Origin of the sequence: Terribacillus sp. AE2B 122 (assembly GCF_902497585.1) — a bacterium.
Classification (GTDB): Bacteria; Bacillota; Bacilli; order Bacillales; family Amphibacillaceae; genus Terribacillus; species Terribacillus saccharophilus_A.
This window is the reverse complement of the sequence record NZ_LR700943.1, coordinates 551,899-609,569: the sequence shown is the minus strand read 5'-3', so window position 1 is coordinate 609,569 and position 57,671 is coordinate 551,899. Positions and strand designations below refer to the sequence as shown.

Sequence of the window (57,671 nt, the reverse complement as noted above, 5' to 3'; positions counted from 1 at the left end):
AAGTACAGCAATCCCCCACATGCTGATGACTCCGATAATCGCTGGGAATTTTGCATCACCAGCCGATTTGAGTGAACTCATCAAAACAATATTCATCGCACGGCCAGGCTCAGTGAAGGCAACTGCCCATAAAATCGGGATACCAACTGCCAAAATAGCCGGGTCATCTGTGAACATTTGCAAAATAGGTGCTCCAGTTAATGCAAAGCCCATTGAAACGATGAAGGATGCTATCATAGCAATTTTCAGTGTACGCAAGCCACGTTTCAATGCTCGATCGTACTGCTTACCCCCGATATAGCGGGATACAAGCAGCTGCGTACCTTCTGCAATGGATAGTGTGAACAAGTAACAAAGCATGGATATATTATTAATATATACACGAGCAGCAAGTGAAGCATCACCGAAATTCGCTACGATTGCTGTGATAACAATCTGGGAATATTGATAAGATAGGTTTTCTGCTGCCGAAGGAACACCGATAACTAGGATGTCCTTGATATCTTGCATGTTCAGTTTAATCAAATGCGTACCTGTAAAACGAATTGCCAGATAACGAGAAACAAAGTAGAACAATACAACAACTGCAAAAATACGTGCAATCACAATTGTCCAGGATACACCGACAACCCCAGTGATTGGTAAGCCAAACAATCCAAAGATTGCAACCAAATAACCAAATACACTTAGCACGTTCATCAGAACTGCAACAACCATGGAGACTTTTGTCCGGCCATTCGCCCGGAGAATCGCACTAAGAGTCAAAGATAATGATTCTAAGAATAAAGACGCACCACATATTTTCACGAAGGTGGTCGCATAAGCGAGTGTCTCACCTTTCAAATCGAAGAAACTTAAAAATACCGAACCGAACAGAACGACGACAGCAGATACGATCAAACCAAACCAGAAGTTCATACCGAAAGCTGTCCGAGCAGTCTGCCGAGCATGCGCCAAATCCTCTGCACCGAGCTTCTGGCCGATGATGATCATAGAAGCAATAGAAGTGACATTAAAAACCAAAATAAAAATGCTAATCAGCTGATTCGCTACGCCGACTCCGGCAGCAGCTAAATCTGAGTAATGACTCAGCATCAGTGTAGCAACAATACCCATTCCCATATGAAGTGCTAATTCAATAAACAGCGGCCAAGAGATGCGAAACAACGTTTGCTCAGATGTAGAAGTTGGGTTACCCAACAGACATTCTCCTTTTCGTTAAAATCAAACTCACTCTATATTAATCCTTTTTTCTGGAATGTAAAGAGCTTTGACTAAAAAAGATGAAATTATTTTTATAACACATTAACGTTGACATTAACGCTTTTTTATCTGGAAATCAGCAGTAGTTGCTGTATTTGAGAAGACTAATGATTGTAATCGCTTCCAATAATATTAATAAGATATTCAGGTAGACTTTCTTGAGTATTAAGCTTTTACCGCTTGATAATAGCAGCATTCACACAAACGGCTGATACAGGACCCCCAAGACAAAAAAGAACCTTCCTGAGGAAGGTCCCGCTAGCATTACTTTCTTAACATTATACAATCAGGATTGGGTATTTCGTTTAGGTGCCAATTCGATAGCAGAAGTTATTGCAGCTTTCATGCTCTTGGAGTCCGCAATATTCTTTCCTGCTATATCAAAAGCTGTTCCATGATCCACTGATGTTCGGATGATACCACCTTTGAGTCCAACCGTAATATTGACTCCTTCTTCAATCCCCATTACCTTGATCGGAGCATGACCTTGATCGTGATAGCACGCTACTACGATATCAAAGTCACCCCTGCCAGCACGGAAGAATAATGTATCTGCTGGATAAGGTCCCGAGGCATCAATTCCTTCTTCACGAGCTCTTTGTATACCAGGAGCAAGTTTTTCCTCTTCCTCCCCATTTCCAAACAACCCATTTTCCCCTGCATGGGGATTGATACCGCAAACAGCAATCTTAGGCTGCTTTTGCCCTGCAGCAGTTAGAGTATCATGCGCTAATTTCACGACTTTATAAGTTCTTTCTGGAGTGATTCGCTCAATTGCTTCTATGAGACCGACATGTGTTGTTAAGTGAATGACTTTTAGATTAGGCGTAGTAAGCATCATCGAGAAGTCTTTTGTGTCCGTGAGCGCTGCCAGTATTTCAGTGTGCCCTGGGTAAAGATGCCCCCCTTTATGCAATGCTTCTTTGTTTAAAGGAGCTGTACAAATGGAATCGATTTCTTTAGCCTGCGCTAACTCAACTGCCTTTGCAAGATACTGATAAGCTGCATTGCCAGCTTCACTTGATATGACGCCGAAAACTAAATCCTCCGGAAGCAGATTCAAATCTATTACATCAATTACGCCAAAAACATTCTTAGCTTGAGAAACTGTTGAAATAGAATGAATTTCATTAGTAGATCCAACAATAGAAGCTGCACGCTTCATTATCTTTGCATCACCTATTACTATAGGCTGACAATCAGCAAAGATACTTTCATCCATAAGTGCTTTGGCAATTATCTCAGGCCCGATACCTACTGCATCCCCCATCGTGATTCCGATAACTGGTTTTGTACTCATATATGAACAACTCCTCTAAGTTTTTTAATGGCATCTATAAATACGGTTTCCTTACCAAATCCTCCAGCCTTCGTTATGACGAACAATGCCTCTTTACCGATAAATGCAGAGATAGGGACCCCTATTTCCAATTCGTCATACAAGTGAAAGCCACTTGTATCCAAAAGGCTGCAAACTTGTTTAGCAGTGTCTCCTCCTGTCATAACAAGACCGCAGAAAAGCTCCTCCCTTATCAATTCTGCTATAACTTCTCCCAGCATTTTCACAATTTCATTGCTTACTTGAGTCTCATTCAACCCCAGTATCCTTCCTGCTTCCCTTGAACGGCTTATATCTTCCTTAGTGCCGGCTGTATAAATAGCTGTATCCAAACCTTTGGCAGCTGTAACTTTGGCAGCTTCGACGATTCTTTTGATTTCTTTCTCTCTTTCTTCTATAGAAGATACAGCTTTTGCGGAATCAAGGCAGATACCCACTGTAGACGTGTCCTTCAGCAACAAGTTCAATTGATTTCTTGACTGCTTGTTTACACTGCCCACAACAGTCAGAACCGGTTTATCGTGAGAAGGAATCAACAGTTCCTTGTTTTCTTTGTGCTGGATTCCATAATAAGAAGGCAGATAACTAGCCAAGCCTGCTGATCCAACCCAAGCAATGGAGTAAGGTGCATCCTTCGTAAGCTCTAAAAGATGTTGAAGGTCCTCTTCCGCGTCAGAATCGGCAACTACGTACTTAATATTTTGTTTTTTGAATTCATTTAACAATAACTGCAGTATTTTTTCATTTGACCTAATCACTTCGAGAGGAATCAACCCTATTTCCTCGTTAATCTGCCCTCTCAAAAGGGTAGGAATATGAGCCTCATTCACAGGTGTTTTTGGATCGTGAGCCATTTCAGTTTGATCTAACAACACCCCATTCAAATAGTGGTTGCCATCTATTACAGTTCGGCCGTTTTTCGGATATCCAGGTGCAATAATAACAAAATCTGCCCCTATCGTATCACCGAATGCTTTTATTTCGTTTCCGATATTTCCACGCATCGTAGAATCTATCTTCTTGTAAATTGAATTAAACCCCGCCTGGAGCAAAAACTCCGTAATAGATTTAATTTTGTTATATGCCTCATGCGGGGCAATGGAACGACTATCTGTATCGAACACTATTGCCTCTGCTCCTTCAGCCGCCGAATAGTCCTGTTCCAAAAATACTTTTGTCTCCAACCCGGCTCTTGCCAGCTGAACACCGCTATCATTAGCTCCTGTAAGATCATCTGCTATAATTGCTAACTTCATATATGCCACCCCTTAGTTGGTACCGTTTTCAATTTGTATCTAGTGTCATTGTAATAGCAATTGATTAATTTCGCAACATTTTTATTTCGATCAGCTTAATTTATATAATAAAAAATGGTAATAATACATGAATAACGAAGAAGATCATTTTATTTGGTGCATTTTAAAACAAACTTATAAACCTTACATTAATAACCTCCACTTATTCCAACAATATTTTTTTCTGCTGTGAGTGAAATATTTTTCTTCCTGTATTATGCTAAGAATATAGAGAAAGAAGTAAGACTGAGATGGCAAAAGGAGAACATATGACCATAAAAATATTGTTTATCGCACCCTATAACGGTTTAAAAGAACTTGTTAATAGTATGAAAGGCAACTTTCCGAATTTAGATATAGATGTACTTGTAGGTGACTTAGACGAAGGAGTACGCTTTGCCAGACAGACATACGAACAATACGACTTAATCATAAGCCGTGGCGGAACCGCTCAGTACATAAAACAAAGCGTCCCCATCCCTGTAGTCGAGGTAAAGGTTTCTGGATATGATGTACTGAAAGTTTTAACGCTAGCCGAAGGGTATCCCGGCAGGACTGCTATTGTGGGATTCTCAAATATCTCAGAAGGCGCCCGTACTATCGCGGCACTGTTAGACTTGGATATTAAAACAGTTGAAATCAACAGCAGCGCAGAAGTCGAAACCACTTTAAAGGATCTGCAAAAAGAAGGTATCAAGTCCGTAATTGGAGATACAGTAACGATTGAAACCGCTAAAAAGACTGGATTAAACGGTATATTAATCACCTCTGGTTCAGAAGCAGTCAGCGAATCCTTCCAAGAGGCCATTCACATAAACGAATTACTCAACAGGTTAAAGGAAGAGATAAAGCAGTACAAACAGCTCCTGAAACGCGAAACAAATGCGTATATGTTAGTTGACAGCAAGGGTAATGTCATTGAACAAAATCAAGCCTGCGAACAACTTGCTGAGAAGCTGGGAAGAGAATTTGAACAACTAAAGCAATATGCACTAGAAAGCATTCAGTCTAATAAGACAACTTCCAGAATTCTCATGAAATATGGAAATGCCTTTGAGATTTTCTCCAGCCCTTTCAAGGATGACCTATGCTGGATTAGGGTTACAGATACACTCAGCGCAGAACAAGATAACCCGGGGATTCGTATAGAAGATATGACTGACAGGATGGAGATGATAGGATCCAGCAGTAAAATCCAAACTGTTCACGAACAAATCAAGGCAACAGCCACCAACACTGCACCAATACTATTAATTGGAGAAAAAGGCGCAGGCAAACTTACAGCTGCAAAGGAAATTCATGGGCTTAGTACCCTTTCCCACCTGCCATTTGCAACTATATTATGCGATGCCATTCCATCAAAAGATTGGAAAACAAAGATGGAATCAATCCTGACAAACAACCATTTTGGCACTTGCTATTTAACGAATCTCGAAACGCTGAGCACTGATAAACTAAAATGGTTGGTACAACTGTTGAAAGATAGGAAAACAGGTCCTAGAATTTTATCAGGAATTGAACCAGACAAATACGAGTTAATGTTTCAAGAAAGCCCTGTTTCAAAGGAACTTCTTATAGAATTAGCATCGTATGCCATTGAATTACCATCACTAAAGGGCAGGGAAGAAGATATAGAATCGTGGGCTCATTATCTTATCTCCTATCACAACACTGAATCCGGAGGACAGATAGTAGGCTTTAGAGAAAGCGCCATATCCTTATTGAAGGAATATGATTGGCCAGGTAATATCGATCAGTTAAACACCGCTATAGAGCAGCTTATTGCAGAAACAAATGGCTATCATATCGAGCTGGAGACGACAGAAAAAGTGATTCAGAACCTAAAGGATCATTCAAAGCATAATGTCCATTTCCCATTAGAAGGTACACTTGAAGAGATTGAAAAAGAGATTATTAAAGCTGTATTGAAAGAAGAGAATTATAACAAATCAAAAACAGCATCGCGGTTAGGGATCAATCGATCCACTCTATGGCGTAAACTGCAATCCTAATGAAAAAAAGAGACAGGTCAACACATTGGCCTGTCTCTTTTTTGCCTTTTATTGCAACAAATATCAAGGAATAATAGATTTTAATTTACATTTGTGTTTGTTTTTGCAACTAAATTATAAAATAATACTTGTAATATGCGTTGTAAGCATTTACAATTATTAATTGAAAGCGGTTCATTATATTATGTGTTTAAAAATGAAACTAAAGAAGAGGGTGTCAATATGAAAATTAAAGCTACTTTGGAAAGAATCCCAGGAGGAATGATGGTCGTACCATTATTGCTTGCAGCTGTTTTAAATACATTCGCTCCTGATTTGCTTCGAATAGGAAATTTCACACAAGCATTGTTTGTTGATGGAGCCTCCACGTTAATTGCTTTATTCTTATTATGTACAGGGGCACAAATCAATCTGAAATCATTCGGTCGTTCTTTAGGTAAAGGTGCAACATTACTTGTTACCAAGTGGGCTGTCGGGGCAGCGTTTGGTTTACTCGCAATCTTATTTGCTGGCGAAGACGGTTTATGGCTTGGAATTGCACCTATCGCTATGATTGCAGCTATGACAAACAGCAACGGTGGTATGTTCGTCGCACTTGTCGGCCAATACGGAAGCAAGGAAGATAGAGCAGCATATTCTTTACTAGCTTTAAATGATGGTCCATTCCTTACAATGGTTGCATTATCCGTCTTTGGCGCAATGGGATTTGTAAACGGTTTATTTTCTATCACTTCTTTCATAGCCGTGCTACTTCCAATCGCGGTTGGTATGGTACTTGGTAATTTAGATGAGAATATGAGAAGCTTTTTGGAGCGCGGCAGCTCCATGCTTATCCCATTCTTTGCATTCGCTCTTGGAATGAGCATTGATTTCAAATCCATACTTTCCGGTGGATTAAGCGGGGTTATCCTTGGTCTGTTAACTGTATTTGTCACTGGTACAGCTGGTTACTTTGTATTCAAGGCCCTTAAATGGAATCCTATCGTCGGTGCAGCGGAAGGCTCTACAGCAGGTAATGCGGTAGCAACTCCAGCAGCTATCGCAGCAGCTAATGCGAGCTTTGCTTCTGTTGTTGATATAGCTACAGTCCAAGTAGCAGCCTCTGTGGTGACAACTGCAGTTGTCCTTCCGATTTATGTGGGCTTCTTAGTGAAAAGGCTAGAGAAAAAAGGCTATCAATTTGAACAGGATCAAGATTCAGATATAAAGGAAGAGAGTTCAGGAACGGCCTCGAAACAGATTACTAGTAATCAAGCTTAAAAAGAGGAACTGCCATATCAATTTGTGGCAGTTCCTCTTTAATGCAATGGAATTTACTAGCTCCCCATCTCATTTAGTCAATCAATACTTTCGTTCAATTTAGTCCCTATAATCATTGCTTTGTCTGGTCACAAATGTGACGAAGCATAAAAAAACGCCTTCCTTATTTGGAAGGCGTTTTTAATGCTAATTGTTTCTCCAGTTCCTGCTGCTTCAATTCCCGACGCAGGATCTTTCCGCTGATTTGCGTTTTCGGCAGCTCTGCCATTACTTCGATTTCCCTTGGTGCAGCATGGGCGGCCAAATTCTTACGGACGAACAATCGTATTGATTCCAGCAGTTCCGGTGTCTCCTCATAGCCATCACGCAGTGTGATAAAAGCTTTGACGATTTCCCCGCGAACAGGGTCCGGCTTCCCGATTACACCCGCTTCTGCAACAGCAGGATGTTCAATCAGCTTACTTTCTACTTCAAACGGACCGATTCGTTCACCTGAACTATTGATCATATCATCGTTCCGGCCTTGGAAGAAGATATAACCTTCTTCATCCCTCAGCGCTAAATCCCCAGAAATATACCAGCCAGGATAAACAAAGTAACTTTCATATTTCCCTCGATCGCCCCAGATATCCTGCATAAGACCTGGCCATGGTGTCTTAACGGCAAGCTGACCAATTGAATTCGCCGGCAGCTCATTCCCTTCTTCATCCAGGATACCAACCTGAATGCCTGGGAATGCGCGTCCCATTGAGCCGGGTTTGATTGGCTCGGAAGGCAGATTGACGATAATATGTCCGCCTGTTTCTGTCATCCACCACGTATCGTGGATACGAAGCTGCAAGTTATCCCATGCCCATGTGATGACTTCCGGATTAAGCGGTTCTCCAACACTAAGAATATGGCGCAAGCTGGATAAATCATAATCTCTGTACAAATCTCCTTTTGCCTTGAGAAGGCGGAAAGCAGTAGGTGCACTATATAGTGTTGTCACTTTAAGCTCTTCAATGATTTTGTACCATGATTCTGCTTGGAATCGTCCACCTTGGATAACAATTGTTGCGCGGTTCAGCCATGGCGCGAACAAGCCATAGACACTGCCAGTCACCCAGCCAGGATGGGACGTGCACCAATACACATCATCATCTTGAACATCGAGCACCCATTTGCCGGAAACAGCATGGTGGATGAAAGAACGATGAGCATGCAGAACGCCCTTTGGTTTACCAGTCGATCCGCTCGTATAATGGATCAGCAGGCCGTCTTCTCTGTCGACCCATTCTACTTCTCCTGAAACATCTGCTTCCGGTTCATCTTCATCAATTTCTTCTATTAAAAGAATCTCCTGCAAGGAAGGAATATCCTCGGCTGGAACTCGGTTAATCAAGTCCTGGTCCGTTATCAGCAGTGTACCGTCGCAATCATTGATCCGATCACGTACAGCATCTTCCATGAACGCTTCAAACAGCGGACCTGCAATCGCTCCAACACGGATGGTTGCCAGAATAGCAATGTAGCATTCAGGGTTTTTCGGAAGAAAGATAAAAACGCGGTCGCCCTTCTCTACTCCACGTGAGCGGAGGACCTTCGCATAATGCTCAATTTTCTGCTGCAGCTGTTCGAATGTCAAACTGGATTGCAGCAGCCCATCTTTCACATAATGCAATGCTATTTTTGATCCATATCCCTCCTCAACATGGCGGTCAACAGCTTCATAAGATGCGTTACATCTGCCATCTTTCCTACCGAGAAGCTCCTCTTCTAGCACTTTCCAATCATGGTTGTTCAGTGCTTCTTGATAGCTTGAAAGATTATGCTTTCTGTCCGATTTCGGTGACAAGGCTGTAGTCATATGTCTGTTCCTTCCCTTCCAGTAGATCAAGTATGTCTTCTTTCCATTTTCCTAGCGCTGCACTTCCGCGAGAGCGAGGTCTTGTTAAAGCTATTTTCAAATCTTTGGCCAAAGTAGATGGACGCCCTTGCAAGAGCAAGACACGATCACTCAAATATAAGGCTTCATCGATATCATGCGTAACAAGGATAATCGTGGTACCAAATGTTTCCCAAATCTTCAAAAGAAGCTCTTGCAGCTGCATTTTGGTAAATGCATCCAGCGCGCTGAATGGCTCATCCAGCAAGAGGATATCAGGCTCTGTCACAAGCGCACGCGCAATAGCTGCCCGCTGTGCCATACCGCCAGAGAGCTCACGTGGATAGAGCTTTTCTGCTTCTTTTAGTCCGACAAGCTCCAAATACCGCCGTGCTTTTTCCTCATTTTCTTTACGGTCTCCCTTTAAGCCGAACGTGGCATTAGCTAAGACCGTTTTCCAAGGCAAGAGTCGCGGCTCCTGGAAGATAAATCCAACACGCTGATCGGAAGGGATGCTGATTTTCCCTTCATAATCCGAATCAAGACCCGCAAGAGCCCGCAGGACCGTACTCTTGCCGCAGCCGCTTGTACCGAGCAGACTTACGATTTCTCCTTTTCCGACAGAGAAATCCACTTGCTGCAATACTTGTTTTTCCCCGAAGCGTCTTCCGAGAGCTTTCACTTGTAATGTCATGCTAATTCCTCCCTCGTTATTTCGCTAATGCTGTATCCTGCCAATGAAGCGATCGCTTCTGAATGATCTTCAGCACCCAATCTGTCAATTTACCGAGCAGGGCAAACAAGAAGATACTGGCAATAATTACATCGGGAGCGTATGTGTTCTGCCCTAATATAAGCAGATAGCCAAGCCCTTGGCTGGCACCCATGATCTCTGCAGCAACAACGAACATCCATCCTAAACCGAGACCGCTTCGTAAACCGGTAAGGAAAGACGGCAGCGACGCCGGAAGAATAATTCTTCTTACTAGCGCTACCCCATCGAGGCCATACATTCTGCCTACTTCAATCAGTTTTCGATCCACTCCGCGAATACCATCAACGATATTCAAATAAACAGGGAAGAACACACCGACTGCAATTAATGTCACTTTCGATGTTTCACCAATTCCCATCCAAAGGATGAATAGCGGAACCCATGCTAGCGACGGGATGGAACGAAATGCTTGAATCAGCGGATCGAAAAACCGTTCTGCAAGTTCAGAATAGCCGACAAGTGTTCCCAATAGGATCGCTGCGATAGTTCCAATGATGAAACCAACGAACAGCCTGTAAACAGTAAGTAATACATGATCCTGCAGGGAGCCATCCTGCAAGTATGTAATGATGGTCGACAAAATAGCGCTAGGCGCAGGCAGCTGATAGGCAGGAATGATCCCTGTTCTGCTCAGAATCTCCCATGCTGCCAGTAATACGATCGGCAGCAGTGAACCGAGCAGTACAGGATGTGTCCGTAATTTCTTCCACATAAATCATCATTCCTCTCCAAGTTCTTGTGCGAATTTCGGTTCAATATAAGCATCAACCGTTTCCGCTACATCTTTGTTGCCTTTCCATAGATTCGCCTTTTCCAGAACAGCGCCTGACTGATTCAGAATCTCACGCTGTGTATCGCTAGGTACAGATTCAGAGAAATCATTTCGTTCCAGCTGCTTTGCAGCAACTTCTTGGCTGATTCCCGCCTCTTTGGCAACAATCTCTGCTGTCTCTTCTGGATTCTCTTCGATCCATGCTCTTGCTTTGTCATAAAGTTTCAAGACTTCTTTCACTTCTTCAGGATGATTTTCAGCGAATTCTTCCCGAACATTCAGGAAATTGTATGTGTTGAAATCTTCGTTACGATAGAAAAGCTGTGCGTCATTCTCCAATTCAAGCTTTGCCATATGCGGATCAAGTCCTGCCCATGCATCTACATCACCTGAGAGAAGAGCGCTAGCTCCGTCTGCATGCTGCAGATTGACGATTTCGACATCCTGCTCATCCAAACCAGCTTCCTGCAAGGTACGCTGCAAGAAGATATACGGATCGGTTCCGACAGTCGCGGCAACCTTCTTCCCTTTCAAGTCTGCCGGATCTTTAATGTCGCTGTCCTTTGCCGCAACCAATGCTGTCCATTCTGGTTTAGACGCCAGATATATACCTTGAATCGGATTGCCATTCGCCTTAGCAAGCAAGGCGGCACTGCCTGCTGTAGAACCGAAATCTACGCTGTTACTGTTCAAAAATTCCAGCGCTTTATTAGATCCTTGGCTGAGTGTCCAAGTCACTTCGATGTCAGAATCCTTAAAAGCTTCTTCTGCCCATCCTTTATTTTTTATCACCAGACTTGCTGGGGAGTAGTAGGCATAATCCAAACGAATCTGTTTCAGTTCACCGGATGCACTGCTTGAGTTCCCGCAAGCTGCCAAAAAAACAATTACAACCAAACTAAGTAAAGCTAGTAAACTTCTTTTATCTATAAGGGGAATCTTATTCATCAATCGTTACTCCTTTGTTATCCAGTTCACAGGCATACGTGCTGATCGTACCGCGCAAGCGCTGTGCTTCTTTGTATGTGCAGCGATTGTGAACAACTTCCAATCCTGCTTCTCTCGCAATAGCTGCGGCTTCCTGCGAAACGACACCTTCTTGGAGCCAGAAGATTTCTGGACGTACTTCAGCTGCTTCCTTAGCTAGTTCTACAGCAGCTTCGGGACTGCGGAAAATCTGAGCGATATCGATTTTCTCAGGCACGCTTGTCAAATCGGGATAAGCCTTTTCTCCCAATACACTCGTTTCAGCAGGGTTAACCGGAATGATTTTGTATCCGAGTCGCTGCATCTTCCGTGCCAAACGGTTGCTTGGGCGCTGTTCCTTACTGCTCAAGCCCACTACAGCGATCGTTTTTTGACGGCCAGTTGCATCTGTCGCACTGCCTAGCGCTTCCCGAATAACGGCTTCATCATTGATGACAATTTTCCGTGATTCAGAACGGATTCCCGTCGCTTTTTCCAACGCTCTGTCCAAATCATGGATAAGATCATCCACTGACTCTATTCCAACGGACAAGCGCACCAATTCTTCTTTCACTCCTGTAGCTGCGAGCCCTTCTGCATCCAGCTGAAGATGTGTGGTCGATGCTGGATGTATAATCAATGATTTTGCATCTCCCACATTGGCAACGTGTGACCAAAGTGCAACATTATTGATCAGTGTAGCACCAGCTTTTCTGCCGCCCTTAATACCAAAATTAACAATGGAACCAGTACCGGATGGAAGTACTCTCTTTCCTATTTCATAGGATGGATGGCTGCTGAGTCCTGGATAAGCAACCCAATCAACTGCCGGATGCTGTTCAAGATAAGTCGCAAGCTTTTCTGCATTTTGTACATGGCGCTCAACGCGCAAGTGCAAAGTCTCAAGCCCCTGAATCAGCTGCCATGCATTAAACGGACTAAGCGCAGCGCCTAAATCACGAAGCAATTGCACGCGCAATTTCGTACTGAAAGCAAGTGTGCCGAAATCAAATGCATAGCGGATGCCATTGTAGCTTGGATCCGGTTCTGTGAATGTCGGAAATTTCGGTGAATTCCAATCAAACCTGCCTCCGTCTACAATCAATCCCCCTATAGAAGTACCATGACCGCCAATCCACTTCGTCGCACTGTGAACAACAATATCAGCTCCAAGTGTAATCGGTTTGCTCAAAATCGGTGTAGCAAACGTACTGTCAACGATTAGCGGAATACCAGCATCGTGCGCCACTTTTGCTACTGCTTCTACGTCTAGCACATGCAGACTCGGGTTTCCAATAATTTCAGCAAATACAGCCTTCGTTTTGTCTGTAATCGCTGCACGGAAAGCTTCCGGATCAGTTGGATCAACGAATTTTACGTTGATTCCATAGCGCGGAAGTGTCGTTTGAAATAGATTATACGTTCCGCCATACAAATTGGTCGCTGCTACGATTTCATCTCCAGCGGCTGCCAGATTGAGAATGCTGTAGCTGATTGCTGCCATACCAGAAGCAACGCCGACTGCTGCAACGCCGTCTTCGAGCAACGCAATCCGCTTTTCCAAAACATCGACTGTAGGATTGCCGATACGGGAATAAATGTTACCCGGCTCATCCAAGGCGAATAGACGCTCTGCATGATCTGTATCATGGAAAAGGTAAGAAGTCGTTTGATAAAGCGGAACTGCTCTTGAACCTGTTGTCGGATCTGGAGCTTGCCCGCCGTGTAATGCTAATGTCTCCGCTTTATATACTTGATCTGTCATTTTGTCATTCCTCCAATTTATATATAGATGAAAAAAAGCAGCTTCCGGTAAGAAGCTGCTGCATAAGCATGGAACTTCTTATCTCTCAAACTCTTTGTTTGCTGGAAGTAGCACCTTCCAAGCATTGCTGCTTGCAGGTTGCCGGGCATCATAGGACCAGTCCCTCCGCCTCTCTTGATAAGCTATTATGAAATTTTCATAGGCTGCTGAAGCACCTGACGGATATGATGTCCCCATTTTTCAAATTCGAGCAGGAAGCCATCGTGTCCATAGATTGTTTTAACGTCTACATGACGGGCACCCGGAACTGCTGCTGCAAAGCGTTCAATCTCTTCAGGCGGAAACAGCAAATCTCTGGAGAAGCCGAATGTCAGTACAATTGCCTTTATACTTTGAGCGGCAGACTGCCATCCTCCTCTTCCCCTGCCGATATCATGACTGTTCATCGCCTCTAATAAAGTCATATAACAATTGGCATCAAAGCGATTGACGAGCTTCTCTCCTTGGTAGTTCAAATATGATTCCACTTCATATGCCGCATCGTCCCTGCGGGATGCAGCGCGGCGGAAGCGTTCATTATATTGGTGATCGGAACGGTAAGTAAGCATTCCTACCATCCTTGCAAGTCCGAGACCAGCGGCAGGTGGTTTATCTGCTGTGTAATTACCATTGTTCCAATTGTGATCGGAAGTGATAGCTGTCTTGGCTAAGTGATTATAGGCAATTGCATAATCACTTACGTAAGGAGTTGCCGCCAAAGGGATCAGTACATCCATGAAATCCGGGTACATGACACCCCATTCTAGTACTTGCATTCCACCTAATGATCCGCCGATCACAGCTCTCAAATGAGAGATTCCTAGTTTCTTCAACGCAATGCGCTGAACTGAAACCATGTCACGGATCGTAATAGCTGGAAAAGCAGCCGCATACCTATCACCTGAAACTGGATCTGCCGATAAGGCGCATGTTGTGCCATTGCAGCCACCCAGCACATTGAATGTAATTATTTTATACCGGCTGGTGTCGATAAACCCTCCTGGCTGCAGCAATCCGCTCCACCAGCCTGGATTTGTACCAGTACCGGCCGCAAATTGATCTCCTGTCAGCGCATGGCAGATAAGCACCGTTTCTCCTGATTCAGGACCGCTTCTTTCATAAGCTACTTCCACTTTTGAAAGGATCTCACCTGATTCAAGCTCGATATCACCTATGAGAAGTTTGCCGGTTTGGTATGACTGTTCTGACTCCATGTTCCGTACGCTTCCTCCCCTCAAATAAAAAAGCCACCCTGAGAGGACAGGGTGGCAATATGTACCGACTTGTCTCTCTCATCTTAAAGTGCATACGCACTTTCAGGAATTAGCACCTTATAAGCATTTCTGCTTGCAGGTTGCCGGGCATCGTCGGGCCAGTCCCTCCGCCTCTCTTGATAAGAGCTTGCTATTTATTTGTTAACAGGATTGTAGCATGGGTTAAATTATCAGTCAACTATAAATTCTGAAATTTCCATTTACGCTGTAAATATCCCTAGAAATTTGGACGCCCCGCATCAGCGAATGCCAATGCGGGGCTAAAATGTAACTTTTCTATTGTAAGTAGAGGATACCTAATACATCCCCTTGCCGCGGTACTTGTTCCACATGGTAGTTTACACTTAAACGATGCAATCCCTACCTCTATTGCATCCTCACGGCTCCTAGGCCGCTCCAGTCTGAATAAGTACTTCTAATTAAAACTATAGCAGAATGCCAATGATATTCGATAAAGTTACTCAAACATCGAATACGTTAACTATCTTATCATGCTTTACAATTATTGTCAAACTTCCGATACAGGACATCTTCGCAGCTATCTATCTATTCCCGTTGCAAAGAAGTACAAACCACCCCAAATTTCCCATTTGCCATAAATTCTGTCCTGTTTTAGGTAACGCTTCATGACAAAAGCCCTGAAAACACTTACATGAGTTGGTCAGAAATATTCACGTAAGATAACCTGACAAGTTTGTTACATTTTTTTGCGTGGCACTTATATAATGAATAAAGATTTAAATTTTCAAACAATTAAAGATAAACACAGGGGGTAGAGAAAATGGATATGGCTAATACGGTATTCATGTTTGTCGCAACCGTCTTAGTATGGTTGATGACACCAGCACTCGCACTCTTCTACGGCGGGTTAGTAAGAAGTAAGAACGTGCTGAGCACAGCGATGCACAGCTTTACGACAATGGCAATTGTGTCGATCATCTGGATTATCATTGGCTTTTCCCTGGCGTTCTCACCAGGTAACGGAATTATTGGAGGCTTGGATTTCTTCGGGCTTACTAATGTCGGTTTCGAGCCGGCTGAAGGACACACTATTCCATTCAATTTATTCATGATGTTCCAAATGACATTCGCGATTCTGACAACTGCAATCGTGTCTGGCGCTTATGCAGAACGTATTCGTTTTCCTGCATTCATCTTATTTACAGTTTTATGGGTCCTTATCGTCTACTCCCCGCTTGCACACTGGGTATGGGGCGGCGGCTGGATTGCGGAAATGGGCGCACTCGATTTCGCAGGCGGAAACGTTGTTCACATTTCTTCCGGTCTTGCAGGTTTGGTTGTTGCCATCGTCATTGGCAAACGAAAAAACGCCGGCTCAACTGCACCGCATAACCTGATCTTCACCTTGATTGGCGGCGCTTTGCTTTGGTTCGGCTGGTTCGGATTCAACGTCGGTAGTGAGCTTGCTTTCGATGATGTAGCAATGTATGCCTTCATCAATACGAATACTGCAGCTGCTTCTGGTGTACTAGGCTGGATGATTATTGAATGGGTCGTCAACAAAAAGCCGACACTATTGGGAGCGGTATCCGGTGCGATTGCCGGTCTTGTAGCAATCACTCCTGCTGCAGGTTTCGTCTCTCCAATTGCAAGCATTCCTATCGGTTTCATTGGCGGTATCGTTTGTTTCTGGGGCGTTGGCTGGCTGAAACAAAAGCTTGGTTACGATGACGCACTAGATGCCTTTGGTCTGCACGCTATCGGCGGTACGTGGGGCGGCATCGCAACTGGCTTGTTCGCTAGCGATTCCATTAATGCAATTGTTGAGCACAACGGTCTTTTCTACGGCGGCGGTATTGATTTATTATGGAGACAGGTAGTTGCCATCATCGCGACATTCGCCTTTGTCGGCGTGGTGACATTTATCCTGATTACAATCGTCAACCTCATCTTCAAAGCACGTGCTACAGATGATGAAGAAGCAAAAGGTTTGGATCTGACAATGCACGGCGAGCGCGCTTACCAGGATTAAACTATAAGGAGGAACGGTATATGAGTGACATGTTCAAGGTTGAGATTATCACTAGGAACTCAGCAGATCTTGAAGCATTCAAAATGAAAATGGCTGAAATCGGAGTATCAGGCATGACTTTCTCCCATGTACAAGGATGCGGTCTAGAGGAAGGCTACACAGAGCTATACCGCGGTGTCAAGAAAGTGCAGAATGTATTCGATCGGCTTAAGATTGAGATTGTCGTCAGTGCAGTTCCAGTCGATGATGTCATCAAAGCAGCTACTAGTGCACTCCATACTGGGAAAGCTGGTGACGGAAAGATATTCGTCTATCCTATCCAACAAACGATTGATATTAATACAGGAAAACAAGGCCCTGCTGCCTTATAAGAAAAGCGCTCCTTTTAGGGGCGCTTTTTCCTATCTATGTAAAAAGCCAGCCTTCAGAAGACTGGCTAGGAGAAGAACATGAGCTGTCAATTATCACTAGGGCATTTGAAATGCATATATTATGAGCAAAAAAGCTGGTAGTAGCAATCCCGCTTGGAGCAAGCAGGAGCGCTACTTCTATAGCACTATTCTACATGATAGATTTTAGCTGTATTCGGGTCATTATCATTGTTGACACGATCTTCATCCACAAGGCTTTTCAAGTTCTTGATAGCATCTTCAAATTCAGTTAGAGATAGCTGTTTCGTTGCGTAAAGGGAACAAAGCATGGCATATGCAATCGGCATTGTATTCACTTCTACAATAACATCGACATCTGAGTTACCGCTATTGGCAACTTGGGAATTGTTATCGTTTCTACTGGCTGAAAATGGATTCTGGTTCGGGTTCTGGTACTTTCTAAGATTGCTCATTGTTCTTCTCCTCTCTTAATTATCTGCGGAACTTTTTGTGTTTCTTGCCGTGATCGTGATCGTGACCGTTCTCATCATCATTGTCATCTTCTTCAACTTCTGCGTCTGCTTTTGTTTTTACCCAGACGTAGGAGTTTCCGCTTTTTACTACTTTTGCTTCGTTGTGGTTCTTGGATTTGTTCTTAGCTGCGGCATCTACTTCTGTGCCTTCGAATTCTTCATCATCGTGTTCTTTGTCATGTTTGTAATAGCTCATTTCTTGGTTGCTCCCTTCGTATTTATTTCTGCTTTTCCATTTATCTCCCATCTGTAATACCTCCTTAGGTTTTGTAATCACCTTACAGTTATAAGCTATGCAACTAAACCTAGATGTGTATGGTCAAACTGTTCAGGGGCAAACATGGAATTTGGTGATATAGTAAAGGAGAGGAGGAGTGCATAATGGCTTTCGATTTTCAGGCATATGCGGATGGCATTTTAGTGCGTCCGCTGCTTAAAGAGGATTACACCAAATGGTTTAGCGGCTTCAGCAGACGTAAGCTGTCTCAGCATACTCATGATCCAGGGCTGCTCGACATGACGGATTGTACAGACTCATGGTTTGCTGCTTTAGTGGACAAGCATCAGCAGCTCGCTGCTGAAGACAAAGCTTATATTTTTGCTGTATTCAGGGTGGCGGATGGCGCACATCTTGGCATGATTGATTTTTCTACATTAGCACGTGATCACTTTCAGTGGGGAAGGATCGGCTATACGATCCATAATCAATACTGGGGAAAAGGCTATGGCAAGGCCGCAGTCCGTTTGGCACTTGATGCAGCAATCTCTCAGCTTCACTATCAGCGAATCGAGGCCCATATTAATTTGGATAATCCGCAATCAATTGCCCTTGCGAAAAGCGTTGGCATGCATTATGAATGCATTCGCAAAGGCTTTATTTTTGAAAACGGACAATGGACAGACCACCTCGTTTTTATTCATTCAGCACAAAAATGACGGGCTTCTGCAGAAGCCCGTCGAATCGGTTACTTATTTTCTTCCTCATATTCCCTTGTCAGGTTCTCTGCTTCTTCCGGCATCCCATCATGACGCTCATAATTATCTTCATCTACTTCCTCATATACTGCCTGTTGCTCTTCACCAGCAGAATTATCATAACGGATTTCTACATAGCCGCCATCCGCATATACATAAAAATTAGTAGTGTCACGAGTCAGATTCACATCATCCCCTAGGTCAGAAAGATGCTCGTTCTCTAATTCGATTACTTGTTCAATCTCGGGATCATATTGTGACCCACATGCAGAGAGGATTAGTAACAAAATAGGAAAGGTTAAGAATAGTTTTTTCATGAGTAGACCTCCATCAACAACTTTTACTATTTATTAGCCTATTTGTTACTTCATTAAACTATTTGTCTGGCGGATGTTTTCTTGAGGAGAACGAATTATACAGGCCAGCACTTGCCAGTCCAGCAAGGCCGCCTGCCCAAAGCCTTGCTGTCAGCTCAAAGTCTGTAAACGGATATGCCGCAGCTCCTAGCACTGCACCGACGAAAAGGCTAAGCAATGCATGATACGGCTTCAATCGGGGAAGACTCCGCTTCAGCAGTTCCATTAATGCAGTCACAATTGGGGCAAGGATCGTCGAAAATACCAGCACTTGATACATCGTTTCATTTTGAATCGGATCCATATGTCACACCTCCCTCTTGTACTGCATAATATGCGGACAAGAAGTGGCATGCTGACGACAGCAACCTAAATAAAAAGACGTCAGGCAGCAGCCTGTACGTCTGACATAATTACATCATTGATTTTGGCGGCGTATCATGAAAGAGAAATGGTGCCGGCTTGAGCTTTGGTGCACCTGCAAACGGTTCTGGCTCCGCTACGTAATTGAACTGACCTCTGCCGTCCATACTCGGTCCGCTTGCCCAACGACCTTTTGAGCTTGCATCGCCTCGTGAGAAGTTGAATAGTGTATATGCAACTTCGCTCTTCTCCAGTTTTCTCGGGAACGTCGTAGGTACGACAATATCCCCTTCACGCTCTTCTAGTTCTTTAATTGCAGCAATCCATTGATTCTGGTGCATTGTATCCCTCGCGATAAGGAAAGACAGCATATCTCGTACACCAGGATCATCTGTCATTCCATAAAGGCGTGTCACTTGCAGACGACCTTGGGATTCAGCATTCAAATTTGCCCGGAAGTCAGCAAGGAGATTTCCACTAGAGATAATATATTTAGCATTCCAAGGATAACCTGCTGCATCCGCTGCCATAGCTCCAAGGCCAGCTACAATTCCATGCTGCGGGTTCGATCCCCCTATAATAGCATTCAGTGCGGGATCTGATTCATAAGCGTTCTTCTGATCCTCGAAAGGGGCGTCATCCAGAAGCCTCGCTATCATTGTAGCGAGCATCTCCACATGAGCCATCTCCTCAGTGCCTGTATCAAAGAGAAGATCTCTATATTTATCCTCCGCTCCTCTTGTGTTCATCCCCTGCATCAAATATTGCATCATAACGCTGATTTCACCGTACTGTCCGCCCAATACTTCCTGCAGCTGTCTTGCGAAAACCGGATCCGGCTTTGATGGCTTCGCGTGATATTGCAGTTCTTTGATGTGAAAAAACATACGCTTCCCACCTCTTTCGTTTTTATCCAACGCAGAATTATATGAGCGTCGGAACGAAAGTATGCATGTGCTTACCCATAAGGAACATACAACTTGGAAGAAAACTATAAACTTGCTTGTAACTATGAAAATAGGTAAATACGGATATTAGTTCTCCATTATTGATTCCTGCTGATTGTTACTTTTCCATATGAAGGTAATTGCGAGACCAATAATTAAAATCACCGCCGAAAATAGATATGGATAGTGAATGTTTATATCGAATAATATTCCACCAAGTGCAGGACCAATTATATTACCTAAACTTGTATATGTTGAATTCATTCCAGCTACAAAACCTTGCTCCTTGCCCGCAGTTCTTGATAGAAATGTTGTCAATGCCGGACGCAGCAGATCAAATGCAAGGAAGATAAAACACGTTACTGTCAGAACTAATAGGAAGCTAGAAATTACGGTCGAAACAACTGCTAAAACACCGCCGATAATCAAGCATAGCTGTATCAACTTCTTTTCTCCCATGACATCGACCATTTTCCCGAACAGCAGCACCTGCACAATTACACCAAAGATCGAACTAACAGTAATGATTAACGCTATGTCTTTTGGCGTAAATCCAAACTTGTGATCAGAAAACAGACTGAACACAGTTTCATATGCCGACAAACCGAATGCGAGGACAAACACAATAAAAAACGCAATGAAGTAGATTGGATTCAATGATTTTTTCAAGTCACCCAGGAAACTAGTCCCCTTTTTACTGGCTGCAATTTCAGCCAGCTGTTCCTTGGACAATGGCTCTTTTAGTATGAAGATAGATAATATGCAAGCTAAAAATGCGATGACTGCCGCAACATAAAATGGCATTCGAATACCATATTCAGCAATGTAACCACCAAGACCCGGTCCTATGATAAAACCTGTACTAATAGCGGCTGACAAATACCCCATCGCTTTCGGACGATCCTTATTTGTAGTGATATCTGCTACATATGCAGTAACACCAGGCATAATGAAGGAAGCACTAATTCCTCCAAGGATTCTTGATAGGTAAAGTAAAGATACATGTGTTGCCAAGCCGAAAATCAGCTCAGAAACGGCAAAAAGAAATAAACCTGCTGTAATGAGTTTCTTTCTGCCATAACGATCCACCCAGCGTCCTGCAAATGGAGACATGACCAATTGCGCCCCTGCGAATGCAGCGACAAGATAACCCATCGTCTTACCTGATAAGTGCATAATATCCATGAATGACGGCATGACAGGAATGATAAGCCCCATCCCTAAAAATGCGATAAATAAATTGCTTAATAAAATAATTAATACGGATTTTTGTTCTTTTATTGGCTTCTTCAAAACTCATTTCTCCTTTTGCTACAGAACTATACGGGAAGCTTACTTAACCATTTATGCTTAACTAAACAAAATAGTTCATACAAAAGTTAAGTTAAGTTAATTAATCTATACTCATTATAATTGTTTACTTTGCTTTGTAAAGCAGCAAAAATAGCTTCCTAGCAAAATCGGCTATCACTTAGTTATTTTGATAAGACGCAAACGACTTTCCGCAATAAAAATAGCAAGGCTGGCAACTGCCAAAACCTTGCTGATTAAATTTCTGCAGCAGTCAATATCCAGTTCTCTAACGCAATCTGTTTCCGCCGCCGTTGTAGTATATTTGAATCAGGCAACTACTTTATATAACTTCGTTTTGTTTTAGCGCTTCAATCTCTTGAGGCGAATATCCTAACCCTTTTAAAATTTCTTCATTATCTTCACCTAAATCGGGTGCAACTGAACGTATACTGCCAGGTGTCTTTTCAAATTTCGGGACAATACCAGGTACTTTGATATTCCCAAGTCTCGGATGCTTTACTTCTACAATATTTTCACGTGCCTTGTACTGTTCATTTTCAAATATATCAGCAATGCTCAATACTGGACTTATCGGCACGCCAACACCATCGAGCTTCTTTAATAAAGCTTCACGCGGATGATCGTTAATCCAATCTCCAACAATTTGGTTGATACTATCATTGTTCTCCAGCCGGCTTGCATTGGTATGATAACGCGTATCAGTCAGTAGATCACTACGATTCATGGCAGCTGCCAGCCGATTGAAGGTTGTATCCGTGCTCGTAACAAGTACAACCCAGTGGCCATCCTTCGTCCTAAAGGTTCCGGACGGTGAGGAATGTCCAGCTAAACCTGGTGAGCGCTCCCGGATTTTACCGAGCTGATCGTATTCGGCTACGAGAAATTCCATCATTCGAAAAACCGATTCATAAAGGGCAACATCTATCATCTGCCCCGAGCCCGATTCCTTTGTGTCTCGGTGATAGAGAGCGGTCACAGCCGCAAAGGCGACATAAATTCCGCATATATAATCTGTCAGCGAAAACGGCGGACTTACCGGGTGACGATCGGTGAACCCCTGCAAATACGTATAACCGCTGAACGCTGTCGCTGGCGTACCAAAGCCGGCCTTTTCCCGGTATGGACCTGTCTGACCGTAACCCGAAACACGTACCATGATTAAATTCGGATTGATCTCTTTCAATACATCATAGCCTACTCCCCATTTTTCCAATGTGCCAGGGCGAAAATTCTCAACTAGAATATCATGTGCCGCTGCCAGCTTTTTCATAATTTCCACGCCAGCTGTCTTATGCAAATCCAGTGTTAACGATTTTTTGTTCCGTGACAGACCGGGCCAGCGCAGCGGTTCATCTCCTTTAAATGGTCCAACACTTCTTGATGTATCTCCTCGTCCTGGTATTTCTACTTTGGTAACTTCCGCACCAAAATCTCCTAATAATGCCGTCCCAAATGGGGCTGCGATCATCGTGGAGACATCCAGAATTTTTACACCTTCCAATGGTGTTGGCATATTTTGTTCCTCCTTTCTTAAGGAATTCTTACATGTGACTTTTCGCTATCTGGCGAATAAATATCATTAATATTCCACTTTCCATCTGTCGGTACAGGCTCATTTATCATAGCTACATCAATCACAACAGGTTCATTTGCTGCAATTGCTTCTTTTAATGCCCCTTTGAATTGCTCGGCATTTTCAATCTTGATTCCCTTTATGCCATATCCTTTCGCAATTGCCGCGAAGTCTGGTGAGTAGCTATTACCGTCAATTTGAAATCTCGTTCCGTACGTTGTGTCATAATGCGCCATTTCCAAACCGGCGATTGTACCAAAAGCACTATTATTCATAACAACCCAGACGACCGGGATATTTTCTTCTTTTGCTGTTGCGAGCACGGAAGGATTTTGTCCGAATCCACCATCTCCTATCAGAGAAACGACTACCTTTTCCGGGGCAGCTATTTTCGCCCCAAGAGCAGCTGAACTACCGAAGCCCATCGTTGCAAAGCCGCCAGGTGTTAAAATGGAGCCTGGTGTGTAAATAGGAAATTGCTGTCCTACGCCGTTCTTATTCCAACCAACATCAGTTGTAAGATAGGCATCCCGTGGAAGAACATCACGAACCTCAGCCAATATTCGTTCTGGTTTCATGGGGAAAGATGTGCTGTGTATATTTTTTGAAATGCCCTCGCGTAATGATTTGCGATATGATACGATCTCTTCTTTTAATTGATGATTACGATCAATACCGTCCGGATATATGCGCTTAGCTACCCTATTTAGTGCGATGAAAGCTTTTTTCAGATCAGCAACCGCCCCGATTTCAACTGGGTAGTTACGACCGATTTCATTCGAATCTATATCAATATGAATCAATTTAGTTTTCGGAAAATGAAAGGTTACATCATCATACCAACTGCTTGAATCCGCTTCTGAAAAGCGAGTGCCTGCCCCGAAAATGTAATCAGCATTTTTTGTTTGATCATTAATAAAGCTTGTGCCCCAGAAGCCTGTCATCCCAAGTGTCAGTTTATGGTCATCTGGCAGGACACCTTTTCCCATCAAAGAATGAGCTACCGGTATGTTCATATGCTCCACAAATTTCCGCAGCTCCTCAGCCGCATCGGCCAGCACCACGCCACCTCCGGCATACAGTACCGGACGCTTCGCATCAGCTAATTTCTCTACTATACGAGCTGCTGTTTCTTCATCTAAGGATGGTTTTTCCACTACCTGAGTGTGATGCTTGAGCAGCTTGAAGCCTTCTTCCTCAATCTCCTTCGAAAACATATCCATCGGTACGGATATGAGCACGGGGCCTGGGCGGCCGCTTTCTGCCAGCTGGAATGCTTTTTGAAGAATTTCCGGGAAAAGCTCAGCCTGATCAACACGCCACGCTCGCTTTACGAACGGACGATAGATTTCATATTGCGCGCCGTCAGCGTGCATATTTACTTCCTGGTGCGGATGTTTTCCGTAGTAATAACTCGGCACATCACCTGCGATAACAACCATAGGAGTAGAGTCTAAAGCTGCATTGGCAACTCCTGTTGCAGCATTCGTTAAACCTGGTCCTAAGTGACTCAGTACTACTGCGGCTCTTTTCGTTACTCGGGCATATCCATCCGCTGCATGCGACGCAATTTGCTCATGGCGTACGTTAATGAACTTGATAGTGCTTTTTTCTAATTCCGCCAACACAGCTATATTGGTGTGTCCGCACAGCCCGAATATATGTTTCACACCGCGAGATTCTAGGTATTTGACTAACTGCTCCGAAACCAACTTTTTCATACTAAGGTATCCTCCTGGCTCTTCTGTTTTGGTTACAGCAAATCCTGAAGCACGACCATTTTCATTTCCGTCATTTCTTCTGCAGCAAATCGGGGACCTTCTCTGCCAATTCCGCTGTTTTTGATGCCGCCATAAGGCCAATGATCCAAACGGAAGTTAGATGAACCATTAACGACAACACCGCCGACCTCCAGTTCTTTTGCTGCCTTCCGGATCACTTCCAGTGAGTTTGAAAAAATGCCGGCTTGCAGACCGAACTCCGACTCATTCACTTCTTTGATTGCACCGTCCAAATCGTGATATGGCAGCACACTGACTACCGGTCCGAATACTTCCTGGCAGACAACTTTACTTTGCTTCTTCGGCCGCAGAAGAATTACCGGTTCTATGGAAGCGCCGTTCGCATTCCCACCGTGGATGAGCTCTGCACCTTCTGCCACAGCTTCATCGATCCAATTGCGGATCCGCTCTGCTGTTTGTCTATTTACGACACATCCGACATCTGTACGCTCCTCTTCCGGGTTCCCTACAATAAGCACTGCTGTACGTTCTTTTAGCTCTGCAACAAATGTCTTCAAGATCTGTTCATGAACATAAATACGCTGGACGGAAATACAGCTTTGCCCCGAATTACTGAAAGCTGTTTTCGCACAAATGGCTGCAGCCCGCTCGACATTGGCATCTTTATGAACAATGGTTCCCGCATTTCCGCCGAGCTCTAGTAACACTTTTTTCATGCCCGCTGTTTTGCTGATTTGCCTGCCACCTGGAACACCTCCGGTGAAAGAAACAAGATTGACTCGATCATCCTGAACGAGCTGCTCGCCTATCTCTTTCTCACCTAAAATCATGTGGATTGCCTGCGTCGGCATACCAGCCTCCAGAAGCAATTCTACAAGTGCAGCCGCAATCAAAGGCGCTTGCGGTGCTGGCTTTAGAATGGTGACATTACCCGCAGCAAAACTTGGTCCGATCTTATGACATATCAAATTAAGCGGTGCGTTAAAAGGCGTGATAGCTGCAACAACTCCTACAGGAACACGAAAAGTTAACGCCATGGAGGATGCTCCTCGCTCTGAAGCTCCTCCCGGAATTGTCTCTCCAAAAAGTCGTTTCGCTTCCTCAGCTGACAGCTGCAATGTCTCTATGGAACGAGCAACTTCATCCCGTGTATTTTTCAGCGCCTTCCCTACTTCTTTCGCGATCAAGTTCGCAAATTCTTCCCTGCGTTCTTCCAGCAAAGCCGCAGCCCGATACAGCACCTTAGCACGGAATGCTTGTGAAAGTGCCGCAATTTGCTTTTTATTGCTACCGGCTGCTGCCAACGCCTGGTCGACTTCTGCTTTATTCGCTGTGACTTGAACGCCAACTTGTTCATTTTTATAAGGACCCAGCACCGGGATCGGTTCACGATCATCATCAATCCATACACCATTTACAAAAGGTCTGGCCTTTCGCATTCCTATCACTCCTTCTGCATATCTTCTGGCATATCTCCTGTATATTTGACGAGCTTTTCCTCATTAGGACACGGCCCTTTGATCAAAGTGCCTTGCATTAGTTCTTCATAGGCATGCGCAACGATTCCCATTCCCCGCGCGAGAGAAAAAATACCTTTTGCTGCTTCTGCCGGGATACCGAGCTCACACTGAATGGCTGCAGAAATGCCATCAACGTTAATCGTAAACGTGCGTTTTTTAACTGCTGACATCGTTTGTCGGTAATCCTCCAGAATCGCAAGATAATCTCCGGTGATCTCTCCGCTATCAATCACCTGCTGTGCCAAATCGTACAGCCTGTTAACTCGCGGATCCCGATCATGCAGCTGATGGCCAAAACCAGGCAGCTTCTTCCCTTCTGCAAGGAACTGCTGCAAGGTATCCGCCACAGCATTTTTATTAGAAGTCAGTTCTGTATTCGTTTTGTATAACAATTCCATTGCGCCCTCTACTGCCCCGCCATGAATGTCTCCAAGCATATTAATTCCAGTGGCAACTGCCGAATTAAAACTAACACCGCAAGTAGCTGCCATTCTCGCTGCCGCTATGGAAGGTGCGCGCGGACCATGATCTGCACCGGCTACAAGCACACTTTCGAATAATTTAGCTTGCTGTTCAGTTAGTTCCTTGCCGACCAGCAGAAAAAACAGCATTTGGCTGTAAGATACATTTCCAATCAGATCCTCAATACGTTTTCCGCGAAGGATGATGGAATTCTTCTTGATGTCGCTAATCTCTGTTTCCCACCAGGCGCCGCCATTTTTGTAATGCTCCAAGGCACTTCGTCCACTCATATACTCACCTCTCAAAAAATCAATCTTGTACACTAGTATATGTTCACGTCATCCAGATTCAGACTGATATATTCCTTTGCCGATTGTAAGCATCTTCTCGCATATTCCTCGAATCCTAATTCCTTTGTTCGCTGCAAGTGAGGTATCTCTAAAGAATATGGGATCTTCGGAACCTCCCGTAATATCTCTTTGATAGGAATACCGCCTTCTCCAATATAGAGGCGTTCCTCTCTCATTATCTGGATCATTTGTTCTCTAGATGCTGGGATCTCTTTGCTTGCATCACATAAGTGAAACATATGAAACCAATTAGCAGGTATTTTTTTGAGATCGTTTACATTTTCCTTTGAACGATGAAAGTGATGACTATCAATCATCAGTCCTGCATTATCCTGAGCAGCGGCGGTCAGCATGGTGACCGCCTGCGCTAACGTCGCAATGGATGCCACAGGAACAAATTCCAATTCGATCGATAATTGATATGTTTTTGCTAATTCACATAATTGGATAAACCGATCTGTAGCAAATTCCAGATCATCTGTCCAAACACTGCAAAGCACATGCCGGGCTCCCAATTCAGCTCCAACTTCAAAAGCTGGTTCGTACTGTTTCGGATCCATGCCATCTATTATTTTGGCAAGCTCTATATCTAACACTTGGATACCAGTTTCACGAAGTGCTGTTTTTGTTTGTCTCAGCATTTTCTTGTTGCTAGCCAAGTTATAATCCGGTTCATTTTTCAGTCCCATACAAATCGGTCTGATGCTTACAAAATCAAAGCCTGCCCTGGCTGCAATATAAGTGAGTGTTGGGGGAGGACATGCTAATGCTGTCAGATGCGCTAAAGAAAATTGATCCTTCAAAGTGATCAACCTTTCTGTATGATTCTTTCTTCTGAGCAATAACTGTCTGATTTGCTAGCTGTTGTTTACTTCCCGCCTAACAGGAGCAGTGTTATTTCCGGAATGAGGATAACAAGAATCAGTGCAACGAGCATGACTGCAATAGAAGGAACGATAGCTTTTGAGATTTTCATAATCGGCAAGCTGGAAATTTCACTGGCAACGAATAAATTTACGCCGATAGGAGGTGTGATAAAACCGATGACCAGCGTCAAAATAATTATCATTCCATATTGAACTGGATCAAATCCCAGTTCGACTCCAACAGGTATCAATAGCGGTGTGAAAATAATGATTGCTGCCGTTGTATCCATAACCATTCCGATGAAAAGCAGCATGATTACAATAAGTGACATGAGAATAACAGGATTATCGGAAATGGATAACATTCCATTGGCAATTCGGCTTGGCATTTGTTCAATGATCATGATTTTACCGAATGCTGTAGCAGCTCCAATGATCAGCATAATGGTCGCTGTCGTCAATGCTGCATTCCGAAACACGTCGTACAAGTCTTTAAGTCGCAATTCCTTATACAGGAAGACTCCCGCTATTAATCCGTACACAACTGCGACAACTGCTGCTTCTGTTGGCGTAAAGAACCCGCCATAGATTCCGCCTAATATAATCACAGGTACAAGCAGTGCCCATTTAGCATCCCAGAAAGCACGTATCACGCGCTTTAACGAGAAAGCTTCTCCGGTTCCGCTGTATCCTTTTTTCTTGGCATAAATATAGACATAGACCATTAAGAGAGCGGCAATAAGAATACTCGGCAGCACACCTGCAATAAATAAATCGCCAACCGAAGTGCCGCTTGCTACGCCGTACACAATCATCGGAATACTCGGGGGAAGGATTACTCCCAGTGTTCCTGCAGCAGCCACTATGCCAGCTGCGAATTGCTTGCTGTAGCCTATCTGGACCATGGCAGGAATCATGATTCCTCCTACCGCAGCGACTGTAGCCGGTCCTGAACCTGATATTGCAGCGAAAAAGAGACATGTGATAATCGTCGTCATCGCAAATCCGCCGGCTACATTCCCAACTACCGACTCTGCTACCTTGATCAATCGTTTTGAAAGTCCTCCCTTCCCCATGATTTCCCCGGCTAATATAAAGAACGGGACGGCCATGATCGGAAAGGAATCTACAGAAGTAATTAACCCCTGAGCCAAAAACGACAGTGACATATCTTGGGCGAAAAGCAGCGTAGCGATGGAAGACAAAGCTAGTGCAATACCAATCGGGACGCTTACTAACAGTAAGAGACCAAAGCTGCCAAACATAATGATTGCAGACATTTCTCACTCTCCCAATATCGTATTTCCAGCATTAATATACAGACGTTTGTTCTTCTTCAGGCAGCTTATCCCCGCCTCCGCCGCGGAGCATATGGATGTGCTGCAGCAGCTGCTGTATGATACGTAAGGATGTCAGCAGCATGCTGACGGGTGCAGCCATATAGACAAGCCCCATATTTACTTCCAAAGCAGGTGAACGCTGCCCCCATAGCAAGATTTGGGTACTGATCTTACCTCCATAAACTAACAGGAATAACGCGAATAACAGAAATAACAAATTCACGATGATATGGAGGACTACCTGCTGCTTTCCTTTCAGCACTTGTAAAATCGCGTCTATCTTGATATGCCGCTGCTTTTTAACCCCATAGCTTATTCCGATAAAAACAAGCCAGATAAAGCAGTAACGCGCCAACTCTTCCGACCATCCAATAGACGATCCCAAGATAAAACGCATCATAATTTGAGCTGAAATAATGACGACCATTACAGACAGCAAAAAAACCATTATGCTTTCTTCCGCGTACCGGTTCAACCATCGAATAGGCTTCATAGGAACCCCCTTAGATCTATCAATTGGTTTCTGCCTCTATCTGTTTTAACCACTCATCTCCATACTTATCTATATATCTCTCACGAACCTGACTAGTTGCTTCACGAAAACGCTCCAGCTCTTCTTCACTTAACTCTGTAACCTTCATACCCTTCTCTTTCACGATTGCGAAACTATCTTCTACTTCCTGCTGATTCATTTTCCGCTGCTCCTGCTGTACTTCATCAGAAATTCTCTGTACAGCTGCTTGTTCTTCTTTCGTCAATGACTCCCAAAAAGGTTTACTAACCATGAATGGACTCGCATTGTAAATGTGATTGGTCACAGTCAGATGATCCTGTACTTCATAGAAATGACTGTTTACCACATTTCCCACCGGATTCTCCTGGGCATCCACAGTTCCTTGCTCCAGCCCAATATATAATTCACCGTAGTTCATCGGAGTCGGATTGGCGCCCAGTTCACTCCAAAGCTCCATATGCCATTCGTTTTCCAACGTTCGAATATCCAACCCTTTGACATCGTCCACCGTCTTGATTTCACGCACATTATTGCTAAGCATTCGGAAACCATTTTCCCAATAATTCAACCCAATTACGTTTTGCTCGTTTAGTTCATCCAGTAGACGGTCTCCAACGTCCCCGTCCAATACCTCATAAGCCTCCTCCTCATTTGCAAACAAAAATGGAAGCTCAAACACGTTGAATGAATCGGCAAATTGGGCGATAGGACCTGTTGACATAGAAGCTCCCTGAATCGTATTCAGCTGCATTCCTTCAAACACTTCTCTGTCTCCGCCAATAACACTGTTTGTATACACCTCTACATCAATGGAACCATCCGTTTCTTCTTCCAGTCTTTCTTCAAATAAATACAGTGCCTTACTCAAAGAACGATCATCTGGCGTAGCGTTTGCAAGGCGCATCACTTTCACTTCATCCTTGGACGAAGAACCATTGCAAGCGCTTACAAATATCACTACAATAATCAGTGATAAGAACAGAAACAATTGTTTCATCCAACCCCCACTTTCTCCTGAATGGAACGATTGTGCTTATTTACCTTTACTCTCTCACAGTGTCACCCTTCTCTTCTCACGAATGGACAGATTGATTGCCTCTAGTACTTCCAGCGTTCTTAACCCTGCTTCTCCGGGTACTCGCGGCATAATCACCCCTTTCATTACATCCTCAAAGTGCTCTAATTCGGCTGCTATCGGATCAACAATATCAGCAGGCACAAATTGCTGTTCAATCAAAGGATGCTTCCAGCCATACTCCTCCTCACAGTATTGATAACAGCGAAAGCTTGGAAAAGCCAAACTCCCTTTTGTGCCGAAGAAGTGATAGCAATCCTCATTATAAAAGTGATAGATTGGGTTCTCCTTCACATTGAACTCATAAGACCAAGGAGACGGCACACCGTCGGTCAGAAAGTAGTGAATAACTGTCCCATCTTCTGCTTCTAATATTGCAGTCACTACATCCTCCACCTCTGCAGAACGAATCTTGTTCCGCCCAACAGCGTAAGCGCTTTCAATTTTCAAATCGGTAACATAGAGCAAATTATCCAGGTCATGAATGCCATTGATTAAAAGCGGTCCGCCTCCTGCTTTTACGCGCCAGGCTTCCTTGTAGTAATCCTGGTTTTTGGCAAGGGCCCATGTCATATTTACACTGACTAAATCACCTATGACATCACTTTTCAGCAAGTGCTTCAAGTGATTGATCTTTGCAGAAAAACGTCGATGATGACCTACTAAAAGCTTTACCTGCTTCTTCTGACAATAATCGATCATCTCTTGAGCAGCATCCATTGTATCTGCAATCGGTTTTTCCACCAAACAATGCAATCCTTTATCAGCACAATATTTAACAGCTTCCTTGTGAAGGTGATTCGGCAATGTAATAATCACCCCATCCAAGAGACAATTATCAATAAGCTCCTTATAATCCTGGTATAGTGGCACATCCAGCTCCTTTGCCCGCTCTTTTGCACTTTCATTATTGCCAGCAACTGCTGCCAGTGTAAGTCCAGGCGTCTTCTTCGCCTGCTGCGCAAGTGTATACCCATGATTCAGTCCTAGTACCGCAATTTTCATACCGTTATTCTCCTTTTAGCATACTAGTATACAAGTTAGGCATCACACAAAGCTCCTCAGCTAAAAGTGAGCTTCAAAGTATTCAGCATACTTTTCCATTATGTCGCCATAGTGACTGGCTGCTGTGTCCAGATGTTGATTCAGCCTTTGCGCAACTCCGTCTGCATCATTTTTTTGGATCAGCGCAATTAAATCCTCATGATCATGTATAACACGCTTCATTTCCCTCGTCTCAAAGAATTCCAAGTAGCGGATTCTATTCACATGACCTCTAATTTGACGTACAACAGAAGCTAAGGTCTGATTACCGCATATTTCAAGGATTTTATCGTGAAATACCTCATCATGCTGATAAAAAGCAGCGACATCCTGACTTTTAGCAGCAGCCCTCTGCTGATCCATAATATGCATTAAATCAGCCTTATACTTATTCATTTGTGCATCAGCTTCATCCCATTTGACAGCAGCTTCCCGAAAAGCAACACCTTCCAGACTCTTTCTAACCTGAAAAGCTTCCTGTACCTTTTTTTTCGAAACATATTTCACCTTGATACCTTTTTGGGGAATAATCTGCAGAAACTCTTCTGAAGCCAGCATTTGAATCGCTTCCCTGACAGGCGTTCTGCTTAATCCTAGTTCTTCCGCAATCGCGCTCTCATAAATCATCTGTCCCGGCTTGTATTGTAAGGTGATGATGTTATTGTATAAATGCTTATATACTTCATTAGCTAACGTCCTGCGCTGGACAGCGAAGAACTTATTCATCTTTATCAGCTCTTTATCTTCTGAATTGTTTAAAGCCAAATTTATACTAGTATACCTGCAAAGAATTACGCTTCATGCTTCTACTGTATGCTTCTGTTTGAGATAAATTACCTGTTTGCATACAAAAAAACAGCAAGAGCGGCATATAGCCAAACTCTTGCTGCTTTCTGTATTTATTAGCGCGCTCGGAGGGATTCGAACCCCCGGCAGACGTGGTACCGGAAACCACCGCTCTATCCGACTGAGCTACGAGCGCATATGTAATTAATGTGACAACGATTATTATACGTTAATTAGCAGTTATAAGCAAGTTCTTTTTAAATAGAAGAGAAGCCCCTAATAAGGGGCTTCTGCTTATTTTGGATACATAAAGTCTGGCGCTGGATTCAGCTCTTGTTTTTCACCGTGCGCTGTTGGCGCTTCTTCATATTTGAACGTGCCACCATCAGGAGCTGTACCGTTCGCCCAGCTGCCTTCTTTGGACTCTTCTCCTTCCGAGAAGTTGATCAGGCTGTGAGAGAAGTTGTCTGCTTCTAGTTCTTTCGGGAAGGAACCAGGTACAATAATACCGTTCTTCTCCTCCAATTCACGAGCTGCAGCAATCCACTGGTTTTGGTGCATGGAATCACGTGCAAGCAAGAAGGATAACATGTCGCGAACACCTTTGTCTTCTGTCATTTCATATAGACGAGCAACTTGTAAACGACCTTGAGATTCTGCATTGATATTCGCACGCATGTCTGCGAGCATATTACCGCTTGCGATGATATAACCTGCATTCCATGGCATACCATTGCTATCTGTCGGACGAGGTCCTAGGCCGGCAACAATCGCATGCTGTGGGTTCATACCGCCTAAAATGGCGCCGATAACAGGGTTTTGCGCAGCTTCTTCCTGTTCATTTACTGGTGCACCTTCGAGAAGACGAGCAATCATTGTTGCAATCATTTCAACGTGACCGATTTCCTCAGTTGCTGTATCCATGATCAAATCTTTATATTTTTCTTCACCACGAGCGCTCCAGCCTTGGAAGAGATACTGAAGGGCAACACTGATTTCGCCATACTGACCTCCAAGGATTTCCTGCATCTGTTTTGCAAATAATGCATCTGGCTTGTCTGGTTTCGCTGGATATTGAAGTACTTTCTGATGATGGAACATGTTGTTACCTCCTAGGGTTTAGTTGGTTTCAGTTGATTACATTCCACCTTGGTAAATTTTCTAAACCATTTCCTAATGATGTAATTTAAATGAAAAATAAGCCAGATTGCAGGAGTTTGTCAGTTAAAAGTCAAAGTTAACGAGAGACTCTATTTCCAGCGTTTATATGCCTCCCAACTAGGGAAGCATGGAATAGGCGAAAGAAAGTAAGTATTTTGTTTGACCTTTATTGACCTTTTAGGTAATATAAGGTTAGTCATTACTTAGAATAATGAGCTCATATCCAAAGGAGGATCTACCATGAATCTAATCCCTACAGTTATCGAACAGACAAACAGAGGAGAACGCGCTTACGATATCTACTCCCGTTTGCTAAAAGACCGGATCATCATGCTCGGTAGCGCGATCGATGATAATGTTGCCAACAGCATTGTTTCCCAGCTGTTATTCCTAGCAGCAGAGGATCCAGAAAAAGACATTTCTCTATACATCAACTCACCAGGCGGATCTATTACAGCAGGTATGGCTATCTATGATACAATGCAGTTCATCCAGCCGAAAGTATCTACTATCTGCATCGGTATGGCTGCATCCATGGGTGCATTCCTATTGACTGCCGGTGAAAAAGGCATGCGTTATGCACTTCCTAACAGTGAAGTCATGATTCACCAGCCGCTAGGTGGTACACAAGGACAAGCAAGTGATATCGAAATCCATGCTCGTCGTATCATCGAAATGAGAAAGAAATTAAACGAAATCATGGCAGAACGCAGTGGACAGCCGCTTGAAGTAATCGAGCGCGACACAGACCGTGATAACTTCCTTACAGCTGAACAAGCAGTAAACTACGGCTTGATCGACAAAGTAATGGAGAAAAAACCTGTTTAAGACATAAGAAAAAGCCATCCAGCAATTAAAGCTGGATGGCTTTTTTTCATTCATGGATTACAAGTGTGTCAGCGAACATATCGTGCAAGCCTTGCTTCCTTGGTGTGAAAGCTACTACTGCATAAAGGAAAAACAGGAATAGCAGACGATGAATGAAACGGCCGACTACTTCCCGGATAAGAGTGTCTGACCAGGAAAGCCGCTCTCCATCCTTCCGAATGACTCGCAGTCCGAATATCATTTTGCCTAATGTCTGTCCGCGCCATTTGGTCATGAAAAGGAAATAAGCAAAGAATATCACGCCGCCAAGTAAACCGCTGACACTCCACAACCAAAGCGTCGCTTCACGGAAGGAATCTATCATCGTGAATGGTTTAACGATCAGACCCGTCAAACTGAATACAACAATAAGGTCAACGATATATGCCCAAAATCGCATCCAAAAGCCTGCATATCGTTGTTCACCTGCTAGTGGAGATAAAGGAATCTCTGCTTCTTGTCGGTGATCCTTAATCTCCTTATCATCAGCCTGGTTTTCTTGATACGTATTATTATAGGCATCCGATGCTTTACCAGACGCTGTATGTTCATCAGTTTCCGTTGCTTCAGGTATCTCTGTTCGGGAAAAATCCTGATCGGATGACGTCAGTTCTTCTGGATGCTCACGTTTCTCTTTATCCATATTCTAACGCCTCCTATTCCGTATAAAGATACATAGCTTCAGGTGAATTCGATTTGCCCATTAGCTGCTTGATGCCGAGCAAATCAGAATCGGAAACAAACAGACCTTCGGCTGCTGTTGCCCAGAAGGAGCCCATACCAAAGCTACTTCCTGTATATTCGAATACTTCCGCGTTTTCGAGACCTTGCTCTTCTTTCATCATGCTAATCGTATCTTCAAGATCCCCTAGATCATCGACCAGGCCATTTTCCATAGCTTGTTTACCGGAATACACACGTCCGTCTCCAAGTTCACGTACTTGATCTTCCGGCATACCGCGTCCGTCTACAATGACTTGGACGAAGTCAGCATACATATCATCAATGATGGACTGCAGGATATCCCGCTCTTCATCCGTCATTTCTCTCGCTCCAGACATGATGTCCTTATGCTCAGCGCTCTTGATAACTTCCTCTTTGATACCGATTTTATCTGCAAGCTCGGCGTAATTGAGTGTAGACATGATAACACCAATTGATCCTGTCAGTGTAGCGGGGTGAGCGACAATCTTATTCGCACTTGCCGCTAGATAATAGCCGCCAGAAGCTGCTGTATTACCCATCGACACATAAACTGGCTTTCCGTATTCTTCTTGTACTTCTACTACCTTATCGTGAATTTCAGCACTTTCGACGACACCGCCGCCAGGGCTGTTCACTTCGATGATGACACCTCCGACAGTATCATCCATACCAGCCTGCTCCAATTGCTCTAAAAAGGCTGTATGATTATATGTAGCGCTTCCCAATAAAGAAGCTTCTTCTCCAGTATCCTGAATTGTACCTTCTACTTTCAGTACCGCTATCCGATTCGTCATATCTCCATCTTCAACAACTTCTTCACTCATATAAGTGCTTCCAGTTGCTGAATCAAACGCTTCTGTGAAGTTGCTATTAATCACAGCGAACAAGGTTTGGAAACCGACCGATGCGGCAAGCAATCCAGCTGCAATTCCGATTGCGATCCAACGTTTTGCGTTCAAAATGTAATCTCCTTTCTTTCTTATAAAAATCTTACAATACATAGCCTACACTAGGACAGCGTCGGTTACCACATATTAGCAAAAAAAAGCCCTGAATAATTCAGGACTTTTTTTGCGGGAAAATCAGCTGGCTGCTGATGGAGTGGTAATGAAGGCCGTAAGCTCCTCCATTGCTTCCACCTCATCCGAACCATCGATTTTCAAGGTGATCAATTCTTCTTGGGCTATAGCCAGGCTCATCAAACCCATGATGCTTTTAGCGTTTACCGATTTGTTCCCTTTTTCTACAAACACAGAGGCGTTGAAACGATTGGCTTGCTGGACGAAGCTTGCTGCGGGTCTGGCTTGCAAACCAGTATCCAGGGTGACACGCAAGGTTTTTTGGATCACATGTGATTCCTCCCATCTTCCAAGTAAGCGCTACCAAAACATTGAAAAAGAAAACACCCATTTGAGTGTCTTCTAAGTATACCACATGCTATATCAGCTTTATACCTGCTTATGCTTTTTTAACTGATGTCCCATTACGAAGTCTGTCAGCGAATTCATCTATTTTACGAAGACGGTGGTTAATACCGGATTTACTGATCTTCCCGGTGGAAACCAGTTCGCCAAGTTCCTTCAGCGAAACATCTTGATGCTGGACACGAAGCTCAGCTATTTCCTGGAGTTTATCCGGTAATGCCCCGATACCAACTGTGTTTTTGATGAAATTGATATTCTCAACTTGGCGGAAAGCAGCGCCAATCGTCTTGTTGAGATTTGCTGTTTCACAGTTAACGAGCCTGTTAACCGAGTTACGCATATCTCGTACAATCCGAACATCTTCAAATTTAAACAAAGCGCTGTGAGCACCTACGATATTGAGAAATTCCGTGATCTTCTCTGCTTCTTTCAAGTAAGTAATAAAGCCCTTACGACGCTCCGTACTGCGGGCATGCAAATCGAATGTATTCATCAGCTCGCAAAGTGCATCACTATGTTCTTTGTGTGTATTGAATATCTCCAAATGATAGGAAGATGTTTCCGGATTATTTACAGAACCTCCTGCTAGAAAAGCACCACGTAAATACGCTCTGCGCTTCTCAGCAGTATCCGTGAAGGATGTACTGATTGTGCGGACAAAAGTGAATTTGTCTTCTAGAATTTCTAGATTGCGCAGCAGGTCATCCACTTGTTTATTTAATCGTACTATATAGACATTATTTTTCTTCAGCTTCATCTTTTTACGGACGAGCAGTTCGATTGGATGCTGATAGATCGCCTTCAGCAACGTATAGATACGTCTTGCTATGGCTGCATTCTCTGTCTGAACATCCAGCATATATTCCTGTCTCGAATAAGAGACAGATCCGTTCATCCGTATTAAAGCTGCTAGCTCACTTTTTACATCCGTCATTTCAATTGGAATGGTCGTCAATTCCTTCTTTATTTCTGATGCAAAGCTCACGAAGCTCTCCCCCCTTCTCGTGCCTCGCTTTTACAGCATCGCGTAAAGCAGCTTAGCAATTTTATGTGTATCATGTCGGAGCTTCAGCTGGTCATGGTCGATAATATCAGCTTCAATCACTTTAAGTCCTAAAGACTTTAGACGGCTAATATCATAAATGACCGGTTCGGCATGCTCTTCTGCATAATTTTCACGAATATCTTGCTCAATTGAACTATTATTGACGACGATTGTCGAGACAATATCAGCTCCGATATGATCATGTATGGCTTGAATATGATCTCCTGCTGTATAGCCCGTCGTTTCGCCGTATTGTGTCATCACATTACATACGTAGACAACCTTGCCAGGTGCATCTCGCAGGGCATTCTCAATCTCTGGAACAATCAGATTCGGCATAACACTCGTGTAGAGACTTCCTGGACTGATAACGATTAAATCAGCTTGCTTGATTGCTTCGATTGCATCCGGCAATGGCTTGACCGGCAGCGGACTGACAAATACACGTTTGATCTGTTTATTCGCAAGAGGGATATTAGATTCCCCCGTTACAATCTCGCCGTCTGTCATCTCTGCATGCAGCACGACGTTCTGATTGGCAATCGGATAAATATTGCCCTTTACTTTAAGTACGCGTGATATTTCTTTGATACCATTATAAAAATCTCCGGAAATAGAGGTCATTGCTGCCAGCAGTAGATTTCCCATCGAATGGCCTGACAATCCATTGCCGTCCTTAAATCGATGCTGGAACAAGTCGATCAGCATCGGCTCTGCATCAGCCAATGCAGCAATGACATTCCGGATATCCCCTGGTGCCGGCATCGCTAGCTCGGTACGCAGTTTACCTGAGCTGCCTCCATCGTCGGCTACCGTGACAATTGCAGAAAGATCGACAGGAAGCTGTTTTAGTCCTCGCAGCAGAACAGGCATGCCTGTTCCACCCCCAATTGCAACTATTTTTTTCCTTGTCATCAGTGGCTTTTCCTTTCTACATCACGGTGCGTCACATGCGTCGCATAGTTATCGCTGTACCGTTTAGCCAAATACTCTGCGATGGCTACTGAGCGATGCTGTCCGCCCGTACAGCCGATGGCTATGATAAGCTGACTTTTACCTTCCTTCTTGTACTGAGGCAGCATGAAAGTCAGCATATCCTCGAGCTTCTGCAGAAAAGTATGCGTATCGGACCACTTGAATACATATGAGGAAACAGGTTCATCCAAGCCTGTCTGCGGTCTGAGATTCTCCACGTAGAAAGGATTCGGAAGGAAACGGACATCAAAGACGAGATCTGCATCAATTGGAAGCCCGTATTTAAAACCAAAACTCAGCATCTGCACCGTGAACTCTTCATAATTGGTATCCTTGAAACGTTTCATGATTTTCTCGCGGAGCTGTTTTGGCTTCAAAGTCGATGTATCCACGATGAATTGTGCTCTGCCACGCATTTGATCAAGTAACGCACGTTCCTGTTGGATACCTTCAAGAGGAAGTCCTTCCGGAGCAAGCGGATGCGTCCTGCGTGTTTCTTTGTATCTGGTTACGAGCACTTCATCCTTTGAATCGAGGAATAATACTTGCGGTTCCAGCCAATTCTCCTGTGTCAGCTTGTCCAATGCTTCGAATAATGAATCGAAGAATTCCCTGCCTCGTAAATCCATGACAAGGGCTACCTTTTTAATATCATTGGCAGCATCACGCATCAAATCTAGGAATGTCGGCAATAGTGCTGGAGGCAAGTTATCCACACAATAGTAACCCAAGTCCTCGAAGCTTTGAACGGCAACCGTTTTGCCTGCTCCTGACATACCTGTAATGATGACGAGCTTGGTTTCATTCAACTGTTTCTCCATACGTATCCCCCGTTTATTCTGGTGTCGTCGGATCCAGCTTTGATTGCAGCAGCTGGCGATCCTCCGTGTAGACGAATGTGCCGAACAATGGCTCATCTGTGTTGAACATATGGGCGAAAATATCGCGATCTCCCTCTGCCATTGGCAAATCCTTGATTTTCTTTTTATCTATCCATTCCAGCTTACCTTCCTGGCTTTCTTCAAGCAGATCACCAGTATATTCTTCAGCGAAGAAGGTGAACATCATCCATTCATGTACAACTTTTTCGCCTTTCTTTATAACAAAAGTAAACGTACCGCGAAGCTCGGGTTCATGTATAGTCAATCCTGTTTCTTCCCAAAACTCCCGGACGGCTGTTTCTTTTACGGATTCACCCAGCTCCATTTTCCCACCAGGCGCTGAGTACCATCCTTTACTCGGTTTCTTCAATAAGAGAACTTTGTCATCAACTGCCAAAATACAGTTTGCAACACGTTGCATGCTTCCACCTCTTTCTCTGTGTAAGTGGACATGTTGGTTCGTTATACACATCACTCTATATTATACTATTTCTGTTTATCTTCAAACAGTATTATGTTTCCTAAGTCTTTACCAAAAATCGCCGTTAATCCCTAAAAGAACAAAAAAAATGCATAGGTGCCGAGACACCTATGCCAATAACTAATTTATCTATTAAAAGGGGGTCAATTAGTTAAAACCAGTATAGCAAATGATTGTGTCGCCCATGTTACAGCAGCATTAAGAATCATTTACAAGGAATGGCCGAGCCTATTACTTACCGATTGTGTTCAGCTCTTCTTTAAGAGTTTCTACATAGCCTTGAGCAGCTTGAGCAGCAATACTGCCGTCTCCTGTTGCTGTCACGATTTGTCGAAGCTCTTTATCACGAATATCTCCAGCTGCGAAAACGCCAGGTACAGCTGTTTCCATACGTTCATTCGTATGAATATAGCCAAGATCATTTGTGATGCCAAGAGATTGGAATGGTTCGCTTAATGGTACCATTCCGACATAGATGAACACACCATCAGCAGATTTTTCATATTTTTCTCCAGTGCGCTGGTTTAGAAGCGTTACGCTGGATACTTTATTATTTTCACCATTGATTTCCTCAACAGTCGTATCCCAAATAAAATCAACTTTTTCATTTGCGATAGCACGCTGCTGCAGAATTGGCTGCGCACGTAATTTGTCACGGCGGTGTACGATTGTAACTTTCTCAGCGAATCGAGTCAGGTAAACACCTTCCTCGACAGCAGAATCTCCTCCGCCAACTACGATCAATTCACGGTTTTTGAAGAATGCACCATCACAAACAGCACAATAAGAAACACCGCGTCCGCTCAATTCATCTTCGCCTGGTACACCTAGCTTTTTCCACTTCGCACCTGTTGTGATGATAAGAGAACGTGTCTTATATTCTTTGTTTCCTATAACTACTGTTTTATATTCCTTGCCGTCCTTCACTTCCTTGATATCTCCGTAAGCATATTCTGCACCGAATTTCTTCGCATGCTCAAACATTTTATTGGAAAGATCAGGTCCTAGGATGGAATCATAACCAGGATAGTTCTCCACATCTTCCGTATTCGCCATCTGACCGCCTGGAATACCTCTTTCCAACATAAGCGTATCAAGATTCGCACGTGAAGTGTAGACTGCTGCTGTCATACCAGCTGGTCCCGCACCTGCAATGATCACGTCATAAATTCTTTCTTCAGTCATTTAAATTAACCCCTTTCCTCTTTATCAGTCGTTTTATCTACTCGTTAGCATATAAGATTCTGTGCACAACGTCCATCTTTCTGCCTATAGCATTAAGAAAGCCAATAAAAATCTTCTTTTGTCAGATGGCTGAATCTGCGGCTGCCTTCCTGCCATAACTTTTCAGCATATGCTCCGTTGCCAGCCTTCTTCGCGGCCAAGCTGAACCACTTATAATAGGAAGCATGTCCTTTCACACGTCTTTTATCCAGATGAAGGAAGCGTTCGACGGCGTCTTCATAATATCCTGTCATGGAAAAAGTGCATGCGATACGTAAATGCTGCTCTTCATGGATAGGGAAGATATTGCGAAGCAAGCGCAGATGTTCGTCTCTCTGGTCAAATTGATTCAATTCATGGTAGAACATAGCGAGATTCACATGTGTGTAGACAGAGACTTGCTCACTCAATAAATGCTCTTCTTCCATTCGCACTGCTTCCTTTTGATTACCGGAGAAGAAAAGTGCTTTGGCAAACTCATGCTTCGCAAGCATATGTTCCGGAAACATGCTCATCATTTCTTCCAGAATCGGCAAAGCAAACTGCCATTCTTCTCGCTCTAAATAATAAAACGCCGACTCTTGGAACATGATGAGCTCATCTTCTTCTTCTGTTGTCCAAAGCTCATCGTCCTCTTCCTCAGCTTCCACGTACGTCAACAGTTCCTCAGCCTGTTCCCGGAAGTCTCCCTCTGGATCCATTTTCAAGTACAAGTTAGCGTACTTTTCTGCGTCGTGCATATATCCAAGCTTAGAATAATTATGGGAAAGCAAATAAAAGCATTCCGCGTAATCATCTCCATGCTCTTTAATGATGTCATCTAGTATATAGATCGCTTTATGGAACGATCCCATTTCCGTAAAAATAACCGACTTCTGGCAGTGATAGATCACTTCCGTCGGTTCCATTTCGATTGCTTTATTAAGCCATTTCATAGCTTTGTCCAGCTTACCGTTCCGATAGGCTTCTACGCCTTTTTTATAATAGAAATCTCCTTCTGGAATGAAGGGGATGATATTTGACGGTCGTGCCTGCTGCTCTGCTGGTTCCAGCGTTTGCATGTGTTTCCTCCTACTGCTTTTAGATATCCCAAGAAGTATATCATATTTCTACATCTGCTCCTACACTTGAAGAAAAAAAGACTGCTCCCCCTAAGGGAAACAGTCTATTCTTGATGAGAAAGATTACACAGTTTGCAGGTCGTCTTCTTTAACCGGCACAACTGCTTCTTTCGCCAATACATCTAGCTCGCGAGTGTACTCTGATTTTTGCTCTGCAGAGTAACCTAACGTTTCAGCCATGTAATCGATAACCGCATCTTTGTTTGTATGAACAAAGTTGATGTTGAATAGCAACGCACCTGTACGTCGAACGAAGAAGTCGACTGGTTTGAATGCTAGCTCTTCTTCTATTGCATAGCGCAGCTGCGCGAATACAAGCGGATCGATGTTAGCAGCTTTCGCTTCATCTTTCAGTGTTTCGAAGCGTTCGAAGACTTTATCCACATTCGCTCCGTAACGGCTTACCATCTTAAGTGCATCTTCAGCAGAAAGACCGATAGCTTTTCCTTCATCCACTTTGCGCTCTTTGAAACGTTCGAAGCCTTTGGATCCGCCAACTTCCCCGCCGGAGATTGGAAGGTGCTTCGTATCCGCTTGGGAATAAAGAATGCCTTCTTCTTTCTTGAACTGATCAGCAACAAGGTTAACTGCTTCGATTGCCATTTTACGGTAACCAGTCAGCTTACCGCCAGCCATGGAGATCAAACCGCTGTCAGAAACGAAGATTTCATCCTTACGAGAGATCTCACCAGGTTTTTTGTTTTCTTCCTGGATAAGCGGACGAAGACCTGCCCAGCTTGATTCTACATCGTCTTTTGTGATTTCCACTGTCGGGAACATGTAGTTAACGGAATCGATGATATAGTCACGATCCTCAACAGTCATCACAGGGTGTTTGATATCACCTTTGTATGTTGTATCTGTTGTACCAACATATGTTTTACCTTCACGTGGTATTGCGAATACCATCCGACCATCTGGAGTATCGAAGTATACTGCCTGGCGCAATGGGAAACGCTCTCCATCGAATACCAAGTGAACACCTTTTGTAAGATGCAAGGTTTTACCTTTTTTAGAACCATCTTTTTCACGTAGTGTATCAACCCAAGGGCCGCCGGCATTTACAATTTTCTTCGCGAAGATACGATGCTTTTCACCAGTTGTAAGATTTTCTGCTACAACACCAGTCACTTTACCACCAGCATCATAAATGAACTCAGTTACTTTCGTGTAGTTAATCGCATGAACGCCTTTTTCCACAGCTTTTTTCAGAACTTCAAGTGTCAAACGCGCATCATCTGTTTTGTATTCAACATAACGACCGCCACCAAGAAGGTTTTCTGATTTCACTAGTGGTTCTCTTTCCAATACTTCGTCACGTTTCAGCATTGTACGACGTTCTGCTTTTTTAACGCCTGCAAGATAGTCATACACACGCAAACCAATGTTTGTCATGAATGGACCCATTGTCCCGCCCTTGTGGAACGGAAGCAACATCCATTCTGGTGTTGTTACGTGAGGGCCATTTTCATAAACGATTTCACGTTCTTTACCAACTTCTGCAACCATTTTCACTTCAAATTGCTTCAAGTAGCGCAAACCACCATGAACCAATTTTGTTGAACGGGAAGAAGTTCCCGCTGCGAAGTCCTGCATTTCAACAAGACCTACGTTCATCCCGCGCATTCTTGCATCAAGAGAGATACCGGAACCAGTGATCCCACCACCGATTACAAGAAGATCTAGAGGTTTATCGGTTAAATTTGCATAAATTTCATTACGTTTTTTACTAGAGAAAACAGTCATGCATGAACACTCCTTTTTAGATTCAGCGCTCCCTGTATTTCTATACCCCAATAGTGTAGAAGTCATGTATAGAAAGCAAAAAGAGACCGCAAATAATCCATACAATGTATAGATATTCACGGTCTCTCCAAAGTCTCAGGCCGAATCATTAACTTGTGAATTCAGTATAACATGCCGGGCCGGATTTGAAAAGTTATATTACTTGAAAGTACGTGTCGCTTCCACAGCTTTTTTCCAGCCTGCGTAGAGCTGATCTTTTTCTTCTTTGGAGCGATTCGGTTTGAACGTGCGATCGATCTGCCATTTGTTGGCGATCTCATCGCGGCTTTCCCAGTAGCCGACAGCCAAACCAGCCAAGTAGGCAGCACCTAAGGCTGTTGTTTCCTGAATGACTGGACGTTCTACATCTACATCAAGCATATCGCTTTGGAACTGCATAAGGAAATCGTTTTTCACGACACCGCCATCAACACGAAGCTGCTTCACATCGATACCGGAATCCTCGATCATTGCGTCAACAACATCCTTGGATTGGAATGCAAGAGATTCCAATGTTGCACGTGTGATGTGTGCACTTGTTGTTCCGCGTGTAATACCGAACATTGCACCGCGTGCATCACTATCCCAATAAGGTGTGCCAAGACCAACAAAAGCAGGAACTACATATACACCGCCATTGTCGGAAACACTAGTAGCTAGACGCTCACTTTCAGGAGAAGATTCGATAATCTTCAAACCATCACGCAGCCATTGAACTGCTGAACCTGCTACGAAAATACTTCCTTCCAGTGCGTATTCAACTTTTCCATCAAGTCCCCATGCGATTGTAGTCAACAAACCATGATCGGATTTTACAGCTTCCTCACCTGTGTGCATAAGGACGAAGCAACCTGTGCCATAAGTGTTTTTCACCATACCCGGCTCATAGCAAGCTTGACCGAATAAGGCAGCGTGCTGGTCACCAGCGATACCTGCGATTGGTACCTCTTCACCGAAGAAGTGGTAATCGATTGTGTTGGCATACACTTCTGAAGAAGGTTTTACTTCAGGAAGCATTGATTTAGGTACTTCAAGGATATCTAATAATTCATCATCCCATTTAAGTTCGTGGATGTTGTACATCAATGTACGGGCAGCATTGGAATAGTCAGTAACATGCGTTTTACCACCGGAAAGCTTGTAAACAAGCCATGTATCGATTGTACCGAACAGCAAGTCACCATTCTCTGCTTTTTCACGTGCACCTTCTACATTATCCAGGATCCATTTCACTTTCGTACCGGAGAAATAAGCATCCAATAATAGACCTGTTTTCTCACGGAATAAATCGTTGTGACCTTTTTCGATCAAATCATTTACGATGTCAGATGTTTGACGGGATTGCCAAACAATCGCTTTATGAATAGGACGGCCCGTGTTCTTATCCCATACGACTGTTGTTTCACGCTGGTTTGTAATACCGATACCCGCAACCTGTTTCGCGTCGATATCCGCTTTGCGAAGTACTTCTGCCATACATGCAGAAATTGATGTCCAAATTTCGTTCGCATCATGCTCTACCCAGCCGGATTGCGGGAAGAACTGCTCGAACTCCATTTGTGCTGTTTCCACAATGTCGCCATTGTGGTTGAACAAAATTGCGCGTGAGCTTGTTGTACCTTGGTCAAGTGCCATGATAAATTTTTCCATTATTTAATCCCCCTTGTTTTTACACCATTATTTGCAGCTGCTTCTGCATTTGCCTTAACAAGTTCCCCTCGAACTGCAGCGATAATGATTACTAATAGTACAGCAGATAAAATCCAGAAACCAACTTGCAAGTCTCCTTTGAAAAATCCGATATAGAAATATGCACCGTATGCACCACCAAGCAATGGACCTACAACTGGAACCCACGCGTATTTCCAGTTGGATGAGCCTTTACCAGGAATCGGCAGCAATGCATGCGCGATACGCGGACCTAAGTCACGTGCAGGGTTGATGGCATATCCAGTAGGACCACCAAGTGCCATACCAATAACCACGATAAGTAAACCTGTCAATAATGGATTAAATCCTTCTGCTAAAGAGTTGCCTCCAATGAATAGAATACCAAGCATTAGGATGAAAGTGCCAATGATTTCTGTCAGCATGTTTGAAATAGGACTATCAATTGCAGGATCTGTAGCAAAAACTGAAAGCTTTGCCATCGGGTCTGACGTTTTCGCCCAATGCGGTAAATATACTAAGAATACGAGTACTGCACCTAAGAATGCTCCAACCATCTCACCAGCAAGGTATGTCGGTACAACATTCCATTCAATAGCTCCGTTAATCGCTAAACCAAGTGTTACTGCTGGGTTTAAATGCGCTCCTGAAAAACCGCCTACTGCATAGGCACCCATTGCTACTGCAAGACCCCATGCAATTGTAATTACGATCCAGCCTGAGCCTTCTCCTTTGGACTTGCTCAAGTTACTTACTGCTACTACTCCTCCCCCGAAGAGTATTAGTACCATTGTGCCGATAGTTTCAGCTGCAAAGATGCTCATTGTGATTGTCCCCTTTATTGATAATTTTTTTCGGAGAGCGCTTTCATTAAGCGTCCAAATCAACCCTACCCCATAAGCATCATAGAAAATAGCTACAATCACCCTAAAAATATTACAAGGAAGCGCTGTCTTTTGGATAAGAAAAATCCATCACCTAATATAACATAGTATGCCCCTTGGCGTGTACTAAAAAGGTAATGGATTCTCCGTATCTCCGATCATTAATATTAACTTATAGGTAGACTTTACACCTATTTGAAAGCGGTGTCAACAACTTACCACAAACTTTTTTTAGAAGTTGAAACCGCTGTCGCACCTGCTTCCAATGCGGAATCCACGTCTTCACGTGTGCGGATGAGGCCTCCAGCTATGACTGGAATGCCCACTTGCTCGGATACTTCTTTTATCATATGAGGAATTAACCCCGGTAAAACTTCGATATAATCCGGCTGAGTCTTCTTGATCAAAGAAAGATTGTGATCCAATGCATGGCCGTCAATTAAGAATAATCGCTGGACGGCAGTTATCTTATATTTTTTAGCTGCATGAATTACATTCGTTCTTGTCGATATGACGCCATCCGGTTTCAGACGCTGGCAGACAAAGTCCATACCTGCATCATCCGTTTTCAATCCTTGTATTAAATCTACATGCAAAAATACCTTCTTACCCGCCTTTTTCGCATATTTGATTTGGGAAGGGAGCTGTGCAATTCTAGTTTCGAGCAGGACCATCATCTGCATATCTTCCCGCTGAAGCAATTCATCAAAATCCCTTTCATTACGGGCTGCAGGCAAAATGCGCTGTCCTAAATCCATTCTATTCCTCCTTATAAAACAAGCAGACACACTAGGTTGTCTGCTTGTTCTTTCGTTGTTCTGCTGTATAAATCACTTGCATCGGATTTCCGCCGACCATCGCACCAGGAGGCACATCCCGATGAACAAGTGTGGCAGCGGAGACGACCGCTCCATCTCCTATTGTGACACCTGGCAGAATCGTCGTATTGGCTCCTACCATCACATTATCCCCGATGATGACGTCACCTAGCCGATATTCTGTCGTTAAATACTCGTGAGCCAAGATCGTCGTATTATAGCCGATAATTGTATTCCTACCAATCGTGATCCGTTCCGGAAAGAGAAAATCAGGCACTACCATGAGAGCTAGCGCTGTTTCTTTGCCAATTTTCATCCCTAGAAATGTCTTATACAAACTATTTTTCATAGCAAGGAAGGGCGTATAGCGGCCAATTTGGATAACGATGAAGTTCTTTACTACTTTCCAAAAGGAAACTGTTTTATAAAGCTGCCAAAGCGAGTTCGATCCTTTAACGGGATGGCTTTCCGTTTTCCGCATGTGCTTCTTCCTTTACGATATCGAGTAGGTCACGGATATCCTCCAGCATATAATCCGGTCCATAAGCCAGCAAGGACTGCTTGCCCTTGATCGACCAAGCCACACCCGCAGATTTCGTGCCGGCATTCTTGCCAGACTCGATGTCATGGTAATTATCTCCGATCATAATAGCCTCTTCTGGCAAGCTTCCGAGTGCATCGAGACCTTTTAGAACTGGTTCCGGGTGAGGCTTTGGCTGCTTGATATCATCATACCCGATTACTACATCAAACAATCCGCCAAGCCCGCATACCCGAAGACCCCGCTCAGCTGTGTCGCGCATCTTCGTAGTTACGATACCCAGCTTAAAGCCTGCCTGCTTGAGCTTCTGTAGTGTTTCAGCCACATAAGGATACGCTTCAACGTAAGCATCATGATGCTTCAAGTTATGTTCCCGATATGCTGCAATCATTTCTTCCGCTCTAACAGGATCAATATTTTCGAACACATCCTTCAGAGGAGGACCAACGAACGGAAGCAGTTCTTCCCGCTCATACGTCCGCCCCATGTACTGCTCTAGTGTAGCAGTGTACGAAGCCAGAATTAGACTATTTGAATCTATCAGCGTTCCATCAAGGTCAAACAACAATGTCGTAATTGCCATTTTGCACTCGCCTCTCTATTTCTAATCTTTATAACGAGGTGTATTCGCACCAGGACGACGGCGGATAATAACTATAATTATCGCAATGACGATGGCCACGATTGAGACGATTTGCGCTGCACGCAATCCCTCAGCTACTAGACTATCTGTCCGCATGCCCTCGATAAAGTAACGTCCAAGACTATACCAAGCGAGGTAGAACAAGAACATTTCCCCGCGTTTTAGATTCACTCTGCGAAGAACGAGCAAAATAACGAACCCAAGAATATTCCACAACGATTCGTAAAGGAATGTTGGGTGATACAGAACGCCATCAATACACATCTGGTTATTGATGAAATCCGGAAGATACTGAATGTAGTTCTGATACGCTTCTGCTGAAACTGGTCCGCCATGAGCTTCCTGGTTCATAAAGTTGCCCCAGCGTCCGATCGCTTGTCCAAGTATTAAACTCGGAGCCGTAATATCCGCCAGCTTCCAGAAAGGAATTTTCTTTACTCGGCAGAAAATAATTGCCGTGATGATGGAACCGATTAGGGCACCATGGATGGCGATGCCGCCTTCCCATATCGCAAACACTTTCCAAAACGGCCCATCCGCATAGCTTTCCCATTCAAACGCGACGTAATAAATACGTGCAGAAATGATGGCAGCTGGAATAGCAAACACAAGGAAATCGACGAAAGTATCTTTATGTAATCCGCGCTTTTTTGATTCGCGGATAGCCAGCCATAGTCCGAGCGCTGCACCGACTGCGATAATGACACCATACCAATAGATCGACACCGAACCGAGCTGCAGAAATACCCGGTTAAGCGGTTGTACTTCACACATTTCCATCCATCATGTCTCCCTCATCATCTTTTCCTGTCTCAATCATCTTGGTAAGACGCTGTGAAAATTCTTCTGCTGCATTCACGCCCATGCGTTTCAGACGGAAATTCATCGCAGCTACTTCGATGATGACTGCCAAGTTACGCCCTGGACGGACTGGTACTGTCATCTTCGGTACGTTTACATCCATGATTTTCATCGTGTCTTCATCAAGACCAACTCGATCATATTGTTTCGATTGATCCCATGTCTCCAAGTTGATGACGATGGAAATTTTCTTGTGGCTGCGTACGGCACCTGCGCCAAACAGCGTCATCACATTGATGATACCTAAGCCGCGTATCTCTAATAAATGTTCGATTAAAGAAGGAGAATTTCCAATTAGAGTATCATAATCCTCTTGTCGGATTTCAACACTGTCATCCGCAACAAGACGGTGTCCGCGCTTCACGAGCTCTAATGCTGTTTCACTCTTACCAACACCACTTTGACCCGTAATCAGAATACCGATACCGTAAATATCCACCAACACACCATGTACTGCGGTAAACGGAGCAAATTTTGCTTCTAAGAAATTCGTAATCCGACTGATAACTCGCGTCGTCTTATGCGGTGAACGTAATATCGGAACACCAGCAGCCTCTGCCGCTTCCTTCATCTCCGGCGGCACTTCCTGACCACGTGTAATGATCAGACCCGGCGTAACATCAGAGCATATTTTCTCGAAACGCTCTCGCTTCTGCTCGCTCGTGAGCTCTTCGAGAAAGGAAAGCTCCGTCTTCCCGAACAGCTGCAGCCGATCTTGCGGATAATATTTAAAATAACCAGTCAACTCTATACCAGGACGGGAAATATCACTCATGAAAATCTCACGCTGTACGCCTGCATCCCCTGTCAGCAATTCCAGATTGAAACGATCCAATAAATCTTGAATGACTACTTTTGCCATAAGAACCCTCCATCCTAACAATTCTTGTTTATTCTAGCATACTTCCAGAAAAGATAGATACCTAGGCACAAAAAAGCCCTGCGGCGACATGCCGCAGAGCATCTTCAGCTCGTAATCCGATCACGGATGAGCCAATTTAGGATGAGGTTCAGCAATGCAAGAATGATTGCTGCGATAATTGCTGTACCAAATCCCTCGATTATGAAATTCTCACCAATCAGACCTTGTGTGATCATCAAGGTAACTGCATTGATGACAAACAGAAACAATCCGAATGTCAAAGCAGTCAGTGGCAGCGTCAAGAAAATCAACACTGGACGGACTAGGAGATTAAGAACCGACAATATAAAGCTCGCCAGGATGGCAGTACCAAAGCCTTCTAGATAAAAGGAATCAAATATATAGCTAACAATGATTAAGGATACGCTGTTCAGCAATAGTGTCAAAATCCATCTAAGCATAAATGATCTCCATGTTACGGAAGCACCCAAACAGAACCAGTCTTCGTGTTCGCTTCCAAGTGGAGCTTCTCTGTTGCAGCTGGATACGTCTCGAATTTGAGAGCTTTTTTAACGACTTCCTTTGATTCGTCAATGACAATATATTCATCCAAATCACAATGCAGGGAGCCGATATTCGTCGTGATTCGCCCATTCAGCGGGATTGCCGCTAAGGACTTCAAACGGATACTTCCATTAGTAGCTTTGAAGAAGGCGCTATCCGGATCTTCGTTATGCCACTCGCAATGGATGCTGCCATTGAAAGTTTGCGCATCAAGCTTACGGAAGTTTCCTTCCAGCCGGAGCGAACCATTAACGGACTCACACAAAAGATCCTTCGCAGCCACATGTTTCAGCTTGATACTGCCATTGGAGGTTTCAGCACTGACGATAGAACCGCCGCCTCCCTGCAGATCAATGCTGCCATTCGTCGTTTTACAATATATATTCGTGCTGCTCACAGAATCCGTACGAATCGTGCCGTTGAAAGTTTTTAAGATGCATTCCTCATATACAGCTTCTGGAACGTACAACGTGATTTCAGGTTTAATCCGTTTATCCTGTAACGAAAACTGCAGTTTGCCATCTGCAATGGCGAAATAAGCCTTATCAGTGAATCGTTTCCTAGCTGCTGTCTCATCTTCTTCCTGATAGACCTTTGCTTTCGTCTCGAGCCTTGCCAAAGGCTCATTCCAGCTCTTGACCGTAATGGAGCCGTTATAGATTTTCAGCTCTAATTTCGCGAATGTCTCATCAGCCTGAAAAATGTGGTCCACTGTATAGTGATCGCCGAAGTTCAAATCCAGATCAGCATTCTTAATCTTACTGAAAGCCTGTTGGACATATTGCAGCACTTTTGGACCGACATTTTTTTTCTTGGCTGCCTTACCGCCGGTACGCTGCTTTTTAGGATCCTCGCCAGCTGTTATAAGCTCCTGGACTACCAGTTTCTTCTCTTCGTTGGTATCCTGCTCCTGCACAGCACCAAAGGCCCGCTCATCGAGAGCAGCAAGCTGCAGCTCTGCTTCTTCGGCAGTGAGCATTCCTTCTTCCAGCTGTTTCAGAATCTTCTTTCTCTCTGTTCTCATACATAGCCTCCTTTACACATATACGGATTATATGTTTTCGAAGTTCCAAGTATAGAATGTTTCCTCTTTGAAATGTTCCAATGCGATAGCTTCCATGTTCTCTTCTGTAAGTTCTTCTCCAGTGACATTTCCAAGCACGCCTTGCGCTTGAGATTTATGACATAGAATCGTCTTCACTTTCGTTTTTACAAAAGGACGGATGTCCTGTACAACATCAGGTTTTCCTAAGATCTCTTGGTATCCGCGCATAAACGCCTGCGCCCAAACTGTCGGACGAGTACTTTCCTCCATCCGTGACACAGCATCAATCGCAGCTGCACCAAGTGCATTGTGATCAGGATGAACTGCATATTCCGGATAGTGTGTGATTACGAGTGTTGGGTTGATTGTCTCAAGCAACTCTTTCAAATGATCACTAACTTTAGATAGATCCTCGAATTCCAATACTTTATCTCGGTAACCAAGCATTTTCAATTCTACATCCATCACTTTACAAGCATCCTGCAATTCCTTCTTACGAATTTCAGGTAATGACTCACGAGTCGCAAAAGTAGGATTACCCATATTGCGTCCCATTTCTCCCAATGTACCGCACAAGTATGTTACCGGCACACCTTCCTGTCTGAACTTAGCAATTGTACCAGCAGCTCCGAAAGCTTCGTCGTCCGGATGCGGGAAGATAACTACTACGTGTTTTTCCATGATTATTGCTCCTCCTTAGAACGCTGTCTCGCTTATTTCCAATGAAACCATCAATCGGCCTTCCCGATCATGACCAGCCATGAGCAGACGATTCTTATCATCCAATTCCCATGCATTCAGTCCTTCTGCGTAAACCCAGCCGTTTTCTGTTTTCAAACCAACGCGATAGGCTGCTCCAGCACCTTTTATCTTGCCATGCTCGTAAGTCACCTGTGCATTCCGGATAAAAGCACCAACATTGTACGCTTTTTCATTTACATGATTAGCATATGCACCATTTGTCGTTTCCAGATGTATAAACACTTTTTTTCCAGCAAATGCATCTATTTGTTCTTGCACTTCAATCAAATCAATCGGCTTCACCGTAAGTCGCTCCTTCCAAAGCTATATCTAAACAAATATTTTACTACAAATTCCGCTGCATTGCTCATTTTGATGTTTTTAAGGGATTAACATATGTAAAAAGATACAGCGGGCAAAAGCCTCGCTGTATCTTTTTAGCTTTCTGCAACATGCGTTGCATATTCTATTTGGCTGGTCGTACGTTCGCGATCACGCTCAAGGATTGGCTTCAAGTACTTACCAGTGTAAGAAGCAGGCACTTCCGCTACTTCCTCTGGTGTGCCGGTTGCTACAATCTCTCCGCCTCGATCTCCGCCTTCGGGACCTAGATCGATAAGGTAATCAGCTGTTTTGATGACATCGAGGTTATGTTCAATAACTAGAACCGTATCCCCATTTTCCACAATGCGCTCAAGTACTTTCAGCAATCGTGAAATATCATCCACATGCAAGCCCGTTGTCGGTTCATCCAGAATATAGAATGTCTTTCCATTACTGCGTTTATGCAGTTCACTGGCAAGCTTCACACGCTGCGCTTCACCGCCGGATAATGTCGTTGCAGGCTGTCCAAGTTTTACATAGCCAAGACCCACATCGGAAATCGTCTGCAGTTTACGCTTGATTTTCGGGATGTTGGCAAAGAACTCCAAGCCCTCTTCAATCGTCATATCTAGCACATCTGCAATACTTTTACCTTTATATTTAATCTCAAGTGTTTCGCGGTTATATCGTTTACCATGACAAACCTCACATGGTACATACACATCCGGAAGGAAATGCATCTCGATCTTGATGATGCCGTCTCCGCGGCAAGCTTCACAGCGCCCGCCCTTGACGTTAAAGCTGAAACGGCCTTTTTTATAACCGCGAACCTTTGCGGCATTTGTGCTCGCATACACATCACGAACATCATCGAAAGCACCAGTATACGTAGCCGGATTGGAACGAGGAGTCCGTCCGATTGGAGACTGGTCAATATCGATAACTTTGTCCAAATGCTCCAAACCTTTGATTTCTTTATGTTTACCAGGCTTCGCCTTGCTCCGGTTCAGCTTCTGCGCTAGGGTTTTGTGCAGAATCTCATTTACGAATGTACTTTTCCCAGATCCGGACACACCTGTAACCGCGGTGAAAAGACCGAGCGGAATTTGCGCAGATGCTTTTTTCAAGTTATTTTCTTCCGCTCCGATGATTTCAATGGAACGCTGCATATCCGGACTGCGGCGTTCAAACGGCAGCGGGATGAATTTCTTACCGGACAAATACTGCCCAGTAAGGGATTTCTTATCTTTCATCACTTTTGCAGGTGTTCCCTGACTCGTGATTTGTCCCCCATGCTCACCAGCACCAGGTCCGACATCAATAAGCCAATCTGCTTCCATCATCGTATCTTCATCGTGCTCAACCACGAGAAGTGTATTGCCAAGATCGCGCATCCGCTTCATCGTTTCGATCAGCCTGTCATTATCACGCTGATGCAGCCCAATGGACGGTTCATCCAGCACATACAATACACCAGTCAAAGCTGATCCAATCTGTGTAGCAAGACGAATCCGCTGCGCTTCTCCGCCCGACAATGTGCCAGCTGCACGGGAAAGAGTCAAATAATCCAAGCCGACGTTATTCAGGAACGTAATCCTGTCTATTATCTCCTTGGTGATCATAAAGGCGATTTGTCTTTCCTTCTCGCTCAGTTCAAGGTCTTCCATGAAGTGTTTCACTTCAATTACTGATTTTGCGGTTACATTGCTGATGTGATGACCGTTGATAAGAACTGCGAGCGATTCCTCACGCAGGCGATGACCTTTACATTTCGGACACGGTCGGTTGTTCATATACTTTTCCATCTGTTCCCGGATAAAATCGGATGTTGTTTCCCGGTACCGCCGAGCAATATTAGTCAAAACACCTTCGAACTCTATATTGCTTTCTCTGACGCGACCAAAGTCATTTTCATAGCGAAAATGAATCTTATCCTTTTTCTTTCCGTTCATCAGGATATCAAGCTGTCCCTCCGGCAGTTCGTTTACCGGTACATCCATATCGATACCAAAGTGACTGCAGGCAGCTTCTAATAGCTTCGGATAATATTGGGAGCTAGTCGGTTCCCACGCTGCAATTGCGCCATCACGCAGTGTCAAATCCTTATTCGGGATAACTAGATCGGGATCGACTTCTAATTTTGTACCAAGTCCGTCGCAAGACGTGCACGCGCCAAATGGATTGTTGAAAGAAAACATGCGCGGCTCCAGCTCTCCAATAGAGAATCCGCAAATCGGACAAGCATGATGCTCACTGAAAAGCAGCTCCTCAACATCCATCACATCCACGATGGCACGGCCGTCTCCAAGCTTAAGAGCAGTTTCTAGGGAATCCGTTAAGCGGCCGGTAATACCTTCCTTAATAACGATACGATCGACAACAACTTCAATAGAGTGTTTCTTTGTTTTCTCCAGTTTGATATCATCATGAATTTCCATCATTTCGCCATCAACACGAAGACGGATATAACCTTCCGCTTTAAGCTTTTCGAGCACCTTCACATGCTCGCCTTTCTTACCGGAAATTACAGGTGCAAGTACCTGCAATCGGGAACGTTCTGGGAATTCCAGAATACGATCGGCCATTTGTTCTACTGTTTGAGAGCTGATTTCAATACCATGTCGCGGGCAAGTCGGACGTCCGACTCTTGCGTACAGAAGACGCAGATAATCATAGATTTCCGTAACTGTTCCAACAGTGGAACGCGGGTTCTTGCTTGTCGTTTTCTGGTCAATACTAATAGCTGGCGACAATCCTTCGATCGAATCCACATCTGGCTTATCCATCTGACCAAGGAACTGGCGGGCATATGCAGATAGGGATTCCACATAACGCCTTTGCCCTTCTGCGTAGATGGTATCAAAAGCGAGCGAGGATTTCCCTGACCCAGATAGTCCAGTCAATACGACTAGACTATCCTTTGGTATATCAATATCGATATTTTTTAAGTTATTGGCGCGGGCGCCTCTGACTGAAATATTTTTCTTCGCCACTTTCTTCACCCTTCCACTTTTAGTTCCAATACAAGATCACGAAGCTCGGCAGCGCGCTCGAAATTGAGATCGCGTGCAGCCTGTTTCATTTCTTTTTCCATCTCGGCTATGACTTTTTCTTTTTCTTTCTTCGTAAGCTTCGTCAAGTCCGGTGTATCTTTCTTATTCGTTCCAGACTCTTCGGAACTAATCGTTGCCTTGATGACATCCCGCACTTCTTTCTGGATGGTCCGCGGCGTAATGCCATGCTCTTTATTGTAAGCGATTTGGATCTCACGGCGTCGCGCCGTCTCATCCATCGCTTTTTGCATGCTATCGGTAATTTTATCGGCATACATAATGACATGCCCGTTTTCGTTACGAGCTGCCCGACCCATTGTCTGAATTAATGAACGCTCGGATCGCAGGAAGCCTTCCTTATCCGCATCAAGAATGGCTACAAGGGATACTTCCGGAATATCCAAGCCCTCTCGCAGCAAGTTGATTCCGATGAGTACATCATACTTTCCAACGCGCAAATCACGAATGACTTCAATTCGTTCAAGCGTCTTTATTTCTGAATGCAAATACGCCACTTTAATACCGATATCCTTCAAATAATCGGTTAAATCCTCGGACATCTTTTTCGTCAGCGTCGTGATTAGTACACGCTCATTCTTTTCGGTCCGCTTATAAATTTCACTGATAATATCGTCAATCTGTCCTTCAATCGGTCGAATGTCGATTTCCGGATCTAGCAATCCTGTCGGTCGGATGATCTGTTCGATCATTTCCGGTGTGTGCTCGATTTCATAAGGACCAGGTGTTGCAGATACATAGACAAGCTGTTCTGTTTTCTTCTCAAATTCCTGGAATGTGAGCGGCCGGTTATCCATAGCTGATGGCAGACGGAAGCCATGATCAACGAGCACCTTTTTCCGTGCTTGGTCACCATTATACATTCCCCTTATTTGCGGCAGCGTAACATGGGACTCATCCGCGACAACGATGAAATCATCGGGGAAGAAGTCCAGCAGCGTATAAGGTGTGGCTCCCCGTTCGCGGAAAGTAAGCTGAGCTGAGTAGTTTTCAATACCTGAACAAAAACCCATCTCCCGCATCATTTCCAAGTCGTAGTTCGTCCGCTGCTCTAATCGCTGTGCTTCCAGCAGTTTGCCTTGCTCCTTGAAGACTTTCAGCTGATCCTCGAGCTCTTTCTCAATATTGACAATTGCCTTCTTGAGATTCTCTTCGCGTGTTACGAAGTGGGAAGCAGGGAAAATAGCGACATGCTCCCGGTCCCCGATGATTTCGCCTGTCAGGGCGTC

The 57,671-nt window shown here is 44.0% G+C and carries 55 protein-coding genes, 1 tRNA gene and 2 riboswitches (2 of these 58 only partly in view); of the genes, 6 read left to right on the top strand and 50 right to left on the bottom strand.

Annotated elements, in window-relative coordinates:
- The 3 genes from AE2B122_RS08190 to AE2B122_RS08180 form a co-directional block, all read right to left on the bottom strand.
- On the bottom strand, positions 1 to 1,200 hold the 5' portion of the coding sequence (locus AE2B122_RS08190) for an MATE family efflux transporter (protein WP_095218421.1). 165 nt of this gene lie to the left of the window's left edge; only the first 1,200 of its 1,365 coding nucleotides appear in the window; the start codon lies at positions 1,198 to 1,200; its stop codon lies beyond the left edge, outside the window.
- A gap of 349 nt (positions 1,201 to 1,549) precedes the next feature.
- Entirely contained in the window at positions 1,550 to 2,563 is a 1,014-nt protein-coding gene (gene pdxA / locus AE2B122_RS08185) for a 4-hydroxythreonine-4-phosphate dehydrogenase PdxA (RefSeq protein WP_175073710.1), read from the bottom strand.
- Positions 2,560 to 3,858 carry a four-carbon acid sugar kinase family protein gene (locus AE2B122_RS08180; protein WP_175073709.1) on the bottom strand — a complete coding sequence of 433 codons (1,299 nt, stop codon included), beginning with the start codon at positions 3,856 to 3,858 and terminating at the stop codon, positions 2,560 to 2,562. The genes pdxA and AE2B122_RS08180 overlap by 4 nt, the downstream gene beginning before the upstream one ends.
- 290 nt (positions 3,859 to 4,148) lie before the next feature.
- Here AE2B122_RS08180 and AE2B122_RS08175 point away from each other — a divergent pair, with 290 nt between their 5' ends.
- Complete coding sequence (locus AE2B122_RS08175; protein ID WP_175073708.1) at positions 4,149 to 5,909, top strand: sigma-54-dependent Fis family transcriptional regulator; 1,761 nt, start codon at positions 4,149 to 4,151, stop codon at positions 5,907 to 5,909.
- 222 nt (positions 5,910 to 6,131) lie between these two features.
- Positions 6,132 to 7,169 carry a 2-keto-3-deoxygluconate permease gene (locus tag AE2B122_RS08170; RefSeq protein WP_175073707.1) on the top strand — a complete coding sequence of 346 codons (1,038 nt, stop codon included), beginning with the start codon at positions 6,132 to 6,134 and terminating at the stop codon, positions 7,167 to 7,169.
- A gap of 163 nt (positions 7,170 to 7,332) precedes the next feature.
- On the opposite strand, the gene acsA is transcribed toward AE2B122_RS08170, so the two are convergent.
- The 6 genes from acsA to metX all read right to left on the bottom strand — a co-directional run bounded on the left by acsA (position 7,333) and on the right by metX (position 14,567).
- Positions 7,333 to 9,018, bottom strand: a complete 1,686-nt coding sequence (gene acsA / locus AE2B122_RS08165) for an acetate--CoA ligase (RefSeq protein WP_175073706.1) — start codon at positions 9,016 to 9,018, stop codon at positions 7,333 to 7,335.
- Positions 8,978 to 9,730 (bottom strand): ABC transporter ATP-binding protein, encoded by a 753-nt coding sequence (locus AE2B122_RS08160; protein WP_095218423.1) that lies wholly within the window; start codon positions 9,728 to 9,730, stop codon positions 8,978 to 8,980. Before AE2B122_RS08160 ends, acsA begins: the two co-directional genes overlap by 41 nt.
- 16 nt (positions 9,731 to 9,746) lie before the next feature.
- On the bottom strand, positions 9,747 to 10,523 hold the full coding sequence (locus AE2B122_RS08155; RefSeq protein ID WP_175073705.1) for an ABC transporter permease: 777 nt from the start codon (positions 10,521 to 10,523) through the stop codon (positions 9,747 to 9,749).
- 6 nt (positions 10,524 to 10,529) lie between these two features.
- Entirely contained in the window at positions 10,530 to 11,531 is a 1,002-nt protein-coding gene (locus AE2B122_RS08150) for an aliphatic sulfonate ABC transporter substrate-binding protein (RefSeq protein WP_095268511.1), read from the bottom strand.
- Positions 11,524 to 13,314, bottom strand: coding sequence for a PLP-dependent aspartate aminotransferase family protein (locus AE2B122_RS08145; protein WP_095218544.1), 1,791 nt, complete (start codon positions 13,312 to 13,314; stop codon positions 11,524 to 11,526). Before AE2B122_RS08145 ends, AE2B122_RS08150 begins: the two co-directional genes overlap by 8 nt.
- A 75-nt stretch (positions 13,315 to 13,389) precedes the next feature.
- Positions 13,390 to 13,498, bottom strand: a riboswitch (SAM riboswitch).
- A 1-nt stretch (position 13,499) separates the two neighbouring features.
- Entirely contained in the window at positions 13,500 to 14,567 is a 1,068-nt protein-coding gene (metX, locus tag AE2B122_RS08140; protein ID WP_175073703.1) for a homoserine O-acetyltransferase, read from the bottom strand.
- A gap of 75 nt (positions 14,568 to 14,642) precedes the next feature.
- Positions 14,643 to 14,753, bottom strand: a riboswitch (SAM riboswitch).
- Between the two features lie 655 nt (positions 14,754 to 15,408).
- Here metX and AE2B122_RS08135 point away from each other — a divergent pair.
- Positions 15,409 to 16,620: an ammonium transporter gene (locus AE2B122_RS08135; protein WP_175073702.1), complete on the top strand. Its 1,212-nt coding sequence runs from the start codon at positions 15,409 to 15,411 to the stop codon at positions 16,618 to 16,620.
- Positions 16,621 to 16,640: 20 nt separating this feature from the next.
- The gene (locus tag AE2B122_RS08130) at positions 16,641 to 16,991 is read left to right on the top strand and encodes a P-II family nitrogen regulator (protein WP_095218428.1); all 351 of its coding nucleotides are present in this window, start codon (positions 16,641 to 16,643) and stop codon (positions 16,989 to 16,991) included.
- A 185-nt stretch (positions 16,992 to 17,176) separates the two neighbouring features.
- Here the strand turns inward: AE2B122_RS08130 and AE2B122_RS08125 are convergent, their stop codons facing one another.
- Positions 17,177 to 17,464: a hypothetical protein gene (locus AE2B122_RS08125; RefSeq protein WP_175073700.1), complete on the bottom strand. Its 288-nt coding sequence runs from the start codon at positions 17,462 to 17,464 to the stop codon at positions 17,177 to 17,179.
- Between the two features lie 19 nt (positions 17,465 to 17,483).
- A complete protein-coding gene (locus tag AE2B122_RS08120) occupies positions 17,484 to 17,771 on the bottom strand; it encodes a hypothetical protein (protein ID WP_175073698.1) in 288 nt (95 codons plus the stop codon).
- 134 nt (positions 17,772 to 17,905) lie between these two features.
- Between AE2B122_RS08120 and AE2B122_RS08115 the strand changes: the two genes are divergently transcribed.
- Entirely contained in the window at positions 17,906 to 18,460 is a 555-nt protein-coding gene (locus AE2B122_RS08115; protein WP_175073696.1) for a GNAT family N-acetyltransferase, read from the top strand.
- Positions 18,461 to 18,489: 29 nt separating this feature from the next.
- On the opposite strand, the gene AE2B122_RS08110 is transcribed toward AE2B122_RS08115, so the two are convergent.
- From AE2B122_RS08110 to AE2B122_RS08035, 16 genes are all read right to left on the bottom strand, one after another.
- The gene (locus AE2B122_RS08110; protein WP_095268504.1) at positions 18,490 to 18,816 is read right to left on the bottom strand and encodes a hypothetical protein; all 327 of its coding nucleotides are present in this window, start codon (positions 18,814 to 18,816) and stop codon (positions 18,490 to 18,492) included.
- A 58-nt stretch (positions 18,817 to 18,874) separates the two neighbouring features.
- Positions 18,875 to 19,159 (bottom strand): holin, encoded by a 285-nt coding sequence (locus tag AE2B122_RS08105; protein ID WP_254593456.1) that lies wholly within the window; start codon positions 19,157 to 19,159, stop codon positions 18,875 to 18,877.
- A gap of 109 nt (positions 19,160 to 19,268) precedes the next feature.
- Positions 19,269 to 20,105 carry a manganese catalase family protein gene (locus AE2B122_RS08100; RefSeq protein ID WP_095218432.1) on the bottom strand — a complete coding sequence of 279 codons (837 nt, stop codon included), beginning with the start codon at positions 20,103 to 20,105 and terminating at the stop codon, positions 19,269 to 19,271.
- Between the two features lie 147 nt (positions 20,106 to 20,252).
- Positions 20,253 to 21,458 (bottom strand): MFS transporter, encoded by a 1,206-nt coding sequence (locus tag AE2B122_RS08095; protein WP_095268503.1) that lies wholly within the window; start codon positions 21,456 to 21,458, stop codon positions 20,253 to 20,255.
- Between the two features lie 340 nt (positions 21,459 to 21,798).
- Positions 21,799 to 22,992, bottom strand: coding sequence for a CaiB/BaiF CoA-transferase family protein (locus AE2B122_RS08090; protein WP_175073694.1), 1,194 nt, complete (start codon positions 22,990 to 22,992; stop codon positions 21,799 to 21,801).
- A 17-nt stretch (positions 22,993 to 23,009) separates the two neighbouring features.
- On the bottom strand, positions 23,010 to 24,773 hold the full coding sequence (locus tag AE2B122_RS08085; RefSeq protein WP_175073692.1) for a thiamine pyrophosphate-binding protein: 1,764 nt from the start codon (positions 24,771 to 24,773) through the stop codon (positions 23,010 to 23,012).
- A 32-nt stretch (positions 24,774 to 24,805) separates the two neighbouring features.
- Positions 24,806 to 26,233: an aldehyde dehydrogenase family protein gene (locus tag AE2B122_RS08080; protein WP_175073690.1), complete on the bottom strand. Its 1,428-nt coding sequence runs from the start codon at positions 26,231 to 26,233 to the stop codon at positions 24,806 to 24,808.
- A 5-nt stretch (positions 26,234 to 26,238) separates the two neighbouring features.
- Positions 26,239 to 27,066, bottom strand: a complete 828-nt coding sequence (locus AE2B122_RS08075; protein WP_175073688.1) for a citryl-CoA lyase — start codon at positions 27,064 to 27,066, stop codon at positions 26,239 to 26,241.
- Positions 27,067 to 27,098: 32 nt separating this feature from the next.
- Complete coding sequence (locus tag AE2B122_RS08070) at positions 27,099 to 27,929, bottom strand: sugar phosphate isomerase/epimerase (protein WP_175073685.1); 831 nt, start codon at positions 27,927 to 27,929, stop codon at positions 27,099 to 27,101.
- A 65-nt stretch (positions 27,930 to 27,994) separates the two neighbouring features.
- Positions 27,995 to 29,272 carry a TRAP transporter large permease gene (locus tag AE2B122_RS08065; RefSeq protein WP_095268498.1) on the bottom strand — a complete coding sequence of 426 codons (1,278 nt, stop codon included), beginning with the start codon at positions 29,270 to 29,272 and terminating at the stop codon, positions 27,995 to 27,997.
- A gap of 31 nt (positions 29,273 to 29,303) precedes the next feature.
- Positions 29,304 to 29,825: a TRAP transporter small permease gene (locus AE2B122_RS08060; protein ID WP_095218439.1), complete on the bottom strand. Its 522-nt coding sequence runs from the start codon at positions 29,823 to 29,825 to the stop codon at positions 29,304 to 29,306.
- 19 nt (positions 29,826 to 29,844) lie between these two features.
- Positions 29,845 to 30,843 carry a TRAP transporter substrate-binding protein gene (locus tag AE2B122_RS08055; RefSeq protein ID WP_095218440.1) on the bottom strand — a complete coding sequence of 333 codons (999 nt, stop codon included), beginning with the start codon at positions 30,841 to 30,843 and terminating at the stop codon, positions 29,845 to 29,847.
- A gap of 54 nt (positions 30,844 to 30,897) precedes the next feature.
- The gene (locus tag AE2B122_RS08050) at positions 30,898 to 31,926 is read right to left on the bottom strand and encodes a Gfo/Idh/MocA family protein (protein ID WP_175073683.1); all 1,029 of its coding nucleotides are present in this window, start codon (positions 31,924 to 31,926) and stop codon (positions 30,898 to 30,900) included.
- A 60-nt stretch (positions 31,927 to 31,986) separates the two neighbouring features.
- The gene (locus AE2B122_RS08045) at positions 31,987 to 32,691 is read right to left on the bottom strand and encodes a GntR family transcriptional regulator (protein WP_175073681.1); all 705 of its coding nucleotides are present in this window, start codon (positions 32,689 to 32,691) and stop codon (positions 31,987 to 31,989) included.
- Between the two features lie 180 nt (positions 32,692 to 32,871).
- Positions 32,872 to 32,947 (bottom strand) — tRNA-Arg (locus tag AE2B122_RS08040).
- A 98-nt stretch (positions 32,948 to 33,045) separates the two neighbouring features.
- The gene (locus AE2B122_RS08035; RefSeq protein WP_175073680.1) at positions 33,046 to 33,852 is read right to left on the bottom strand and encodes a manganese catalase family protein; all 807 of its coding nucleotides are present in this window, start codon (positions 33,850 to 33,852) and stop codon (positions 33,046 to 33,048) included.
- Between the two features lie 300 nt (positions 33,853 to 34,152).
- Here AE2B122_RS08035 and clpP point away from each other — a divergent pair, with 300 nt between their 5' ends.
- Positions 34,153 to 34,740 (top strand): ATP-dependent Clp endopeptidase proteolytic subunit ClpP, encoded by a 588-nt coding sequence (gene clpP, locus AE2B122_RS08030; protein WP_038564644.1) that lies wholly within the window; start codon positions 34,153 to 34,155, stop codon positions 34,738 to 34,740.
- A 46-nt stretch (positions 34,741 to 34,786) separates the two neighbouring features.
- Here clpP and AE2B122_RS19160 read toward each other — a convergent pair whose 3' ends face one another.
- The 23 genes from AE2B122_RS19160 to uvrB form a co-directional block, all read right to left on the bottom strand.
- On the bottom strand, positions 34,787 to 35,422 hold the full coding sequence (locus AE2B122_RS19160; RefSeq protein ID WP_254593455.1) for an RDD family protein: 636 nt from the start codon (positions 35,420 to 35,422) through the stop codon (positions 34,787 to 34,789).
- Positions 35,423 to 35,435: 13 nt separating this feature from the next.
- Positions 35,436 to 36,443, bottom strand: a complete 1,008-nt coding sequence (sppA, locus tag AE2B122_RS08020) for a signal peptide peptidase SppA (RefSeq protein ID WP_175073678.1) — start codon at positions 36,441 to 36,443, stop codon at positions 35,436 to 35,438.
- A 123-nt stretch (positions 36,444 to 36,566) separates the two neighbouring features.
- The gene (locus AE2B122_RS08015; protein ID WP_038564640.1) at positions 36,567 to 36,833 is read right to left on the bottom strand and encodes an HPr family phosphocarrier protein; all 267 of its coding nucleotides are present in this window, start codon (positions 36,831 to 36,833) and stop codon (positions 36,567 to 36,569) included.
- A gap of 109 nt (positions 36,834 to 36,942) precedes the next feature.
- Entirely contained in the window at positions 36,943 to 37,893 is a 951-nt protein-coding gene (gene whiA, locus AE2B122_RS08010; protein WP_038564637.1) for a DNA-binding protein WhiA, read from the bottom strand.
- A 30-nt stretch (positions 37,894 to 37,923) separates the two neighbouring features.
- Positions 37,924 to 38,868 (bottom strand): YvcK family protein, encoded by a 945-nt coding sequence (gene yvcK / locus AE2B122_RS08005; RefSeq protein ID WP_175073676.1) that lies wholly within the window; start codon positions 38,866 to 38,868, stop codon positions 37,924 to 37,926.
- On the bottom strand, positions 38,868 to 39,749 hold the full coding sequence (rapZ, locus tag AE2B122_RS08000) for an RNase adapter RapZ (protein WP_095229242.1): 882 nt from the start codon (positions 39,747 to 39,749) through the stop codon (positions 38,868 to 38,870). The genes yvcK and rapZ overlap by 1 nt, the downstream gene beginning before the upstream one ends.
- 13 nt (positions 39,750 to 39,762) lie before the next feature.
- Positions 39,763 to 40,230, bottom strand: a complete 468-nt coding sequence (locus AE2B122_RS07995; RefSeq protein ID WP_093880390.1) for an 8-oxo-dGTP diphosphatase — start codon at positions 40,228 to 40,230, stop codon at positions 39,763 to 39,765.
- A gap of 291 nt (positions 40,231 to 40,521) precedes the next feature.
- Positions 40,522 to 41,475 carry a thioredoxin-disulfide reductase gene (trxB, locus tag AE2B122_RS07990; protein ID WP_175073674.1) on the bottom strand — a complete coding sequence of 318 codons (954 nt, stop codon included), beginning with the start codon at positions 41,473 to 41,475 and terminating at the stop codon, positions 40,522 to 40,524.
- Between the two features lie 92 nt (positions 41,476 to 41,567).
- On the bottom strand, positions 41,568 to 42,575 hold the full coding sequence (locus AE2B122_RS07985; protein WP_175073672.1) for a lipopolysaccharide assembly protein LapB: 1,008 nt from the start codon (positions 42,573 to 42,575) through the stop codon (positions 41,568 to 41,570).
- Between the two features lie 123 nt (positions 42,576 to 42,698).
- A complete protein-coding gene (locus AE2B122_RS07980; protein ID WP_095218493.1) occupies positions 42,699 to 44,381 on the bottom strand; it encodes a glycerol-3-phosphate dehydrogenase/oxidase in 1,683 nt (560 codons plus the stop codon).
- Between the two features lie 198 nt (positions 44,382 to 44,579).
- On the bottom strand, positions 44,580 to 46,070 hold the full coding sequence (gene glpK / locus AE2B122_RS07975; RefSeq protein ID WP_245840330.1) for a glycerol kinase GlpK: 1,491 nt from the start codon (positions 46,068 to 46,070) through the stop codon (positions 44,580 to 44,582).
- Positions 46,070 to 46,912, bottom strand: coding sequence for an MIP/aquaporin family protein (locus tag AE2B122_RS07970; protein WP_095218495.1), 843 nt, complete (start codon positions 46,910 to 46,912; stop codon positions 46,070 to 46,072). Before AE2B122_RS07970 ends, glpK begins: the two co-directional genes overlap by 1 nt.
- Before the next feature lie 275 nt (positions 46,913 to 47,187).
- A complete protein-coding gene (locus AE2B122_RS07965) occupies positions 47,188 to 47,730 on the bottom strand; it encodes a glycerol-3-phosphate responsive antiterminator (protein WP_095218496.1) in 543 nt (180 codons plus the stop codon).
- 31 nt (positions 47,731 to 47,761) lie between these two features.
- Complete coding sequence (locus tag AE2B122_RS07960; RefSeq protein ID WP_095268492.1) at positions 47,762 to 48,271, bottom strand: DapH/DapD/GlmU-related protein; 510 nt, start codon at positions 48,269 to 48,271, stop codon at positions 47,762 to 47,764.
- On the bottom strand, positions 48,243 to 48,914 hold the full coding sequence (gene ppaX / locus AE2B122_RS07955; protein WP_175073670.1) for a pyrophosphatase PpaX: 672 nt from the start codon (positions 48,912 to 48,914) through the stop codon (positions 48,243 to 48,245). The genes AE2B122_RS07960 and ppaX overlap by 29 nt, the downstream gene beginning before the upstream one ends.
- A 21-nt stretch (positions 48,915 to 48,935) precedes the next feature.
- Complete coding sequence (gene lgt / locus AE2B122_RS07950) at positions 48,936 to 49,754, bottom strand: prolipoprotein diacylglyceryl transferase (protein WP_095268490.1); 819 nt, start codon at positions 49,752 to 49,754, stop codon at positions 48,936 to 48,938.
- Positions 49,741 to 50,697 carry an HPr(Ser) kinase/phosphatase gene (gene hprK / locus AE2B122_RS07945; RefSeq protein WP_095218500.1) on the bottom strand — a complete coding sequence of 319 codons (957 nt, stop codon included), beginning with the start codon at positions 50,695 to 50,697 and terminating at the stop codon, positions 49,741 to 49,743. The genes lgt and hprK overlap by 14 nt, the downstream gene beginning before the upstream one ends.
- A gap of 104 nt (positions 50,698 to 50,801) precedes the next feature.
- Positions 50,802 to 51,158, bottom strand: coding sequence for a phage holin family protein (locus AE2B122_RS07940; RefSeq protein ID WP_095218501.1), 357 nt, complete (start codon positions 51,156 to 51,158; stop codon positions 50,802 to 50,804).
- Positions 51,159 to 51,172: 14 nt separating this feature from the next.
- On the bottom strand, positions 51,173 to 52,285 hold the full coding sequence (locus AE2B122_RS07935; protein WP_095268487.1) for a DUF4097 family beta strand repeat-containing protein: 1,113 nt from the start codon (positions 52,283 to 52,285) through the stop codon (positions 51,173 to 51,175).
- A 27-nt stretch (positions 52,286 to 52,312) separates the two neighbouring features.
- Positions 52,313 to 52,987 carry a bacillithiol biosynthesis deacetylase BshB2 gene (gene bshB2, locus AE2B122_RS07930; RefSeq protein WP_095218503.1) on the bottom strand — a complete coding sequence of 225 codons (675 nt, stop codon included), beginning with the start codon at positions 52,985 to 52,987 and terminating at the stop codon, positions 52,313 to 52,315.
- Positions 52,988 to 53,002: 15 nt separating this feature from the next.
- Positions 53,003 to 53,350 carry a YojF family protein gene (locus tag AE2B122_RS07925; RefSeq protein ID WP_095218504.1) on the bottom strand — a complete coding sequence of 116 codons (348 nt, stop codon included), beginning with the start codon at positions 53,348 to 53,350 and terminating at the stop codon, positions 53,003 to 53,005.
- Positions 53,351 to 53,484: 134 nt separating this feature from the next.
- Entirely contained in the window at positions 53,485 to 56,364 is a 2,880-nt protein-coding gene (gene uvrA, locus AE2B122_RS07920; RefSeq protein WP_095218505.1) for an excinuclease ABC subunit UvrA, read from the bottom strand.
- A gap of 5 nt (positions 56,365 to 56,369) precedes the next feature.
- Positions 56,370 to 57,671 carry the 3' portion of an excinuclease ABC subunit UvrB gene (gene uvrB / locus AE2B122_RS07915; RefSeq protein WP_095218506.1) on the bottom strand. It continues 687 nt past the right edge of the window, so only the last 1,302 of its 1,989 coding nucleotides appear in the window; its start codon lies off the right edge, out of view — the gene reads right to left on this strand; the stop codon is at positions 56,370 to 56,372.

Coding starts and splice junctions, on each gene's coding strand:
- pdxA (WP_175073710.1), bottom strand. CDS start 2,563: ATGAGTACAAAACCAGTTATCGGAATCACGATGGGGGATGCAGTAGGT.
- AE2B122_RS08180 (WP_175073709.1), bottom strand. CDS start 3,858: ATGAAGTTAGCAATTATAGCAGATGATCTTACAGGAGCTAATGATAGC.
- AE2B122_RS08175 (WP_175073708.1), top strand. CDS start 4,149: ATGGCAAAAGGAGAACATATGACCATAAAAATATTGTTTATCGCACCC.
- AE2B122_RS08170 (WP_175073707.1), top strand. CDS start 6,132: ATGAAAATTAAAGCTACTTTGGAAAGAATCCCAGGAGGAATGATGGTC.
- acsA (WP_175073706.1), bottom strand. CDS start 9,018: ATGACTACAGCCTTGTCACCGAAATCGGACAGAAAGCATAATCTTTCA.
- AE2B122_RS08160 (WP_095218423.1), bottom strand. CDS start 9,730: ATGACATTACAAGTGAAAGCTCTCGGAAGACGCTTCGGGGAAAAACAA.
- AE2B122_RS08155 (WP_175073705.1), bottom strand. CDS start 10,523: ATGTGGAAGAAATTACGGACACATCCTGTACTGCTCGGTTCACTGCTG.
- AE2B122_RS08150 (WP_095268511.1), bottom strand. CDS start 11,531: ATGAATAAGATTCCCCTTATAGATAAAAGAAGTTTACTAGCTTTACTT.
- AE2B122_RS08145 (WP_095218544.1), bottom strand. CDS start 13,314: ATGACAGATCAAGTATATAAAGCGGAGACATTAGCATTACACGGCGGG.
- metX (WP_175073703.1), bottom strand. CDS start 14,567: ATGGAGTCAGAACAGTCATACCAAACCGGCAAACTTCTCATAGGTGAT.
- AE2B122_RS08135 (WP_175073702.1), top strand. CDS start 15,409: ATGGATATGGCTAATACGGTATTCATGTTTGTCGCAACCGTCTTAGTA.
- AE2B122_RS08130 (WP_095218428.1), top strand. CDS start 16,641: ATGAGTGACATGTTCAAGGTTGAGATTATCACTAGGAACTCAGCAGAT.
- AE2B122_RS08125 (WP_175073700.1), bottom strand. CDS start 17,464: ATGAGCAATCTTAGAAAGTACCAGAACCCGAACCAGAATCCATTTTCA.
- AE2B122_RS08120 (WP_175073698.1), bottom strand. CDS start 17,771: ATGGGAGATAAATGGAAAAGCAGAAATAAATACGAAGGGAGCAACCAA.
- AE2B122_RS08115 (WP_175073696.1), top strand. CDS start 17,906: ATGGCTTTCGATTTTCAGGCATATGCGGATGGCATTTTAGTGCGTCCG.
- AE2B122_RS08110 (WP_095268504.1), bottom strand. CDS start 18,816: ATGAAAAAACTATTCTTAACCTTTCCTATTTTGTTACTAATCCTCTCT.
- AE2B122_RS08105 (WP_254593456.1), bottom strand. CDS start 19,159: ATGGATCCGATTCAAAATGAAACGATGTATCAAGTGCTGGTATTTTCG.
- AE2B122_RS08100 (WP_095218432.1), bottom strand. CDS start 20,105: ATGTTTTTTCACATCAAAGAACTGCAATATCACGCGAAGCCATCAAAG.
- AE2B122_RS08090 (WP_175073694.1), bottom strand. CDS start 22,992: ATGCCAACACCATTGGAAGGTGTAAAAATTCTGGATGTCTCCACGATG.
- AE2B122_RS08085 (WP_175073692.1), bottom strand. CDS start 24,773: ATGAAAAAGTTGGTTTCGGAGCAGTTAGTCAAATACCTAGAATCTCGC.
- AE2B122_RS08080 (WP_175073690.1), bottom strand. CDS start 26,233: ATGCGAAAGGCCAGACCTTTTGTAAATGGTGTATGGATTGATGATGAT.
- AE2B122_RS08075 (WP_175073688.1), bottom strand. CDS start 27,066: ATGAGTGGACGAAGTGCCTTGGAGCATTACAAAAATGGCGGCGCCTGG.
- AE2B122_RS08065 (WP_095268498.1), bottom strand. CDS start 29,272: ATGTCTGCAATCATTATGTTTGGCAGCTTTGGTCTCTTACTGTTAGTA.
- AE2B122_RS08060 (WP_095218439.1), bottom strand. CDS start 29,825: ATGAAGCCTATTCGATGGTTGAACCGGTACGCGGAAGAAAGCATAATG.
- AE2B122_RS08055 (WP_095218440.1), bottom strand. CDS start 30,843: ATGAAACAATTGTTTCTGTTCTTATCACTGATTATTGTAGTGATATTT.
- AE2B122_RS08050 (WP_175073683.1), bottom strand. CDS start 31,926: ATGAAAATTGCGGTACTAGGACTGAATCATGGGTATACACTTGCGCAG.
- AE2B122_RS08045 (WP_175073681.1), bottom strand. CDS start 32,691: ATGAATAAGTTCTTCGCTGTCCAGCGCAGGACGTTAGCTAATGAAGTA.
- AE2B122_RS08035 (WP_175073680.1), bottom strand. CDS start 33,852: ATGTTCCATCATCAGAAAGTACTTCAATATCCAGCGAAACCAGACAAG.
- clpP (WP_038564644.1), top strand. CDS start 34,153: ATGAATCTAATCCCTACAGTTATCGAACAGACAAACAGAGGAGAACGC.
- AE2B122_RS19160 (WP_254593455.1), bottom strand. CDS start 35,422: ATGGATAAAGAGAAACGTGAGCATCCAGAAGAACTGACGTCATCCGAT.
- yvcK (WP_175073676.1), bottom strand. CDS start 38,868: ATGACAAGGAAAAAAATAGTTGCAATTGGGGGTGGAACAGGCATGCCT.
- rapZ (WP_095229242.1), bottom strand. CDS start 39,749: ATGGAGAAACAGTTGAATGAAACCAAGCTCGTCATCATTACAGGTATG.
- AE2B122_RS07995 (WP_093880390.1), bottom strand. CDS start 40,230: ATGCAACGTGTTGCAAACTGTATTTTGGCAGTTGATGACAAAGTTCTC.
- trxB (WP_175073674.1), bottom strand. CDS start 41,475: ATGACTGAAGAAAGAATTTATGACGTGATCATTGCAGGTGCGGGACCA.
- AE2B122_RS07985 (WP_175073672.1), bottom strand. CDS start 42,575: ATGCAAACGCTGGAACCAGCAGAGCAGCAGGCACGACCGTCAAATATC.
- AE2B122_RS07980 (WP_095218493.1), bottom strand. CDS start 44,381: ATGACTGTTTTCTCTAGTAAAAAACGTAATGAAATTTATGCAAATTTA.
- glpK (WP_245840330.1), bottom strand. CDS start 46,070: ATGGAAAAATTTATCATGGCACTTGACCAAGGTACAACAAGCTCACGC.
- AE2B122_RS07970 (WP_095218495.1), bottom strand. CDS start 46,912: ATGAGCATCTTTGCAGCTGAAACTATCGGCACAATGGTACTAATACTC.
- AE2B122_RS07965 (WP_095218496.1), bottom strand. CDS start 47,730: ATGGATTTAGGACAGCGCATTTTGCCTGCAGCCCGTAATGAAAGGGAT.
- AE2B122_RS07960 (WP_095268492.1), bottom strand. CDS start 48,271: ATGCGGAAAACGGAAAGCCATCCCGTTAAAGGATCGAACTCGCTTTGG.
- ppaX (WP_175073670.1), bottom strand. CDS start 48,914: ATGGCAATTACGACATTGTTGTTTGACCTTGATGGAACGCTGATAGAT.
- lgt (WP_095268490.1), bottom strand. CDS start 49,754: ATGGAAATGTGTGAAGTACAACCGCTTAACCGGGTATTTCTGCAGCTC.
- hprK (WP_095218500.1), bottom strand. CDS start 50,697: ATGGCAAAAGTAGTCATTCAAGATTTATTGGATCGTTTCAATCTGGAA.
- AE2B122_RS07940 (WP_095218501.1), bottom strand. CDS start 51,158: ATGCTTAGATGGATTTTGACACTATTGCTGAACAGCGTATCCTTAATC.
- AE2B122_RS07935 (WP_095268487.1), bottom strand. CDS start 52,285: ATGAGAACAGAGAGAAAGAAGATTCTGAAACAGCTGGAAGAAGGAATG.
- bshB2 (WP_095218503.1), bottom strand. CDS start 52,987: ATGGAAAAACACGTAGTAGTTATCTTCCCGCATCCGGACGACGAAGCT.